Annotated in this window: 59 protein-coding genes and 1 tRNA gene (2 of these 60 only partly in view); 31 read left to right on the forward strand and 29 right to left on the reverse strand. The window is 51.5% G+C overall.

Annotation, left to right across the window (positions count from 1 at the left end):
- Both ACYVAD_RS10690 and ACYVAD_RS10695 read left to right on the forward strand, forming a co-directional pair.
- Window positions 1-38 carry the final stretch of a TIGR03915 family putative DNA repair protein gene (locus tag ACYVAD_RS10690; protein WP_461139474.1) on the forward strand. Its footprint begins 739 nt before the window's first position, so 38 of the gene's 777 nt are visible here — the last part of the coding sequence; the start codon falls outside the window, past its left edge; it ends in the stop codon at window positions 36-38.
- A gap of 13 nt (window positions 39-51) precedes the next feature.
- Window positions 52-570, forward strand: coding sequence for a hypothetical protein (locus ACYVAD_RS10695; RefSeq protein WP_461139475.1), 519 nt, complete (start codon window positions 52-54; stop codon window positions 568-570).
- Between the two features lie 25 nt (window positions 571-595).
- On the opposite strand, the gene ACYVAD_RS10700 is transcribed toward ACYVAD_RS10695, so the two are convergent.
- Window positions 596-1,825, reverse strand: coding sequence for an alpha/beta hydrolase family protein (locus ACYVAD_RS10700; protein WP_461139476.1), 1,230 nt, complete (start codon window positions 1,823-1,825; stop codon window positions 596-598).
- A gap of 415 nt (window positions 1,826-2,240) precedes the next feature.
- Here ACYVAD_RS10700 and ACYVAD_RS10705 point away from each other — a divergent pair, with 415 nt between their 5' ends.
- Complete coding sequence (locus tag ACYVAD_RS10705) at window positions 2,241-2,660, forward strand: hypothetical protein (RefSeq protein ID WP_461139477.1); 420 nt, start codon at window positions 2,241-2,243, stop codon at window positions 2,658-2,660.
- A 39-nt stretch (window positions 2,661-2,699) separates the two neighbouring features.
- On the opposite strand, the gene hslU is transcribed toward ACYVAD_RS10705, so the two are convergent.
- Window positions 2,700-4,085, reverse strand: coding sequence for an ATP-dependent protease ATPase subunit HslU (gene hslU / locus ACYVAD_RS10710; protein ID WP_461139478.1), 1,386 nt, complete (start codon window positions 4,083-4,085; stop codon window positions 2,700-2,702).
- Window positions 4,086-4,316: 231 nt separating this feature from the next.
- Here hslU and ACYVAD_RS10715 point away from each other — a divergent pair, with 231 nt between their 5' ends.
- The 5 genes from ACYVAD_RS10715 to ACYVAD_RS10735 all read left to right on the forward strand — a co-directional run bounded on the left by ACYVAD_RS10715 (window position 4,317) and on the right by ACYVAD_RS10735 (window position 11,421).
- Window positions 4,317-6,197, forward strand: coding sequence for a beta-N-acetylhexosaminidase (locus tag ACYVAD_RS10715; protein ID WP_461139479.1), 1,881 nt, complete (start codon window positions 4,317-4,319; stop codon window positions 6,195-6,197).
- 260 nt (window positions 6,198-6,457) lie between these two features.
- Window positions 6,458-7,423, forward strand: coding sequence for a PhoH family protein (locus ACYVAD_RS10720; RefSeq protein ID WP_461139480.1), 966 nt, complete (start codon window positions 6,458-6,460; stop codon window positions 7,421-7,423).
- The gene (locus ACYVAD_RS10725) at window positions 7,404-8,762 is read left to right on the forward strand and encodes a M43 family zinc metalloprotease (protein ID WP_461139481.1); all 1,359 of its coding nucleotides are present in this window, start codon (window positions 7,404-7,406) and stop codon (window positions 8,760-8,762) included. The genes ACYVAD_RS10720 and ACYVAD_RS10725 overlap by 20 nt, the downstream gene beginning before the upstream one ends.
- Window positions 8,763-8,827: 65 nt before the next feature.
- A complete protein-coding gene (locus tag ACYVAD_RS10730) occupies window positions 8,828-9,283 on the forward strand; it encodes a GNAT family N-acetyltransferase (protein ID WP_461139482.1) in 456 nt (151 codons plus the stop codon).
- A complete protein-coding gene (locus tag ACYVAD_RS10735) occupies window positions 9,280-11,421 on the forward strand; it encodes a ComEC/Rec2 family competence protein (protein ID WP_461139483.1) in 2,142 nt (713 codons plus the stop codon). The genes ACYVAD_RS10730 and ACYVAD_RS10735 overlap by 4 nt, the downstream gene beginning before the upstream one ends.
- Before the next feature lie 9 nt (window positions 11,422-11,430).
- On the opposite strand, the gene ACYVAD_RS10740 is transcribed toward ACYVAD_RS10735, so the two are convergent.
- The 4 genes from ACYVAD_RS10740 to ACYVAD_RS10755 all read right to left on the reverse strand — a co-directional run bounded on the left by ACYVAD_RS10740 (window position 11,431) and on the right by ACYVAD_RS10755 (window position 16,065).
- Entirely contained in the window at window positions 11,431-12,489 is a 1,059-nt protein-coding gene (locus ACYVAD_RS10740) for a DUF2278 family protein (RefSeq protein WP_461139484.1), read from the reverse strand.
- Window positions 12,490-12,615: 126 nt separating this feature from the next.
- Window positions 12,616-13,818: a hypothetical protein gene (locus ACYVAD_RS10745; protein WP_461139485.1), complete on the reverse strand. Its 1,203-nt coding sequence runs from the start codon at window positions 13,816-13,818 to the stop codon at window positions 12,616-12,618.
- 94 nt (window positions 13,819-13,912) lie between these two features.
- Window positions 13,913-14,599: a response regulator transcription factor gene (locus ACYVAD_RS10750; RefSeq protein ID WP_461139486.1), complete on the reverse strand. Its 687-nt coding sequence runs from the start codon at window positions 14,597-14,599 to the stop codon at window positions 13,913-13,915.
- Window positions 14,599-16,065 carry a sensor histidine kinase gene (locus tag ACYVAD_RS10755; protein WP_461139487.1) on the reverse strand — a complete coding sequence of 489 codons (1,467 nt, stop codon included), beginning with the start codon at window positions 16,063-16,065 and terminating at the stop codon, window positions 14,599-14,601. The genes ACYVAD_RS10750 and ACYVAD_RS10755 overlap by 1 nt, the downstream gene beginning before the upstream one ends.
- A 126-nt stretch (window positions 16,066-16,191) precedes the next feature.
- Here ACYVAD_RS10755 and ACYVAD_RS10760 point away from each other — a divergent pair, with 126 nt between their 5' ends.
- Entirely contained in the window at window positions 16,192-17,373 is a 1,182-nt protein-coding gene (locus tag ACYVAD_RS10760; RefSeq protein WP_461139488.1) for a redoxin domain-containing protein, read from the forward strand.
- 128 nt (window positions 17,374-17,501) lie between these two features.
- Here the strand turns inward: ACYVAD_RS10760 and ACYVAD_RS10765 are convergent, their stop codons facing one another.
- Together ACYVAD_RS10765 and ACYVAD_RS10770 are read right to left on the reverse strand one after the other, a co-directional pair.
- Entirely contained in the window at window positions 17,502-18,047 is a 546-nt protein-coding gene (locus ACYVAD_RS10765; protein WP_461139489.1) for a hypothetical protein, read from the reverse strand.
- A gap of 104 nt (window positions 18,048-18,151) precedes the next feature.
- The gene (locus ACYVAD_RS10770) at window positions 18,152-18,670 is read right to left on the reverse strand and encodes an ABC transporter permease (RefSeq protein ID WP_461139490.1); all 519 of its coding nucleotides are present in this window, start codon (window positions 18,668-18,670) and stop codon (window positions 18,152-18,154) included.
- A 116-nt stretch (window positions 18,671-18,786) separates the two neighbouring features.
- Between ACYVAD_RS10770 and ACYVAD_RS10775 the strand changes: the two genes are divergently transcribed.
- From ACYVAD_RS10775 to ACYVAD_RS10790, 4 genes are all read left to right on the forward strand, one after another.
- On the forward strand, window positions 18,787-19,467 hold the full coding sequence (locus ACYVAD_RS10775) for a TetR/AcrR family transcriptional regulator (RefSeq protein ID WP_461139491.1): 681 nt from the start codon (window positions 18,787-18,789) through the stop codon (window positions 19,465-19,467).
- Window positions 19,468-19,552: 85 nt separating this feature from the next.
- Window positions 19,553-20,887 (forward strand): ABC1 kinase family protein, encoded by a 1,335-nt coding sequence (locus ACYVAD_RS10780; RefSeq protein WP_461139492.1) that lies wholly within the window; start codon window positions 19,553-19,555, stop codon window positions 20,885-20,887.
- Window positions 20,888-20,928: 41 nt separating this feature from the next.
- A complete protein-coding gene (locus ACYVAD_RS10785; protein ID WP_461139493.1) occupies window positions 20,929-21,459 on the forward strand; it encodes a deoxycytidylate deaminase in 531 nt (176 codons plus the stop codon).
- Window positions 21,456-22,049, forward strand: a complete 594-nt coding sequence (locus ACYVAD_RS10790; RefSeq protein WP_461139494.1) for an acyl carrier protein phosphodiesterase — start codon at window positions 21,456-21,458, stop codon at window positions 22,047-22,049. The genes ACYVAD_RS10785 and ACYVAD_RS10790 overlap by 4 nt, the downstream gene beginning before the upstream one ends.
- Before the next feature lie 82 nt (window positions 22,050-22,131).
- On the opposite strand, the gene ACYVAD_RS10795 is transcribed toward ACYVAD_RS10790, so the two are convergent.
- The 3 genes from ACYVAD_RS10795 to ACYVAD_RS10805 form a co-directional block, all read right to left on the reverse strand.
- A complete protein-coding gene (locus ACYVAD_RS10795) occupies window positions 22,132-22,506 on the reverse strand; it encodes a hypothetical protein (RefSeq protein ID WP_461139495.1) in 375 nt (124 codons plus the stop codon).
- Window positions 22,507-22,730: 224 nt separating this feature from the next.
- Window positions 22,731-23,036 (reverse strand): hypothetical protein, encoded by a 306-nt coding sequence (locus ACYVAD_RS10800; RefSeq protein ID WP_461139496.1) that lies wholly within the window; start codon window positions 23,034-23,036, stop codon window positions 22,731-22,733.
- A gap of 32 nt (window positions 23,037-23,068) precedes the next feature.
- The gene (locus ACYVAD_RS10805) at window positions 23,069-23,398 is read right to left on the reverse strand and encodes a hypothetical protein (protein ID WP_461139497.1); all 330 of its coding nucleotides are present in this window, start codon (window positions 23,396-23,398) and stop codon (window positions 23,069-23,071) included.
- A gap of 211 nt (window positions 23,399-23,609) precedes the next feature.
- Here ACYVAD_RS10805 and holA point away from each other — a divergent pair, with 211 nt between their 5' ends.
- The 5 genes from holA (at window position 23,610) to ACYVAD_RS10830 (ending at window position 28,443) form a co-directional block, all read left to right on the forward strand.
- Window positions 23,610-24,644 (forward strand): DNA polymerase III subunit delta, encoded by a 1,035-nt coding sequence (gene holA / locus ACYVAD_RS10810; RefSeq protein ID WP_461139498.1) that lies wholly within the window; start codon window positions 23,610-23,612, stop codon window positions 24,642-24,644.
- Window positions 24,645-24,767: 123 nt separating this feature from the next.
- Window positions 24,768-27,134 carry a TonB-dependent receptor gene (locus ACYVAD_RS10815; protein ID WP_461139499.1) on the forward strand — a complete coding sequence of 789 codons (2,367 nt, stop codon included), beginning with the start codon at window positions 24,768-24,770 and terminating at the stop codon, window positions 27,132-27,134.
- A 48-nt stretch (window positions 27,135-27,182) separates the two neighbouring features.
- Window positions 27,183-27,755 (forward strand): hypothetical protein, encoded by a 573-nt coding sequence (locus ACYVAD_RS10820; RefSeq protein WP_461139500.1) that lies wholly within the window; start codon window positions 27,183-27,185, stop codon window positions 27,753-27,755.
- 85 nt (window positions 27,756-27,840) lie between these two features.
- Window positions 27,841-28,185, forward strand: a complete 345-nt coding sequence (locus ACYVAD_RS10825) for a cupin domain-containing protein (protein ID WP_461139501.1) — start codon at window positions 27,841-27,843, stop codon at window positions 28,183-28,185.
- Between the two features lie 12 nt (window positions 28,186-28,197).
- Window positions 28,198-28,443, forward strand: coding sequence for a DUF3820 family protein (locus tag ACYVAD_RS10830; RefSeq protein WP_461139502.1), 246 nt, complete (start codon window positions 28,198-28,200; stop codon window positions 28,441-28,443).
- Here ACYVAD_RS10830 and ACYVAD_RS10835 read toward each other — a convergent pair.
- From ACYVAD_RS10835 to ACYVAD_RS10865, 7 genes are all read right to left on the reverse strand, one after another.
- A complete protein-coding gene (locus tag ACYVAD_RS10835; RefSeq protein ID WP_461139503.1) occupies window positions 28,440-29,717 on the reverse strand; it encodes a sensor histidine kinase in 1,278 nt (425 codons plus the stop codon). The two genes, ACYVAD_RS10830 and ACYVAD_RS10835, sit on opposite strands and share 4 nt — an antisense overlap.
- A complete protein-coding gene (locus tag ACYVAD_RS10840) occupies window positions 29,714-30,391 on the reverse strand; it encodes a response regulator transcription factor (RefSeq protein ID WP_461139504.1) in 678 nt (225 codons plus the stop codon). The genes ACYVAD_RS10835 and ACYVAD_RS10840 overlap by 4 nt, the downstream gene beginning before the upstream one ends.
- A 110-nt stretch (window positions 30,392-30,501) precedes the next feature.
- A complete protein-coding gene (locus ACYVAD_RS10845) occupies window positions 30,502-31,296 on the reverse strand; it encodes an SDR family oxidoreductase (RefSeq protein WP_461139505.1) in 795 nt (264 codons plus the stop codon).
- Between the two features lie 315 nt (window positions 31,297-31,611).
- Window positions 31,612-31,935 carry a DUF3817 domain-containing protein gene (locus tag ACYVAD_RS10850; protein ID WP_461139506.1) on the reverse strand — a complete coding sequence of 108 codons (324 nt, stop codon included), beginning with the start codon at window positions 31,933-31,935 and terminating at the stop codon, window positions 31,612-31,614.
- 2 nt (window positions 31,936-31,937) lie between these two features.
- Window positions 31,938-32,402 (reverse strand): hypothetical protein, encoded by a 465-nt coding sequence (locus ACYVAD_RS10855; RefSeq protein ID WP_461139507.1) that lies wholly within the window; start codon window positions 32,400-32,402, stop codon window positions 31,938-31,940.
- A 111-nt stretch (window positions 32,403-32,513) separates the two neighbouring features.
- Window positions 32,514-33,425: an AraC family transcriptional regulator gene (locus tag ACYVAD_RS10860; RefSeq protein ID WP_461139508.1), complete on the reverse strand. Its 912-nt coding sequence runs from the start codon at window positions 33,423-33,425 to the stop codon at window positions 32,514-32,516.
- Window positions 33,426-33,431: 6 nt separating this feature from the next.
- Window positions 33,432-34,442 (reverse strand): cation diffusion facilitator family transporter, encoded by a 1,011-nt coding sequence (locus ACYVAD_RS10865; RefSeq protein WP_461139509.1) that lies wholly within the window; start codon window positions 34,440-34,442, stop codon window positions 33,432-33,434.
- 145 nt (window positions 34,443-34,587) lie between these two features.
- Between ACYVAD_RS10865 and ACYVAD_RS10870 the strand changes: the two genes are divergently transcribed.
- From ACYVAD_RS10870 to ACYVAD_RS10890, 5 genes are all read left to right on the forward strand, one after another.
- The gene (locus ACYVAD_RS10870; protein WP_461139510.1) at window positions 34,588-35,136 is read left to right on the forward strand and encodes an NUDIX domain-containing protein; all 549 of its coding nucleotides are present in this window, start codon (window positions 34,588-34,590) and stop codon (window positions 35,134-35,136) included.
- 113 nt (window positions 35,137-35,249) lie between these two features.
- Complete coding sequence (locus ACYVAD_RS10875) at window positions 35,250-35,669, forward strand: PD-(D/E)XK nuclease family transposase (RefSeq protein ID WP_461139511.1); 420 nt, start codon at window positions 35,250-35,252, stop codon at window positions 35,667-35,669.
- Between the two features lie 32 nt (window positions 35,670-35,701).
- Window positions 35,702-36,094: a hypothetical protein gene (locus ACYVAD_RS10880; RefSeq protein WP_461139512.1), complete on the forward strand. Its 393-nt coding sequence runs from the start codon at window positions 35,702-35,704 to the stop codon at window positions 36,092-36,094.
- Window positions 36,095-36,191: 97 nt separating this feature from the next.
- The gene (locus tag ACYVAD_RS10885; RefSeq protein ID WP_461139513.1) at window positions 36,192-36,833 is read left to right on the forward strand and encodes a LysE family translocator; all 642 of its coding nucleotides are present in this window, start codon (window positions 36,192-36,194) and stop codon (window positions 36,831-36,833) included.
- A gap of 118 nt (window positions 36,834-36,951) precedes the next feature.
- Entirely contained in the window at window positions 36,952-37,542 is a 591-nt protein-coding gene (locus tag ACYVAD_RS10890) for an HXXEE domain-containing protein (protein WP_461139514.1), read from the forward strand.
- A gap of 57 nt (window positions 37,543-37,599) precedes the next feature.
- On the opposite strand, the gene ACYVAD_RS10895 is transcribed toward ACYVAD_RS10890, so the two are convergent.
- Together ACYVAD_RS10895 and surE are read right to left on the reverse strand one after the other, a co-directional pair.
- A complete protein-coding gene (locus ACYVAD_RS10895) occupies window positions 37,600-39,162 on the reverse strand; it encodes a GH3 family acyl-acid amido synthetase (RefSeq protein WP_461139515.1) in 1,563 nt (520 codons plus the stop codon).
- A gap of 13 nt (window positions 39,163-39,175) precedes the next feature.
- Window positions 39,176-39,952: a 5'/3'-nucleotidase SurE gene (gene surE / locus ACYVAD_RS10900; RefSeq protein WP_461139516.1), complete on the reverse strand. Its 777-nt coding sequence runs from the start codon at window positions 39,950-39,952 to the stop codon at window positions 39,176-39,178.
- 123 nt (window positions 39,953-40,075) lie between these two features.
- Here surE and ACYVAD_RS10905 point away from each other — a divergent pair, with 123 nt between their 5' ends.
- A complete protein-coding gene (locus ACYVAD_RS10905; RefSeq protein ID WP_461139517.1) occupies window positions 40,076-43,006 on the forward strand; it encodes a hypothetical protein in 2,931 nt (976 codons plus the stop codon).
- Window positions 43,007-43,209: 203 nt separating this feature from the next.
- Here ACYVAD_RS10905 and ACYVAD_RS10910 read toward each other — a convergent pair whose 3' ends face one another.
- On the reverse strand, window positions 43,210-43,626 hold the full coding sequence (locus tag ACYVAD_RS10910; protein WP_461139518.1) for a YtxH domain-containing protein: 417 nt from the start codon (window positions 43,624-43,626) through the stop codon (window positions 43,210-43,212).
- A 194-nt stretch (window positions 43,627-43,820) separates the two neighbouring features.
- The gene (locus ACYVAD_RS10915; protein WP_461139519.1) at window positions 43,821-44,246 is read right to left on the reverse strand and encodes a response regulator; all 426 of its coding nucleotides are present in this window, start codon (window positions 44,244-44,246) and stop codon (window positions 43,821-43,823) included.
- Window positions 44,247-44,692: 446 nt separating this feature from the next.
- Here ACYVAD_RS10915 and pheA point away from each other — a divergent pair, with 446 nt between their 5' ends.
- Both pheA and ACYVAD_RS10925 read left to right on the forward strand, forming a co-directional pair.
- A complete protein-coding gene (pheA, locus tag ACYVAD_RS10920) occupies window positions 44,693-45,766 on the forward strand; it encodes a prephenate dehydratase (protein ID WP_461139520.1) in 1,074 nt (357 codons plus the stop codon).
- 109 nt (window positions 45,767-45,875) lie between these two features.
- On the forward strand, window positions 45,876-46,568 hold the full coding sequence (locus ACYVAD_RS10925; protein ID WP_461139521.1) for a sulfite oxidase-like oxidoreductase: 693 nt from the start codon (window positions 45,876-45,878) through the stop codon (window positions 46,566-46,568).
- A gap of 224 nt (window positions 46,569-46,792) precedes the next feature.
- On the opposite strand, the gene ACYVAD_RS10930 is transcribed toward ACYVAD_RS10925, so the two are convergent.
- Both ACYVAD_RS10930 and ACYVAD_RS10935 read right to left on the reverse strand, forming a co-directional pair.
- On the reverse strand, window positions 46,793-48,379 hold the full coding sequence (locus tag ACYVAD_RS10930; RefSeq protein ID WP_461139522.1) for a hypothetical protein: 1,587 nt from the start codon (window positions 48,377-48,379) through the stop codon (window positions 46,793-46,795).
- 100 nt (window positions 48,380-48,479) lie between these two features.
- Window positions 48,480-49,352, reverse strand: coding sequence for a carbon-nitrogen hydrolase (locus ACYVAD_RS10935; RefSeq protein ID WP_461139523.1), 873 nt, complete (start codon window positions 49,350-49,352; stop codon window positions 48,480-48,482).
- Window positions 49,353-49,489: 137 nt separating this feature from the next.
- Between ACYVAD_RS10935 and ACYVAD_RS10940 the strand changes: the two genes are divergently transcribed.
- Window positions 49,490-50,599, forward strand: a complete 1,110-nt coding sequence (locus ACYVAD_RS10940; RefSeq protein WP_461139524.1) for a Gfo/Idh/MocA family oxidoreductase — start codon at window positions 49,490-49,492, stop codon at window positions 50,597-50,599.
- A gap of 168 nt (window positions 50,600-50,767) precedes the next feature.
- A complete protein-coding gene (locus ACYVAD_RS10945) occupies window positions 50,768-50,998 on the forward strand; it encodes a hypothetical protein (RefSeq protein WP_461139525.1) in 231 nt (76 codons plus the stop codon).
- 82 nt (window positions 50,999-51,080) lie between these two features.
- On the opposite strand, the gene ACYVAD_RS10950 is transcribed toward ACYVAD_RS10945, so the two are convergent.
- Window positions 51,081-51,335 carry a GIY-YIG nuclease family protein gene (locus ACYVAD_RS10950; protein ID WP_461139526.1) on the reverse strand — a complete coding sequence of 85 codons (255 nt, stop codon included), beginning with the start codon at window positions 51,333-51,335 and terminating at the stop codon, window positions 51,081-51,083.
- Between the two features lie 168 nt (window positions 51,336-51,503).
- Between ACYVAD_RS10950 and ACYVAD_RS10955 the strand changes: the two genes are divergently transcribed.
- The 3 genes from ACYVAD_RS10955 (at window position 51,504) to ACYVAD_RS10965 (ending at window position 53,328) form a co-directional block, all read left to right on the forward strand.
- Window positions 51,504-51,577 (forward strand) — tRNA-Ala (locus ACYVAD_RS10955).
- A gap of 7 nt (window positions 51,578-51,584) precedes the next feature.
- The gene (locus ACYVAD_RS10960; RefSeq protein ID WP_461139527.1) at window positions 51,585-52,847 is read left to right on the forward strand and encodes a tyrosine-type recombinase/integrase; all 1,263 of its coding nucleotides are present in this window, start codon (window positions 51,585-51,587) and stop codon (window positions 52,845-52,847) included.
- A 31-nt stretch (window positions 52,848-52,878) separates the two neighbouring features.
- Window positions 52,879-53,328 (forward strand): hypothetical protein, encoded by a 450-nt coding sequence (locus tag ACYVAD_RS10965; RefSeq protein ID WP_461139528.1) that lies wholly within the window; start codon window positions 52,879-52,881, stop codon window positions 53,326-53,328.
- 175 nt (window positions 53,329-53,503) lie between these two features.
- Here the strand turns inward: ACYVAD_RS10965 and ACYVAD_RS10970 are convergent, their stop codons facing one another.
- The 4 genes in view from ACYVAD_RS10970 to ACYVAD_RS10985 are tightly spaced (at most 22 nt apart) and all read right to left on the reverse strand, a layout consistent with a single transcriptional unit that may run on beyond the window.
- Window positions 53,504-55,222: a hypothetical protein gene (locus ACYVAD_RS10970; RefSeq protein WP_461139529.1), complete on the reverse strand. Its 1,719-nt coding sequence runs from the start codon at window positions 55,220-55,222 to the stop codon at window positions 53,504-53,506.
- 5 nt (window positions 55,223-55,227) lie between these two features.
- Window positions 55,228-55,467 (reverse strand): hypothetical protein, encoded by a 240-nt coding sequence (locus ACYVAD_RS10975; protein ID WP_461139530.1) that lies wholly within the window; start codon window positions 55,465-55,467, stop codon window positions 55,228-55,230.
- A gap of 12 nt (window positions 55,468-55,479) precedes the next feature.
- Window positions 55,480-55,728, reverse strand: a complete 249-nt coding sequence (locus tag ACYVAD_RS10980) for a hypothetical protein (RefSeq protein ID WP_461139531.1) — start codon at window positions 55,726-55,728, stop codon at window positions 55,480-55,482.
- Between the two features lie 22 nt (window positions 55,729-55,750).
- Window positions 55,751-55,931: the end of a hypothetical protein gene (locus tag ACYVAD_RS10985; RefSeq protein ID WP_461139532.1), read on the reverse strand. The gene runs 560 nt beyond the window's last position; 181 of the gene's 741 nt are visible here — the last part of the coding sequence; its start codon lies off the right edge, out of view; its stop codon occupies window positions 55,751-55,753.

Genomic DNA, 55,931 nt, shown 5'->3' on the forward strand with positions numbered 1-55,931 from the left:
GGAGGCACTTGACAGAACAAATACCCAAAGGGATATAACTATCTATCTGCTATGACAATCAATCTGTTCGCCTGTCAAATACTGCTTGCTGGCTTTTACGTGGCCGGTTGGTTTACAAAAACGCCAGCGGAATTACCGCGCGCTTTTTGTTCAGCGTATTATCAGGACAAAGTCAAGGCAAGCCAGCAGGCTCCTGATAGGAACCCAGTAAAAATTGCAAAAAAGGGAAACGACCAAACGCTATCGGATACCACTGTTTACAGGATTGTTCAAGTACCGCCAGCGTTCGTTGGAGGTAATACCGCGATGCAGCAATACATTCAATCGACCAGCCGGTACCCGGTCAGTCTCAAAAAAGGTCCCCTCGTACAGATTCGGCTGCTGATAGAAAAAGACGGCTCCGTATCGGAGGTTAAAGCCGCCTATACGGAAGTCGACGATAAGTACGTGCAAGAGGCCAAACGTGTCGTGGAAACCATGCTCAATTGGGTGCCCGGGTCGCAGGCTGGGCGACCACTAAGGTATACACTCTGGTCCCGATTCGCGGACGCGAAAAAAGAAATACGTTAGTTGAGTTTCTTGCTGGAGCTGTTAGTTACTGCACAATATGGTACTCGCTGGAAACGATTGTGTTACGTTCATCAACCGCGTTCAAGAACCAGATGGTCGCGCCATCCGGTGGAGCAGGCGCGGTGATTAATGTACCGTCCACTTTTGCCGGCAACGTAACCCATTTTCGTGCTTCGTAGGGAAGCGTTGTGTCTGTTGTGTAGGATAAGGACGCGCTGAAGATGCGGGTTTTGGTGAGGACCTTGGCCGTTACCTGACCAAACCCGATATGCTGAGCAATTACAGCGGGCAGGGGTTTGCCCCCGAAGAGTACCTGATTGAAAAATACTTCAATCTCAGGCGCATTGGCGCCGTCGCCCTGTGAGTGTCTGAAGAAAGGCCGTAGACTATACAGCGAATTTTTTTCAACCAACTCGTAGGATTTACTGAGGCTGACGGGCGTAAAGTACTGATCTGTTGCGCCCGCGAGCCACAGCACAGGTATTCTGGCAAAAGGCAAGTAATTGGATGGGTCGTACTTCGCAATCCACTGGTTACGTTGCTGACCCGTGAGCGCCGTAAAACTCTGATCGAATAGACCGCCCGGCTCTCCCAAATAACCGCAGCCGTAGCTGATGCTGGCAGCGCTCAGGCGGGGGTCCAGTCCGGCAACGATACTCGTCAGAAAACCACCCCAACTGACGCCCGCGATCGTCGTCCGGTCCATATCGACATCCGGTAAGCTCCGGATGAGTGAGTGCGCAGCCATGACGTTAGCCACAGCATGATACACCCACTGCTGATCCTGAGACTGGGTAATACTGGTAAATTTTTCCGTAGATCCCTGGGATGGTCCTCCTTTGGGTAGGTGCTGCTGGTCAGGGCCGTTGCCTCCCAGGTCCATCGCAATGGCGTGGTAACCGCGACTTGCCCACAGTTGAACCCATTCTTTAAACGCTTGGCCGTCGCCACCGTGTACGAGGACGATCGCGGGACGTTTGCCCGTTGCTCCATTACTGGGTTTGGCGTAATAAGCGAAAACATCCGTGGCTGGAAGCGACCCGTAGGCGGGACCACTGTAAATAAGCTGGCGGACAGGCTCACTATCCGAGTTTATCCAGCGAAAACTCGGCGTGTTTGCCAGCTCCCTGGGACGCCAGGGGCCGATCTGGGAAGCTAATTCAGGTGTTGATGCGGGGGTAGTGTCGGGTACGTCTAGTTTGTTACACGAGGTAACAACTATTGAACAGATTGTTAAAACTAAAATACGTAGCAAGTGATTAGCTATCATGAAATGGCTCTATCCTGGGTCAGTAGCAGTCGTAAAAGTAGTAGCAGAAACCGTTTAAAAAATTTGTTTGCCGGAAAATTTCAAATTTTACTTAAGCGGTTGCTATTCTTGAATAGTATCACAAATAAGGCCAAAAATGATTGAAGAAGGTCATTTGGCTAATTTTAGTTTATAAACTACCAATAAAGTGTCACATACGAATAAGTTTTTCGTTTGCTCAGGATACTTTTTTACCTGGTTAAGCAAGTAGAGAGGGTTATTTACAAATAATTGATTTCGTATATATTTTATTTTTCGCCAAAATCACGCCAGTGCTTGGCTTGAGATAAGGAAGTGATAGATTATTGGCTTATAAATCAATTTGTTGAAAACCCTGAATTGATCGGAGAAAACCTGCTGTATGGATGATATAGAACCCTGCATTCGCCCGCTGGTCGATGCCGTCAACGCGACGGGAATTGCCAGGACGTTTTCGAGTTGCGAAGGCCATTACGCGCCCAACGAGCAGACATTGGTAGACCGTAATCGCGCTGAGATTCGCTTTGTACCAGCAATTAATAAGTCAGCGGAGGAGGTTGAGCAGTTACTGACGTATCTGTTAACGGCCTTCAAGCGGCAGTACGGTATTTTACCGATTCACCTGACCGGCTACAAATTGTACACGCCCATTGACGATACGTCCATCGAAGAAACCTTCGTGCTAGAACTCCGGCCCTTCAACCGCTTTGACCCGCCCGACCGGAAGCGCGCCGATACGGATCGGGGCATTGAGCAGGTGGTAAGGTTGCTACAAAAAAATGACCGTCCCTACCCGCTTTGACTAAGCCAGTAGGGACGGTCGCCTATCAGAGTAATACGTTTACAGAATGAACTGACTCAGGTCACGGTTTTTGACCAGACCGTTTAGTTTCTCATTGACCAGTTCCTTGGTGACAACGACGCGTGCATTCGCGCCGATGACGTCCGGAATATCAAACATAAAGTCATTCATAAGGTGGCTCAGGACGGTCTGTAACCGACGGGCGCCGATATTCTCAACGTCGGCGTTGACTTCAAAAGCGATCCGGGCTAGTTCGCGCAGGGCTTCATCGTCGAACGTCAGTTCCACGTTTTCCGCCTGGAGCATGGCTTCGTACTGCTTGGTCAGCGCATTTTTGGGTTCTTTCAGGATCTGGTAAAAATCATTCTCCGACAGACTCTGCAATTCAACCCGAATTGGAAAACGCCCCTGCAACTCCGGAATCAGGTCGCTGGGTTTCGCTACGTGGAAGGCTCCAGCCGCAATGAACAGAATGTGATCCGTATGAAGAACGCCATATTTGGTGTTCACGGCGCTACCTTCAACAATGGGCAGCAGGTCACGCTGAACACCCTCGCGGCTTACGTCGGGTCCTCCACCGTTGCCGGAGCGGGACGAGGCAACTTTGTCGATTTCGTCGATGAAGATAATCCCGGCGTCTTCGGCTTTGCGGATGGCTTCTTCCTTCACCTCGTCCATGTCGATCAGCTTGGCGGCTTCCTCCTCCAGCAAAATAGTGCGGGCTTCGGCGATGGTGACCTTACGTTTCTTGCCACGCTTCGGCATCATGTTGCCGATCATTTCCTGGATATTCATCATCGACAGGTCGTCGACCCCCCCGCCCAGCACGCCAATGTTCGGCGTCTGCGACTGCTGGACATCGATATCAATCTTGCGATCATCCATCTCGCCCGAGCGGATTTTCTCCCGAAAACGTTCGCGGGTACGTTCGTTCAGTTCGGCGTCTGAATCGGGATTCTCGTGCGCAAAGCCTACCGAGGGGGTGGTGGCTGGCTTGACGGACGGGATCAATATGTCAAGAATCGCGTCTTCTACATTCTGTTGTGCTTTTACTTTTACCGTTTCTTTCTTCACCGTGCGGACCATATTGATCGCCTGCTCGACCAGGTCGCGAACCATGCTTTCCACGTCGCGGCCGACGTAGCCGACTTCGGTAAACTTCGATGCTTCAACTTTAATAAAAGGCGCATCGGCTATTTTGGCGAGCCGCCGGGCAATTTCGGTTTTACCAACACCGGTAGCACCAATCATCAGAATATTGTTGGGCGTAATTTCGCGTTGCATGTCGGCCGCGCTGTTCATCCGGCGCCAGCGGTTACGCAGGGCAATGGCTACGTTACGTTTGGCGTCGTGCTGGCCAATAATGTACTGATCCAGTTCAGCAACAATCTGCCGGGGGGTAAGGTCTTTGAGTAATTGGGTCATTGAAAAAACGGGGACAGATTAACGTCCATGCAGAAGAAACGCATGAAACGGAAAAATGTGCCAATAACGGAGGGATTTTTGGCGTTCCAATGGAGGCTGTCTCTCCTGCTGGGCGTAGTTGGAACAAATCTACTACCTTTGATTTTTCCTGAACGTACCCGGTTCAATGAACTCGCCCGGATGGGTCGGTGACTGGGTGGATCGGCTAATCTCTCCTTATTTTCGGCGTATATGCACCTTTTACGTACTGCTTTTCTGGCTCTCTGCGTCAGCATAGCCAATGCGCAAGCTCCTATTCATCTGATTCCTCAGCCTGTCCGCATGCAGGCTCAGAAAGGAACGTTTGCATTAAGTAAATCAACCAGTATTCAGTATAACCAGGCTGCCGGCAAAGTCGCGGCTGACCTGCTGGCTCAACAACTAAATACCCCCACGGGCTACTCGATCAAACCGAAAGAAGGGAAGTCGGGGGCTATTCAGCTTAATTTGAACGCAACGCCAAACGCGCAGCTTGGCGCCGAAGGTTATTCGCTGTCGGCAACGCCCAAGGGGGTTGTGATTACGGCCAATCAACCCGCGGGTTTGTTCTACGGGGCACAGACGCTGGCCCAATTGCTGCCGAAAGAAATTGGTAGTAAAACTGCGGTCAACGCCAACTGGACCGTTCCGGCGGTGGAGATTACGGATTATCCGCGTTTCGGCTGGCGGGGCATCATGCTCGATGTTAGCCGTCACTTCTTTCCGAAGGAGGACGTAAAAAAATACATCGACCAGATCGCCAAGCTGAAATACAATACATTGCACTGGCACTTAACGGACGACAACGGCTGGCGGATCGAGATCAAATCGCTGCCGAAGTTGACCAGCGTTGGTGCCTGGCGCGTTGCCCGGACAGGCCATTTCAACGATCGGGCGGAGCCGAAACCCGGAGAGCCAACGCCCTATGGCGGTTTTTACACCCAGGATGATATCCGTGAGATTATCAAATACGCGCAGGATCGTAACGTAACGATTGTGCCGGAAATCGATATTCCTGGCCACAGCATGGCCGCGCTGGCGGCTTATCCCGAACTAAGCTGCACGAAAGCGCCGGTTAGTGTCAACCCCGGTACGGCGTTCTCGGAATGGTACGGCAACGGTACGTTCAAAATGAAGGTGGAGAACACGCTGAACCCATCGGACGAGAAAGTATATGAGTTTCTGGATAAGGTATTTACCGAAGTAGCGGCCCTGTTCCCTAATCCATACATCCACGCGGGTGGCGATGAGTGCTACAAAGGTTTCTGGGCGCAGGACCCCGGTTGTCAGGAGTTGATGAAGAAACTCAACATCCGTCACGTCGAAGACCTGCAAGGCTATTTCATGGGCCGGGTCGAGAAGATTCTGACTGCCAAAGGCAAGAAATTCCTGGGCTGGGATGAAATTCTGGAAGGGGGTATCTCGCCAACCGCTACGGTTATGAGCTGGCGGGGCGTGAAGGGGGGCATTGAAGCTGCTCACCTGGGACATAATGTAGTTATGACCCCTACCACCTACGCCTACCTGGATTATAACCAGGGCGATAATTCCGTTGATCCGCCCATCTACGCAACGCTACGGGCCCAGACGAGCTACAACTACGAACCTGTGCCGGATGGCGTTGATCCGAAATATATTCTGGGTGGGCAGGGTAACCTCTGGACTGAGCAGATTCCGACGATGCGCTATGCCGAATACATGACCTTCCCGCGCGCCTGGGCGCTGTCTGAAGTTTACTGGTCGCCAAAGGAGATCAAAAACTGGCCGAACTTCGTGAAGCGCATGGAAACGCACTTCGATCGGGCGGACGTGGCGCAGGTAAACTACTCGAAAGCCGTGTACGACGCCATCGTTAAAACTAGCATGAAAGATAATAAGCTCATGCTGGACATGGCAAGCGAGGTGCCGGGTCTGGACATCTATTATTCGACCGACGATACCATGCCTGATCAGTTCTCGACCAAATACAGCCAGCCGGTCGAACTCCCGGACGGCCCCATTACGCTGCGTGTTGTTACGTACCGGGCCGGTAAACCAATTGGTCATCTGATTACCCTCTCGCGCGATGCCCTGATGAAACGAGCCGGTCGGTAAGCGTTGATCGTCATCGTGAATAAAAGCAGTGAGTTGGTGAGGTCGCGTCAAGCGACCTCACGCGTAAATAGGGTAGTCGCTGTTGACTTCGTTGCCGACCGTCAACTCGCAAATGTTCTGATGCTGAGGGGGGCTAATAAACTTACTGGTCCCGCTTGCTTAAACCAGAGTAAATGCGTGAATAATTTTTCTAAAAATCGTGTTATATACGAAAAGAAATCGCTTACTTTTCGGAGTCACACTTAAACGTTAGTCATCGTTTGGTCGAAAAAGTCATCACCCTCGATAATGTCTCGCTCATTGATTTTCTGGGCGTAGAAAACAATAATATTAAAGAAGTTGCCGCAGCGTTTCCAATGAGTAAAATCATCTCCCGCGGCAACGAAATCCGGATCAAGGGTACTACGCCCGAAATCGCCCGGATTAGCGACATCCTGGATTCACTGCTTGAACATTACCAGCGTTACGGAAAAATTACGCACGAAAACGTGCAAAATTACCTCACCACCAGTGGGATACCCACGGCTGGCATAGGCGCAGTTCCTCCCGTCCCGCCGGACGACGATGAAGTTCTGGTCTATGGAACGCGTGGGGTGGTCGTGCGGGCGAAAACCGACAACCAGAAACGGTTGGTCGAAGCCGCTGAGAAGTATGATCTGGTTTTTGCTGTCGGTCCTGCCGGTACAGGTAAAACATATACGGCGGTTGCCATCGCGGTTCGGGCGCTGAAAAACAAGGAAGTCAAGAAGATCATCATCACACGCCCTGCCGTGGAAGCGGGCGAGAACCTGGGTTTTTTACCCGGTGATCTAAAAGAAAAAATCGATCCGTATCTGCGGCCAATCTACGACGCGCTGGACGATATGATTCCGGCTGAGAAACTAAAGTTCTACCAGGAAAACCGGATCATCGAAATCGCGCCCCTGGCGTACATGCGTGGTCGGACGCTGAATAATGCGTTTATTCTGCTCGATGAAGCGCAGAACACAACGACCATGCAGATGAAGATGTTCCTGACGCGGATGGGGCCAACGTCGAAAGCTATCATTACGGGCGACCGATCACAGATTGACTTGCCCAACCGGCAGAAATCGGGTCTGGTTGAATCGCTGGCTATTCTGAAAGATGTCAAAGGAATTTCGTTCGTCGAACTCGATGGTCGGGATGTAGTACGTCACCGACTCGTGCGGGAAATTGTAACGGCTTATGAAAAAGCGGGTCAGTAATCGACTGAAACAAACCGGGAGAACCGGCTGGCGTTGGCTGGCCGGTTCTTTTGCGTGCTTGGCAACCTCCGTCGCCTGGGCGCAAACGCCCGCCGATACCGCCGTTATTCGCTGCGGATCGGGTATCTACGAAAAACTAAAGCAACAGCAAAATCCGGAGAGAGCCCGAAAACTCATTGAATTCAACCGGCGGATTGATCAGTACCTGGATACCCAGAAGAAATTTCGGTTACAGGCCGACGAAACCGTTTATCGGATTCCGATCGTCGTGCACGTCGTGCACAGCACGGCGTCTGGCACCATCGGCGGGGGCAACAACGTCAATATTTCGACCGAACAGATTATCTCCCAGATTCAGACTCTGAACGAAGATTACCGCCGGAAACAGGGAACGAGTGGCTACAATGCCAGTCCGGTGGGCGCCGATGCCAAGATTGAATTTTACCTGGCTACGACCGACCCTAACAATCAACCTTCCTCCGGAATTACCCGGACCTACTACACCGGTAAATCGTCCTTCAATCCCTACGCAGATGCCGACCGGCAGGAACTTGCCCGGGTGGCTTACTGGCCCAGCGATCGGTATCTGAACATCTGGATAACCAACCTGGAAGGTGTTCTGGGCTTCACTGAGTTTCCGGCAGCGGCTGATACGTTGAAGGGCTTACCCTCGGTTGGGAGCGAATACATCGACGGTTCCATCATTGACTATCGGTATTTCGGGCGGCAAACGGGAACGGTGCAAAGCTCATTGTATAATCTGGGACGAACGACTACGCACGAAATTGGGCATTGGCTGGGACTCCTTCATCCAAACGGAGACGCGTCCTGCGGTAATGATTACGTTGCTGATACGCCCCCGACGGAAAGTCTGAATCAATCGTCCCAATGTCGGGAGTTGTACTCGACCTGTGTGAGCGGAGTGCGCACCCGTAACCTGACCGAAGATTACATGGATTATTCGCCCGATGCCTGCATGAACTTGTTCACGCAGGGGCAAGTGGCGCGGATGCGGGCGGTATTGCAGTTAAGCCCCCGGCGGGCGCGGCTCATTCAGTTCGCGTCGACGGGTGCCCTGCCCGAAGCGGAAACACTGACGGTGAACGTATCGCCGAATCCGGCAACCATTGATCCCGTGGTGGACGTGCAACTGAAAGGGGTCCAGGATTTTACCGTCGATCTATTTGATGTTAGCGGTCGGCAAATTCGTTCGTACCCCTACTACAGCACCCCAAGCACCCGCGTCTCGGTAAGAACCAATGACTTACCCATGGGATTGTATATCGTTCGAGTAAAAACGGCCAATGAGCAGGTTAGCAAGCGGTTACTAGTCCAGTAGACGGATCGCCATCACCATAATGTCACCAATCGACTGGTTGCTCAGGGCGACCAGTTGCTTCTTATATGATCAACGTTTTACCGATTACCAGTCCTGTCGATCTGGAGACGGCTTTTTCAATTCGCCGGACTGTATTTGTGGAAGAGCAGCGCGTGTCGGCCGAAGAAGAATACGACGAGTACGAATCGACCAGTACGCATTTTCTGGCCAGAACCAGAGACGGGACTCCCTGTGGAACCGCCCGCTGGCGTCGCACGTCGGAAGGGGTAAAGATGGAGCGCTTTGCCGTGCTGCGTGAGTGCCGGGGGAAAGGCGTGGGGAAAGCGCTGGTCCGTACCGTTCTTGATAGTATCTTCAGCGAGCAACCCGAACCCATCGAGCGGATTTACCTGCATGCGCAGGTAACGGCGATGCCCTTGTACGCTGGCTTCGGCTTCGTGCCGGTCGGGCCAATGTTTGAGGAAGCAGGTATCCAGCACTACAAAATGGTCCTGCCAGGTTCTGCTTACGTCACGCAATGAAAACCGGCTTCGGCAGTTACCCCTTTGTCCGGTACGCGGCTGGTCTTAGTCTCGGAATCGGTTTTTACGTACTGCTACCGGAAACCAGATGGCTTCCCTGGCTCATACTGCTAGCGGGAGGGGGCTTATTGTTGCTCAGCTTTCGGCGAAAAGATGAGCAACGCTACCGACCAAGTCAAACCGCTTCCGGGTTGGGCGCTCTGCTGGTCTTAGTAACACTGGGCTGGTTGGTAACGTACCTACGAACGGGGAGCAATCAGCCGGATTCTATTCTCCACGTTGCCACTACGCCCGCTGATACGTTACTACAAAATTACGTAGGGGTTGTCACGGCCCAGCCCGAAGAACGGGCCAAAACGTACCGCGTTGAACTAGCGGTTCGGCGGGGTTTAGTTAGTCATCAATGGCAGCCGATGAGTGGACGGGTACTGGTCTATCTTGACAAGGCTAACCAGCCAATGCCCCGTTACGGTGAGGTGTGGCTGGTAACGGGAGCGCCCCGACTGATCGACCCGCCCCTGAATCCAGGAGAGTTCAATTACAAACGTCATCTAAGTTACCGGGGAATCTACCACCAGCAGTACCTACGTCCGTTTCAGCGCCGAGTTCTTGGCGTTGATCCACCAAATCCACTGACCCAGCTGGCCATTCGGACCAATCAGTGGGCCGATGGTGTCTTTACGCGGCAGATTGTAAGCCGGGCTGAGTACGGTATCATCAACGCCATGATTCTGGGTGTTCGGGACGATCTGGATTCGGCGCAGTATCAGGCGTACTCCATCGCGGGGGCCGTGCACATTCTGTCCGTGTCGGGTATGCACGTCGGTATTCTGTTTCTGATATTAACCTGGCTGATCGGCTTGGTGGCGGGTAAGCGCGACGATCGGGTTTGGTTGGTGCTGCTGCAACTGGCGATCCTCTGGTTCTACGCCCTTATTACGGGTTTTTCGTTACCCGTACTGCGATCGGCGGGCATGTTCTCGCTGCTGCTGATTGCTAAGGCACTGGGTCGGCGGACTCCGTTGCCCAACACGTTGGGGGCGGCCACGTTCTTTATTCTACTTTACGATCCGTATGCCCTGTTTTCGGCTGGCTTTCAGCTCTCCTGTCTGGCGGTGGCCGGTTTGGGAGCCTGGCAGTCGTCGCTGTATCAGTCCATTACGTTCCGCTACACCTGGCAGAACAAACTCTGGGAGTTAACAGCCGTGGCGCTAGTCGCCCAACTTATTACGTTCCCACTGGCGGTTTTTTACTTTCATCAGTTCCCGACGTATTTCCTGCTGGCCAATCCGCTGGTCATGGGCTGCTCGCTTGTACTGCTTCCACTAGCGATGGCGCTACTGGCTGTGAGCTGGATACCGTATGTAAACGATGGACTGGGCTGGCTGTTGAAACAGGTAGCCTGGTTGCTTAACTACGCCGTTACGCAAACGGGGAAACTGCCCGGCGCGGCCTGGGATGGGCTGTGGTTGTCACCCTTCGCTCTGGCGTTGGTGTACGGAATCATTATTGGTAGCATTATGCTGCTCCTGACCCGGAGTCGAACCTATGCCTGGGTGACCTGCTGGCTGGCGTTGCTGCTGGCGGGGGGAACCATCTGGGGAGATTATGAGCAACGTCACCAGCGTCGGCTGGCGGTACATTTTCTGCCGCATAAGACAGCTGTCAGCTTAACCGATGGTTATAACAGCATCTTGCTAACCGACCTGGACACCAGCGATACGCGTTCGTATGACTTTTACCTCAAAAATACGTTCGGTGGCTGGGGAATTTCCCGACCCGAAATTGCCTCGCTGGCTAGTCGGCGGGATACCTTGCCCGCTCCAGCCATACCGGCTTATTACCAAACTTCAGCCTACGGACTTTGGGTATGGCAGGGAAAAAGCATCCTGCTTGTTAACAAATTGACGGGGAAGAGTCACTGGAAATTGCCGGCCGTCGTTGATTACCTGATCATTCGTCGGAACGCGCTGCGGGACTGGGAGCAACTCAAGGGTAGAGTTGTCGCCCGACAGATTGTCTTCGATGATTCCAACAAAACACCCCTGACCGACCGGTTGTTAGCCGAAGCCGGTCGGCGGGGTATTCGCTGCTATTCGGTGCGGCAAATGGGTGCCTACGTAACGAATATTGACTGATGACTGTCGTCAGAATACGACCCATTCGCCCGGCGTACCAACCTGCACCTGGGTGTAACTGACACCGTGAATCTTGAGTCCGGCCTGGTCCACCAGCGTAATAATCCCGCCCTTATTCGCTAACTGGGCCTGCGTTCCGCGGAGCTGGATGACTCTTGTTTCACCGGAGGCCAGTTGACCCGTGAGTACTTCTTTTCGTTTCTGCGAGTTCAGGATCGCCCAGCCATCGAGCGACACGGCTTTCGCCAGCGGATTGAATAGCAACACTCGCTCGTTGCCCGAATCTTCGCCCGCTGGATTTACCAGAGCCGCCAAAATTCGTAGCCCATTGGCCAACTCGGGTGTACTATTGATTGGGGTACCGCCTAGGTTTTCACCGGGTGTGCCTGGTATTTCCTCCCCGGGTGTCTCCTCACCGGGCGTTTCCCCGCCGGGTTCTTCGGTATGTACCGTCTGCGACTGGAATTTGAGGAAGTAAGCCACCCAGCGATCTTCTTCTGGAAAATGGATGAGTAAGGCACCGTCCTGCCACACGCCATTGTCGCCCGCGTGCGGACCCGGTGGGTTTCCCTGATTCATGTGGATGTCGTGGATGCCATTGCCCGGCCGAAAACCGAAATACTGATCGGGCTTACTGGCTTCCGGTCCCCACTTTTCGCCGAACGCGTAAACATCAGCCTGACGGGCTTTGGCCTGATCGACGTAAAAACCTATCTTATCGTTCAGGTCATTGTCGGGACCTTCCTGGGATGGGGGCAAAATCTGCATCTGATTAATGTCGAACAGATTTCCCCGAATGAAATCCAGGGCCATTCCATTCGGCTCAGAAGCAACTGCCGTGAAGCCTTCGGGTAACCCTTTGATCCGGTCACAGACGGGGTGCCGAAAGGAATCGATCACCAGAAACTGGAGGTTCCGGTTCTTCGTATCGTTCGACAGCACGTTGATGGCAATGCGGTTGTGTTCGCCTTTGGCCAGAACGTGAATCTGGAAATGGTTGCTGCGGGTCGTGCCGGGTAACGAATCGACAACTTTCCCTTTCAGGATTCCATAGCGATGGAGCGGCATAAAGAAGCAGTTAAATGCGTTTGAGAAGGTAAACTATGCAATTCAAAAGCCTGTTCCAGCGCTAACCGAGCCAACGGCATTCGGTTTTATACCAGCGGTAGCTGATGTTGGTGCAGCGAAGGTCGGCTAATCTCGACTGTACCGCGACCGCAGGCGACGCACTACGTCGCCGACTAATTCATCGCTCATATCGGAATACAGGGTCCAGCGGGAGGGAGGAAAGAGGTTGGCACTCTTCAGGCTGCTGCCATTCAGGGCCCGATCGTCACCGCTGAACGTTTCCCACTCCGTTTGCCAGGTACGGCTTTCCCAAACGGGCTCTTCCCAGAGGACTTTGCCCGTCTGGGTATCAGTAGCCCGCATCCGTAAATCAAGACCCGCCCGGATCTCCCGCCGGTAGGTGGTCAGCGTACCTTTGACTTTCTCTTTGATGTCTACCTTCGTCGAGTCATTGATCTTTTTTTCGCCGACTTTATATTCCTGCGTGCTGTAAATCGTCGTGCTGGACGAAGAAGTTCGTTCGTCGTACGAGTCGTAGTTGCTTACGTGCATCTGGATGGCCTGATGAATGGGGAATCCGTCACCGGCGGATTCGGTGGGTTGGTAAAGCCGAACGAACGTAGAGGGCGCATCGACGCGGCCGAGTCGGTCCAGAATCCTGTCGCTTAACCGCTGATTGTCCGTCTGGCTTATTTCGTGCGTTGGTCCCAGTGGCTCGACCACAACCCGTAGTATCGCGAAGGGGAGAGCCTCTTCCGCTTTCGCGCGAGACTGGCGGTAGTTAGGCACCCAGTCATTTGCCTTCTGGTAATTCAGGTAAGCGTCTTTGGCGGCTAAGCGGTCTTCTTCCCGGTATACGAACGCCTGGTCGGCGGCATCGTAACGGTCGGTAGCCGCTAACTCCCGCGTATCGCGCTGACGGTCCTGGTACGACGCGGGATAAACGGCCAGCCAGTTGGGGCAGCTGTCGCAGACTGCCAGCACGCGCCGGTCGAGAGCCCGACGCGCTTTATGGGCGTCATCGGTCAGGGTTTGTAGTTTTTCGTAAACATTATAAACTGCTTCCCAGCGGAAAGGAGCCTTGTTCGCAGGAGATGACAGTTGCCGGATTGCCGTTTGGTGCTGCTCGTAGGCGCGTACGAAAGCTTGTTGGAGTACCCAGGGAGCCAGCGTATACCCCCGTTTGCTAAATCCCTTGGGCTGTTGGAGTCGTTGCGAGGCTCGTTTTACGGCCAGATCGAAACGGCCGTGGTTTAAGGCGGTTTTTCCGGTACTGCACGCGACTAGCAACGCAGCAAAAAGTAGGGAGAAAAGAAAAGGGCGTAGCATGGCATAAGAGTAGGTAGATAGTGACCCTTAGACAGTGCTGGAAGAAGATGGTTTATCGGTTATACTCACCTCGAATGAATAAGTAGGCCAGTGTTCAACAAATTAGTTTGTAACCTACCCCCCGAAGATTTAATATGGTAATTGACGTATCATCTTTCAACTGTTTGCGGAGCTTCGTAATGAAGACATCCATCGTGCGGGCATGGTATGGGTTGTCATCGCCCCATAGGCTTACCAAGGCTTGTTTGCGGAGCAGTACGTCATTTCGGAATTCGTATAGCAGTTGCAACAATTGCGTTTCCCGGTGTGATAACCGCGTTGCTGCATGACCGGGCAACAGAAGCGTTTGCTTAGTAGGGAAGAACCGATATTGGCCAATCTGGTACTCCGTTTCAGCGGGAGACAGGATTGTCTTGCTTCGTTTAAGCAACTCCTGAACGCGTAAAAATAACTCGTCCAGACTAAATGGTTTTTTGAGGTAATCGTTACCGCCACTACCGTACCCTTCGATTACGTCTTTGGTGGCAGTACGGGCGGTTAAAAACAAGACAGGAACCTGGTTCGTGAGCGTTCGGATCTGCTTAACCAGCGTAAAACCATCTACCTGAGGCAGCATAACGTCGACAATACAAAGCGAAAAGTCGTCCTGCTGAAATAACTCGTACGCCTTCCGGCCATCCCCAGCGTAAGTCACGGCATAGTGGCGCTGTTCCAGACTATCTTTGATAACTTTAGCCAGAAAGGGCTCGTCCTCAACGAGAAGAATACGCGGGAGGTCCATTAGAGCAAGGGTAATTTGATAATAAACTGACTACCGGTTGGCTCGTTGGCGCCGACCTGAACCGAGCCCCGATGTTGGCGCAGGATTTGACGTACGTGGTTCAGGCCCAACCCGTAGCCTTTGACGTCGTGTACATTGCCGCGCGGCACTCGAAAGAAAGGTTCGAAAACCCGAGTTCGATAGTCAACTGGAATCCCAATGCCATTGTCCGCAAACGAAATCTCTACCCATCGGTTTTTGGTTGCCAGTTGAATATCAAGCTGTAAACAGCCCGGTGTGTATTTCAACGCGTTGTCCATAACGTTGGTAAAAACCGTTAGCAGCCCTCCCTCTTCGCCGTTGACCAGTAGGGGAACGTCACCCGGATCGAAGTGAACACAGGCTCGTTCGTGATCGAACCGGACGGCCATGTCGGCCAGCGCTCTCGCAATAATTCCTCGTAAATCAAGCGGTTGCCAGTGATGGTTCATTGTCGTCAACAGTCGATTAGCGTGAAGAATACGGCTTGTCAGGTCCGTTAGCTTTTCGGTTTGGTAGCTGATAATGTTCAGGTACTCCTGCTGCATTACTGGCTCGTAGGCAAAAGTTTTGAGCGCTTCAGTCGTGATCTTGATAGAGGATAACGGGGTGTTGAGTTCATGAGTCATATTGTTGATGAAGTCGTCCTTCAATTCCGCCAGCCTGTGCTGCGAAAGCAGCGTTTTTACGGTATAGCCAAAGCAAAAGACACAAACTGAAATCAGCAGGAGGGTCGTTAACATGACCCATTTCATGCGTTGAAAAAAGTACTGATTGGGACTGGCAAAACCGGCTCGTACAAGTTCCTGCGCAAACGGTCGTCGCCAGGAAGCGTTAACGGGGCGCGTGAAGAAGTTGTCGGTTAATGTATCGATGGGATTGAGTACGAACGGCGTTTGAATATCCTGGCTTATTAACGTCCGCCGAAACAACGTATCCAATATGGCCAGACGCAGGTGACTTTTGTCAAGCGCGGCAACGAGACTGTCACCCAGCCGCTGGGTATAATAATAGGTCATACCGTTCATCAGATCTTTACGCAACATTTTATTGCCAACATGATCGATTGCCATCTGCCTGGCCTGCGGGGTGATGTGGTTCAGCTTGGGTGTAAAATCCCGTAGGCTAAACGATAACCCCTGGCTGCCGGCAAACTTGGGATAACGGTCGTTTACATAGAAAACTGTTTGCCCGTGGCGCTTATTGACGTCGCAGGTGATGCGAATAAAGCTGGTGTCGGCCAGCCACCGCTTTGCCCGATCGATTATTAACTGACGACGCTGCTCGATCTCCTGATCCACCGCTACCTGTAGAGCCTCGTTGCTATCGTGCTTAAAGGTCGCTACAGTGCGTTGGTAATGCTGATAGTTCCAAAACAGTTGCAGACCGATGATGCCGAGCACGCACAACGACATCAGCCAAAGAATCAGGTTGATATGCTTCTTCATACGGCTAAAAGTACAGGTTGCCGATGACTCTCCGCATCCGCGTTAACACTAATTAACCCAAATTAACGGCCGTTAATCGAGGGCGACGCGTTTGGTGGCGTGGTTTGTAACAATCAAACGAATACCATGAAAAAGTTACTTGTCCTGCTATTGCTGACGGTCCAGCATGGATTAGCTCAGCCCAAAAACGGCCAGCCTGTTGCCGACTTTTTGATCCCAACATTGCTCAATGCCCCGACGAAGACAACCACACTGGCCGCGCAGCGGGGCAAAGTGGTACTGCTCGAGTTTTGGGCTACCTGGTGCAGCCCCTGCCTGAAAGCCATGCCCCACTTGGCGGCTTTGCAGAAGCGCCACGCAAACCAGTTACAGGTCATTGCCATCACCGACGAAAGCGCTAAACGTATTGGGCAGTACCTGACCGCTCGCCCGTCTAATTTGTGGGTTGCTATCGACTCCGCGCATACGATAGCGAGTCTGTTCCCGCATCACATCATTCCGCACACGGTTTTGATCGGGCCGGATGGGACGCTGGTCGCGCAAGCTACGCCTGACATAGTCACCGATGGATTGATCGATAGTCTTTGGCGGAAACAGACCGTACACCTGGCTGAGAAAATTGACAATTCGATGAGCTTGCCTGACATACTGAAAACGTATTTCGGGGCGGCCGATACCGTCAGAAATCGGTTTGTCATGCAGGCTCAGATTGAGGGAGCTCCGAGTTTTTCTACGACTCATTTGCGAGACAGCGTGTTCAAAAATCGGCGGATTACCTGTCTTAATCTACCGCTGACGGCCTTGTACCGAATCGCCTATGGAAATTACTCGTACAAACGTACTGTCGATGAGACCGGTAGCACTGATAAATCACCCGTCTACTGCGTGGATCTGATCGTTGACCGCCCAGAGCAGCTCCTGCCTGTTTTGCGGGCGGAGCTGGCTAGTCGCTTCGATATCCGTACCAGCATCGAACCGCAACGCAAACAAGTGAATGTTCTGCGCGTAACAGACCAGGCAAAGTTTGATCAGATTCCCCGTAACAAATCAGGACAGCGAACGTACTCCGCCCGTCAGGGCGAAATGGACCAACAGGCGGTCACCATGCAGGATGTTGCGGAGTTTTTAGAAAGCTACGGCATCGACAGAAGACTGGTCATTGACGAAACGCAGAACCGCGAAAAGATGGACGTTACAATCTCATATCAACCCGAAAACCCGTCTAGTTTGACGACTGCTCTTTCAGCTATGGGGCTGAGTCTGGTTCCGCAAGAGCGGCAGATTGATATGCTCGTACTGAGAAAGTAATTTTTATCAGGCAGTACGGGAGAGAAGCCAGCGCTATTGACGCGGCTTCTCTCCGATGATAGGCGCATTTAGTACGGATACAGCTAAAAACAAACCAGCTCATCGACTGATGAGCTGGTTCAAGTATATTAAGGAGTCGTCGTTGAGGCCGGTGGAGCAGCAACGCCTTTAGCGGGCGGTCTAAAACCGCCGACGGCTTTCTGCATCTCCTCCTTCTTGGACTGATAAAGGGTCCACTGCTCCGGGGTCAAAAGCGTTTTGAGCTGATCTTCTTTCTCTTCGTTCAGCATCATCATCATATCCTGAATCTGCTTGATCGCTTCCGGTGATGGGCGCCCACCGCCTTTGCCGACGATGTCTTTAATCGCGTCCTGCTGCTGGCTACCGTAATCGTTGTTGAGCTTTTTTACGTCCTTGAGCTGCTCTTTGGTTAGGTTCAGGTTTTCCTTAAGCCATTTTGTTTCCTTGTTAGCAAGGTCACCGGCAATGTTTGGGATGGCTGGTGAAAGCCCGCTGGTCTGGCCGGCTCCCATTGATCGACCCATACCACCACCGTACATCCCGCCCCGTCCGTAACCGCCGTACCCATACTGGCCGAAGCTACGCCCGCTCACCAGTAGTGCCGCGAGCAAAGCAAAAAACGTAAAGACCGAACCAGAATTAATTCGTTTCATTGTCAACAGGATTGGGTTACCATTCTGGCGACAAAAATACGTCAAAAAGAAACGTATCGGAAACAGAGGGGACGGGTTGGTAAAGAGAAGCGGCTAGCTGGTACCTAAATCCGAACTTTCATGGTGGGTAACTCACCCTCGGGAACCAGGACGATGATGTCTTCGGAAATGGTTTCGCCGTTGTCGAGCATGTGTCCGGCCTGCACCTGCACGGTGGTTGTTACGGTTTTGCCCTCCGCGTTTTTCGTAGCCGTAGCGTACGGGACCGTAAATGGACGGGCCCGCACCGTGGCTGATTTGGATGTCATGCGGGCACCGGTAGCGTTCAAGCAGTCAAAGTTGGCCAATAGATCCTGGTTTTGCAGACCGAATAAGGTTTGTTTCGGGAACATCAGTTTGGTGCAGCCGCTTTTGTTCGATACGTAGACCGTAAGCTCATACCGGCTGAAGGTGCCTTTACTACCCACATCTTTTTTGCTTTCGTTGCGGATAGCATACCCATATTCAATGCCGTTGATGATGGCGGGTTTGTCGCCCGCGATCTCATATGAGGCCTGAGCCAATGCCTGTTGTGCGCACCCCAGACCAAAGAAGACTAGGAGACCAAGTAGATTGTACTTCATGCGAAAAATAAAGAGGAATGATTTTGCCGGAATTTATGTGAAATGGCGCTTATTGCGCAACGGTTTTTGAGTGATCGCGCACAAACTTTTCCCGTGTACAGACCGTTCTAATTTATATGGAAACGCCCGAAAAAATCCGTAAAGCGTACGTTGAATACGTGCTCGAAAACGATAAACAGCCTATCTCTGTCTTTCAGTTTGCCAAAAAGCTGAAGATGGCTGAAGCTGATTTTTATGCTGATTATGCCTCTTTTGATGCCATTGAAGCCGATGTGTGGTTGTCGCTCTTCAACGAAGCCAAAACCACCGTCGAAGCCGATGATACGTACCAGGGGTACTCGGTTCGGGAGAAGGTATTAGCGTTCTATTACACCTGGATTGAATTGCTGAAAGCCCAACGCAGCTTTGTTACGTATAGCTATGGTCGGCTTCGGTCGGAGATGGCAGCAGCGAGTCCAATTGCCAAAGCGCGGCAACGGGCGGGGCGGCAGGCCGGTACCAGTCGGGTGCTGCAGCCGTTTAAAGAAGCTTTTCTGGACTACGCCCGCGATTTGCTGGCCGAAGGCCGCGAAAGTAAAGAAGTCGAGCCTCGGCCGTTTCTGACCGATCGCTATCCCAACGCACTCTGGGGGCAAACGATCTATATTCTGGATTTCTGGATACGTGACGTCAGCCGGAACTTCGAAAAAACCGATACCGCCATCGAGAAGGCTGTCAACACCGCCTTTGATCTGATCGGCCGCTCCCCGCTGGACAGCCTGTTTGATCTGGCGAAATTTATGTACCAAAATAAATGAGCGAAAGAAGGAAAGGGCGAAAGAGCGACTCCTCAAAAGGCGGCTCTGGCACTCGTTTCCTCATTTGCTCTTTCCTTCATTGTTCATGAAAACACAAAACTCCGTCCCAACGACCAAAGTAGCCCGTGCCAGTCAGTTTGTAAAGGCGGGGGTAAAGGTCGGTGGTAATTATATTAAGCATTACAGCAAGAAACTGATCGATCCAAGTCTGTCGAAGGAAGAACTGCACAAGGATAATGCCGCGGATATATACGACGCACTGAGCGAACTGAAAGGATCGGCGTTGAAAATGGCGCAGATGCTAAGCATGGACCGAGGGCTGCTGCCGGTTGCCTATTCCGACAAGTTTATGATGGCGCAATACTCAGCGCCACCGCTATCGGGGCCACTGGTTGTCAAAACGTTCCGGACGTATTTCGGCAAAGCGCCCTCGCAGTTGTTCGATAAGTTTGATAGCGAAGCGGTCAATGCTGCCAGTATCGGACAGGTCCACCAGGCCTGGAAAGATGGGAAAAAGCTGGCTGTCAAAGTGCAGTATCCGGGCGTCGCCGATGCGGTTAGCTCCGATCTGAAAATAGCCCGTCCGCTGGCCGTTCGGTTGTTGAATCTTGACGAGCGGCAGATTGATCGCTACATGAGTGAAGTTGAATCGAAGCTGCTGGAAGAAACAGATTATGATCTGGAGCTGAAGCGTTCTATCGAAATATCAGAAGCCTGCGCATCCATTGCCAACCTGGTCTTCCCAACGTATTACCCCGAGTTTTCGTCCAAGCGAATTCTGACGATGGACTGGCTGGATGGCCTGCACCTGAAAGAATTTTTGCTGACAAATCCGTCGCAGGCGGTACGCAACCAGATCGGACAGGCGCTGTGGGATTTCTATGATTTTCAGATTCATACCCTCCGGCAGGTCCACGCCGATCCGCACCCGGGTAATTTCCTGATGCGGCCCGACGGGACAATGGGCGTGATTGACTTCGGCTGTGTGAAAGTCATTCCTGATTTTTACTACGACAACTACTTCCGGCTCGTTAACCCCGATACCATCGACGATGACACGCTGACCGAGCAGATTTTTGAAAACCTCGAATTCCTGTCGTCAGCCGATTCGCCTAAGGATCGGGTATTTTTCACGGGTTTGTTCAAGCAGATGATTCGCATGCTGGGCGAGCCATTCCTAACGGAAACCTTCGACTTTGGCGATGATGTTTATTTCAACAAAGTCTATGCCTTTGCCGAGGAACTGTCCGGTCTGGAAGAGCTACGGAGCTCCAAGGTTGCTCGTGGCTCGCAGGATGGGCTGTATGTCAACCGAACGTATTACGGCTTGTACGCCATGCTAAACGAACTAAAGGCGGAGGTCGTCACCACCCGTCCTGACTGGCTTCGCTCGAAGAAAAGTCTAATTACCGCTCAGTAGTCAGGTTGGTGCCGTTCGGCTTTCCTTGTATTTTTGCCTGTATGCTACGTACACCCCGTCCGCGCTTCGACGATATTTTTATGGAGCTGGCCGTCAATCTGGCCAAACGCTCGCACTGTATTAAAGCGCAGGTTGGCGCGGTGCTGACCCGCGATACGCGCATTATTTCTATTGGCTACAATGGCCCGCCCGCCGGGACGCACAACTGTGATGACGAATTTCCTGACATCGGTTGTCCGCGCGATTCGAAAGGGTCGTGCTCCCTGGCTCTACACGCCGAAGAGAACGCCATTTTATACGCCGTCAAAAATGGCTCGGAGGTAGAGGGAGCCACCATCTACGTAACGCTGTCTCCTTGTATCGCTTGCGCTCGCATCATCTATAGTATGAAGATTGCCCGCGTGGTATTCCTGCATTCGTACGCTGAATACAAAGGGATCGGGTCGGACGAGGGTGTTGATTTTCTGCGCCGGTTTGGCGTAACGGTCGACCGGTACGAGCCGGGCGAAGGCGTTACGTTGGTATCGGAACCCCCGCTGACCAAGGCTGGCCAAAGTCCGCGCGTGGCATGAATATCCTGGCGCACGCCTGTCTGTCGGCGCATAACGACGATTGGTTAATCGGTAATTTTATCGGCGACTTTATCAAAGGAAACCCCGCCAGTGAGCGGCATGGGCTGGAACCTGGCATTGTGGCGGGAGTGCGTTTGCACCGGTCCATCGATACGTTCACCGATGATCATCCGGACGTAGCCGCCGTACGGGAACTGCTCTATCCCCGCTGCCATAAATACGCGGGCGTGGCTGTCGACGTATTTTTTGATCACTTTCTGGCTACGCAGTTTTCAGCGCTGACAGGGGAGGAGTTGAGTGCATTTATAACGTACGTTTATCGTACACTACAGCAAAACAGCGCCCGTCTGCCTACTAACGCTGTAAAGATGCTCAACGCTATGGTTCGCTACGATTGGCTGGCAAGCTACCAGACGCTGGAGGGAATCGACCGTTCGCTGACAGGCATTTCCCGCCGAACCGCCTACCCATCTGGCCTGGATACGGCCATTGTCGATCTTGAGCAACATTACGATTTTATTAGTGAGCAGTTTAACCATTTCTGGCCACAACTGACCGCACATGTCCATGATGTTGGGCATCAGTTATAGGAATACTGTGCTGTCGTTTGACCCATTCATAAGAAAAGCCTGCCGTTACGTAACGGCAGGCTTTTCTTATGAATGCACTTAATTAATTCCCCGGTTTCGGCTTGGGTTTGCCAGGGCCGTGCGGTGGCGTGCCCGTGCCGCTATGCGGAGGGGTAGCGGTACCACTTGGGGGAGGGGTTGCCGTTCCACTATGAGGTCTTGTAGCCGTTCCGCTATGGGGCGGTGTGCCGGTGCCGCTGTGTGGATGCGTGGCCGTGCCACTATGGGGCGGTGTGCCGGTGCCGCTGTGGGGATGTGAAGCCGTTCCACTGTGAGGGCCCGTAGCCGTTCCGCTGGCAACACCACCCAGACGAGCCGCGCTGGCATCCGGAGATAGTGTGTCGTCAGCGTTTTTTGTACAAGCGTAGCCTAGAAGCATTACTGCCACCACAACGCCAGTTGTCATGAGCTTTTTCATGCGAGCAAAGAGTAAAGAGTCAAATACGGTTTTGATTCATTACTCCTTACGACAAACTCGCTCAAAACGTGGCAGTATCCGGCGAAAAATAACTTACTATTTTAATTGGTATAGGTTTGACTGTCAATTCACTACTGTTTTTAGTGATAAGTAATTATGCTTAAAGGATTTGGGTTTTTGTAAGGTGCTGATTTTGAGGTTGTCAACGTTAAAACGAGAGTAAATCAGAAAGCAAAAGGAAACAATATCGCTAGCCCCACCAGAATCAGTACTGCCGTCAACAATAGATTCTGATAAGAACCAGGGTAAGGTGCAGAGTCAGACTCCTGCGTCTGGTGTAGCCGCTCGGGCTCGGCCTGCCAGAGGGGCATTTCCTCCAGCAGCTGGTTAAGATGATCGGGTGTACTGTTGACCAGCAGACAATGCTGGCTTTGATCCAGCACCCGTAATTGAGACTGGAAATAGCTGATGTCGTCCGGGTGAATTGGACCCACACCCAGAAAGCGTAGAACGTATCGTTGGGTTTTCATAGCGGTAAGGGTTATTGATGCGGGTAAGCTGGCTACAGCAGGTTGAGCAAGACCATAGTGAGGTGAACCAACAAACTAATGCTGAAAGCCGGGAAAATGTATTTAACCGGCTGAGCTGCCAGAATAGGAACTAGAACCAGCAGAAAACAAAGCATACTGACCAGGAATTGCCAATCGCCACCGCCGTACGTGGACATCAGAAGAATGTGAACAGGTGACAAGATACACCCCTGAATGGTGAGCGCCGTGGCTGCCCAGCCCAGGCGGTTAAACTCGGCGTTAGCGGTAAACTGACGGTAGCGGTTAAGCAGGCGGCTAGTTGATAGTGCTACATAAAAAGTTGACTGTGTGAGCGTTGCCATACGTTGCTTTGTTTTAGATTGATACACAAAGCAAGCCTACACAGCCCGAAGTGGTCATGAGCGTTGTTAACGACGGATCTAATTATACTCAACTCGACTGCTGATTAATATTAGCTCAAACAGTTGCAGGCCGATCTGCTGTAGGATTATTTTGCCCCAAAACGTGTTAACAGCTGACACGAGTCTATCTCGTTAATTCTCCGATTCTGTTTTGATTGCTGCCGTAGATACTATCCTGAAAGATATTCGCAACAAGCGAATTGCGCCTGTTTATCTCATCCATGGCGACGAGCCTTACTACATTGATCGTATTGCCGAGGAGCTGGAAAAGGTAGCCGTCCCGGTCGCCGAGCGGGGCTTTAACCAGTTTGTCTTGTTCGGAAAAGACGCTGATGTGGGAGCCGTACTGAACTACGCCCGCCGGTATCCGTTCATGGCCGAGCGGCAGTTGGTGCTGGTCAAAGAAGCCCAGCAGTTGACTGGGATTGGTGATAAATCAGCCCAGACGTTGCTCGAAGATTACGTCCTCAACCCGCTGGCCAGTACAATCCTGATGCTGTGCTACACCAAGGAAGAGGGAAAGCCAGCGCTTGACGAACGGAAAGCCTGGGTTAAGGCCTTTTGCAACAAGGGAAAACTGCTGGGTGTCAAAAAGCTATATGACAATAAGGTTCCCGACTGGATAGGCGAGTACTGCCGCGAACAGGGGGCTAAAGTTAGTCCGAAGGCTTGTCAGCTTCTAGCCGACCACATCGGTAATGATCTCAAACGCTTAGCTGGTGAAATTGACAAGATTCTGATTAATCTCCACGTTGGCGAGGAAATATCGGCCGGTACGGTTGAACGGCTGGTTGGTATCAGCAAAGAATACAACGTTTTTGAATTGCAGAAAGCACTGACGCAGCGTGACGTCGTGAAGGCGAATCGCATTGTCGATTATTTCGCCCGGAACCCCAAAGACAACCCACTCGTCGTCATCCTGGCCCAGTTGTTCAGCTATTTCAGCAAGGTATTGTTGGTGCAGGCCTCCAAAGATCAGAGTGACAAAGCACTAGCACCACTGCTGGGTGTCAATCCGTTTTTTGTGAAAGACTACCTGAGTGCCGCCCGAACGTTTCCGCTGAACAAAGTGGCTGATATTATTCACGCCATTCGCCGGGCTGACGCCCGCAGCAAAGGAATTGATGCACCCACGCTGAGTGAAGGTGATATCCTGCGGGAACTGGTTTTTGATATACTGCATTAGGTAAACCAAATTTAGGTGCTAAATTTGCAACGTAGTTGCATTAGGTGCCGATGCCTGGTATCGATCATGCGTTACAGGTAGCGGATGAGTTGGTGTAGACATATTATTTGTTGGTTGGTAGTTTTGGTAAACGTTGCGCTGGCGACGGGCGGTTATGCTCAGCCGCCCTGCGTTGCTACGTTAACCGGGCAAGTACTAGGCCAGGACAACCGCGAACCGCTGGCCGGAGCCACCATGTATGTCCGCGAACTGGCCACAGGGGCTGTGGCCGATACGACAGGCTACGTCCGGCTGACCAATGTCTGCGCCGGGACGTATACGGTTGAGTACCAATTTGTGGGTTACGAAAAGAAAACCATAGCCGTAACGGTTGGAGTCGATTCACTCGTTACGTTGCCTCCTGTACTGCTAAGGCCTGACAACCAGACACTAAAGGAGGTTGTTGTAACCGAACGACGCTCCGAAGCACAGCAGCTACTTCAGGTGCAGACCGCTTTAGCGGGTAATAGCCTCGACGCAACGCGGGGGCAATCGCTGGGGGAGAGTCTGAAAACACTGCCCGGCCTGTATTCCATCCAGACGGGACCGTCTATTTCTAAACCGGTCATTCATGGACTGTATAGCAACCGGATCGTTACGTTAAACAACGGCATTCGACAGGAAGATCAGCAGTGGGGTACTGAGCACGCTCCCCAGATCGATCCGTTCCTGGCCGCCCGGCTGACGGTGATCAAGGGCGCTGCCAGTATTCGATACGGATCTGATGCCATTGGGGGCGTTATTTTAGTGGAACCCAAGGCCATGCCAACCGCTCCCGAACTGGGTGGTGAACTAAACCTCGTGGGCGGGACCAATGGCCGGCAGGGGACTGTATCAGGACTACTTGAACAGGCGCTTGGCCAAAAACTGGCCGGATTAAGCTGGCGCCTGCAGGGCACATTGAAGCGTGTTGGCTACACGAAAACACCGACTTATTACCTCGAAAACAGCAGCTACCGCGAGAACGATTTGTCGGGAACGATCAACTACTCCCGTCGGCATGCGGGGGTGGAGGTATTCTTTAGCCAGTACAATGCCACCGTTGGCTTATTCACGGGGGCTCAGGTTGGTAGTCTGGCTGATTTCTATGCTGCCATTTTCCGCCCAGAACCGCTAGTACAGCCGGAATTTTCCTTCGCTTTAGGTCGGCCTTATCAGCAGGTGCAGCATAACCTGCTTAAAGCAAAGGCGTTCTTGCATTCGGATCGTTGGGGGACACTGACTGCCACGCTGGCCCAGCAGCAGAACATCCGGCGAGAGTATGATTTTCTGTCGTTCAGCCGCGTTACCGACCCGGAATTATACCTCAAACTAACTACCGAAACGGCCGACCTGGTCTGGGAACACGCACCCGTTAAGACTGCTCATGGTGGCAATTTTTCTGGTAGCGCCGGACTAACGGGGTTAACGCAGGGCAACGTCCGGCGCTACTTGTTCCTGATTCCGAATTACCGGACTTCCGGCGCGGGTTTGTTTGCCATCGAGCGCTACGCCCGCAACCGCTGGACGGTAGAAGGGGGGCTGCGTTACGATTACCGCTGGCTGCGCGCTTTCTTCCTGGACGAATCGACCAGACGCGTAACTACCCAAACCCGCGACTGGGATAACGTAACGGGTTCGCTGGGGGCTACGTATCAATTTACAACACAATTGAGTTTGGCTGCTAATCTAAGTACGGCCTGGCGTGCGCCTAACGTCAGCGATTTGTACTCTGATGGGCTGCACCAGAGCGCCGTGGCTTACGAACGAGGTAATCCTAATTTGAACCCCGAACAGGCGTATAACGGCAATATCGTGCTGACGTACACCGGCAAACGGCTATCCGCTGACGTAAACCTGTACAGTAATCTGATCAACAATTATATCTATCTGAAACCCGATTCGGTGCCCATCGTGCGGCAGCGGGGGGCATTTCCGGCATACTCTTATGATCAGGTACGCGCTACGTTCCGGGGGCTTGATGCGACCATCCGGTACACCTTGGCTGGCCGTCTGAGTATTACGTCCAAAACGTCGCTGCTTTTTGCCTACGATCAGACCAACCGAGGGTACCTGGTGTATATCCCACCTAACCGAACGGACAACGGACTACGTTACGAGCTAACGCCGGAAACGGCCTCAAACCCGCGACGAATTTCCGGAGCCTACGTCAGTGCCAACGTACTGTACGTAGCCCGTCAGAATCGGGCGCCCGCTGTTACGCAGCGGCAGGAGAACGGTCAGCTGACCTTTACCGGAGACTTTGCGCCACCTCCGCCAGCCTACACCTTACTGGGCGCCGAAGCGGGGTTTTCGTGGCGGGCCGGTCAGCAGTTGATTAACGTCATTCTGAGCGGCAGTAACCTGCTGAATCGAACGTATCGCGACTACTTAGACCGGTTTCGCTATTTCGCTGATGCACCGGGCCGGAATATCATGCTAAAAATCAAGGTTCCCCTGTCATTTGGGTAACCCGTTAGATGAGCTTTTCTGTTTGTTTCACTTTTAATTTTATACGCTATGCAGCTTTTCACGAAAGCCGTTATCCTACTAGTACCTGTTACTGTATTACTAGGCGCCTGTAATCGGGGAGAAGATAACCCGACGCCTACCGACGACAACGAAAAGATTACCACGGCGACCTTGTCGCTAACGAACACGGCCGCCCCAACGGAAGTCGTAACCGCTACCATCGATGGAATTGGCAACGCGCAGCCGAACGTAACGAATGCGACGCTAACCCTGAGAACCAATGCGACCTACAATGGCTCGGTAACGTTGCTGGATAAATCGAAAACGCCAACGGTGAACCAAACCGACGATATTCGGGAGGAAGCCAACGAACATTTGTTCGTTTACACGTATACCCCGGCAAGTAGTTCGCCGGCTTCACTCACGGTAACGGCTACCGACAAAGATTCTAACCCATCGCCTGGCCCATATCCAATTGGGCTTGCGACCAGCGTACGGACCGGTGCCGCCAGCTCGGGCAACCTGAACGTCGTACTTCGTCACCAGCCAAACACGAAAAATGGTACCGCGGCACCCGGCTCCTCGGACCTGGATGTAACCTTTCCGGTTGTAATCCGATAAGGTAGCGTACGCACGAAATACATTTGTTGATAAGGGCTAAATGGGTAGGTTTGCGGTAAGCCAGCAATCATCTCATTTAGCCCTGATGCATTCACCCACGTCAACCAGTAATCTTTACGCAGCCATTCCGGCCACACTACCGGAGGAATTGATGACCGACTTGCTGACGGGTAAGGACTTCCGGGTCGAACGAATCGTGTCGCAGGGGCAGGTATCCCCACCCGATTTTTGGTATGATCAGGCGGAAGCCGAATGGGTTGTCGTCCTACAGGGGGAAGCCCGTTTGCGTATAGAAGGGGAGGACCATGATATCCAGTTAGTACCGGGGGCGTACGTCAATATTCCTGCTCACGTTCGGCACCGGGTGACGTGGACGAAAGAAGATACCAATACTATCTGGCTGGCCATTTTTTACACGGAAAAAGCGTAACGCGAATACACGATGACGTCTGATCAACCGAACGGAAACCCGCAACTGTTACTTGAGTTGCTGCATTACGAAATGCCCTTCGGCAAGCACAAAGGGCAACTGATTCGAGCCTTGCCTATTTCCTATTTGGAATGGTTTGCCCAGAAAGGATTTCCGGCGGGTAAACTGGGCCAGCTGTTACAGACGATGTACGAAATTCGGCTGAACGGGCTGGATTACCTGCTCCATGAGCTACAGGCCCGGCAGCAGCGACGTTAGTTTTCCGGCTGATGAGTGATCGTCAGCGTATGTTGCTGATTCGTGTACTGATACGAAACCGCAAGTTGATACGTATCGCAGATTTGTTTCACGATAGCCAGGCCGAGCCCGACGGATTCCTGGACGCTGGATTCTTTCTTGAACCGCTGAAACAGCGCTGTTGTGTCCGTTACGGGAGCCGGACCAGTATTACTGAGCGACAGCGAATGAGATGATGATTGAACCTCAATTCGACCGCCCGGGCAGTTGTGCCGAATGGCGTTGCTGACGAGATTGGATAGTAAACTATCGGCCAGAAAAGTTGGCAGTGTAGCGTAGAAGGCCTGGTTCGGCTGAGTTTCTGCCCGGATGGTGATATCTTTATGAAGTAAAACTTCTTCCATGTCCGTCAGCCGCTGGAGGAGTTCGGCGGTCAAATCGATAGGTTGCGCATTAACAAACTGCTGGTTCTCAATCTTGGCCAGCAGTAATAGCCCCTGGTTTAACCGCGCCATACGCCGGGATGCCTGGTAAATAGCTTCAATCCAGGTAGTTTGCTCCTGCGTCAACTGCTCCGACTGAATCAGCTGCTCGACTTTGGCGTTGATCAGCGCCAGGGGCGTCTGCATCTCGTGCGAGGCATTTTCCGTAAATTCTTTCAGGCTTCGGTAATCATGCTGCATTTTGTCGGCCATCTTATTGAATACGTCGTTCAGCTCGGTGAACTCAGTAATGCTGGAGGACGATAGTTGTAAAGGCTCGTGCTGGCGCAAGTCAAATCGCTTAATCCGAGACAGCGTCTTGTAGAATGGATGCCAGAGCCGTCCCGACAACCGACTCTGGAACCAGAACGTCCCCAACAGCAGTAGCCCCAGGAACAGCAACATGGCGAGGGTAAGGGCCTCAATCAGCCGAAACGTCTGAAAGAGTGACTTTCGAATTTCAACCCGGTAGACTTTCCCCTGAATCGACGCGTAAAAGGCGAGTTGTCGGAAGGGCGTTACTTCGTTATTGTAGCGGTTGCGGATCAGCGTATCGGTAAGAATCTCGGCCGTTATGGGTTGGTTGCCTGCAGGCGTTACCTCGATCTTGTTTTCGACGAAGTAGGGGCTACTGGACCAGGTATTGTGCGTCCGGACGTATGCTTCAAAATCCTGCTTTTCAATCTGTAGCCGGGTTTCTACCTCATCGTAAATCAGGTAGCGGATAATCTGGTAGAAAGCCAATGCACTCAGCAGGTAAACCACCAGCGAGAAAGCGAGATAGATCCGATTGGTCTGGGCGAGTAACTTCACGATTGGCTGAATTTATAACCAATGCCATAAACCGACTGCACATAATCGCCCGCGCCTTTGTCAATGAGTTTACGGCGCAGGTTTTTGATGTGCGAATACACCATATCCAGCGAATCGGCCGAGTCGATATTATCACCCCAGAGGTGTTCGGCAATGGACATTTTCGTCAGTACCACATCCACATTAGACAGAAAATACAGCAGCAGGTCGTACTCTTTCCGTGAAAGTGGCGTTGGCTGATCGTTCACGAATACCAGCCGGGACTGTGGCACTACCCGAATGTCTGCAAGCCGAATTTCGGTCTGTCCCCCGAATTGCCGCCGACGTAATAATGATTTCACGCGTGCGTTCAGCTCTGACAGATGAAAGGGTTTGGTGAGGTAATCATCCGAGCCAATCTCCAATCCTTTTAGTTTGTCTTCCAGTGAGTTGCGGGCTGAAATAATGATGACGCCGGTTGTTGCCTCCAGCCGCTTCAGGTTCTGAATCAATTGCAGGCCGTCGCCATCGGGCAGTGTTAAATCGACAATAACACAGTCGTACGTGTACAGGTAGACCCGTTCGTCGGCCTCCCGGAAGGTAGCCGCTGTTTCGCAGACATAACCTTCCCGACTCATGTAGGCCGTAATACTGTCGGCCAGCCCCTGTTCATCTTCGACTACCAGCACTTTCATAGGCAACTCACAAAGTGAACCACTAAAGTAATAGGCAATTCTGGAAAGATTTGGGAAGCGCCTGGCCAAGGGCCTGCTAAGATTTATGGCTGTTACGGAAGAGAATCAGCCTAGAGACTAAACTTTTTAGCGGCACCCCATTCGAAAAATCGGTACGAGAAAAACTGCAGAATTGGCAACGTAACGGCGTCGGAACCAACTCGGTAGCTGTAGCGCGGATTGGTTGAACGCAGTACGGCTAAGACCGTCTGCGCTACCGGCTCCGGTGTGGGAGCGCGTTCGATCGAACTGGAGAATGACGCCAGCGCTTTATCACGGGTTGCACTGTAGTCGGCGATGCTGGGTTTATCCTGTTCAAAAGCCTGGTTGAGATTCGTTTTGAAAAAACCGGGTTCAACCATGGATACTTTGATATTAAATGGTCTTACCTCCAGGCGCAGCGACTTGAAAAACCCTTCCAGGGCGTGTTTCGATGCTGCATAATAGCTTTGAAAAGGTACCCCGATCAGACCCGCTAATGAGCCAATCGTAATAATTTGGCCAGATCGCTGCTGGCGCATAAGTGGTAAAATGGCCTTTGTCAGGTTGACCGTTCCCCAAAAATTGATCTCAAATTGCTTACGGGCCAGTTCGGCGCTGGTTTCCTCAGCACTTCCATTTATACCGATCCCAGCGTTATTGATCAGAATATCCAGACGCGTTTCGCCGGCGGAGAGTGCCGCGACACAGTTCCGAATCGACTCATCGGACGAGATATCTAGTTCCAGCAACTCGAAAGGGAACTGGCCCTGTTGCCGACCGGGTGATCGGCTGGTTCCCAACACCCGGTATCCATTCTTGTGTAGATGATTGGCAATGGTCAGACCAATGCCTGAAGTCGCCCCCGTAACCAAAACAGTTTGCATGTCTTTCTCTGATTGGAGTATCAGATTAACCCATTTCCAACAGCCTGGTTTGTTTTTAAATCGCTAACGAAAGAAGCATTGGCTGAAATCAAGTAAAAACAAAAAAGGCTGATCGTAACGCGATCAGCCTTTCCGGTGTTGAATACAACCTGAATTGAAAAAGCAATTTTGATAACCCGCGCTCCAAACGGGTTTGATGGGTTAAATTTGGTTTGTTAAAAGAAATAATCCAAATTTTTTTTCAAATAATCCCCTTTACTGAGCGAACGGCTTCTAAATATCAGTTTTCAGGTCAGTTGGTCAACAGGGAGTGTCTTAATTTCTGGATTCCTGTTTGTGAATAGGAGCCAGAATATGATGATCAACGTAAAACGTACCAAACGGAATGAACGAGGCTAAAAGCACTTTCCAACTTGTCTCGGTAAACTTCCAGTTATATTCGATGCCCACGCTGATAGTATTGATGACGAAAAAGACAAAGAATAGTCCATGGACCGGACCAATGCTCTTAACCCAGCTCGGATCATTGTAGGCATACTTTAGAGGCATGCCGATGCCAATGAGAACAAGTAATGAAACACCCTCCAGGAAGGCGATGAGTCGGAGTCGGCCGATTTTAGTGGTGAAGAAAGTCTGCATGATTAAACTAGACGAAAATAAGGACGATTAGCCAGCGGTGAGAACGGCCAGGGAATTGATACAAAGATGACCAGCAAGGCCAATGCAAACCAAATAGTCATGGTTTTAAACTTGGCCTGATCGGTCTGCTGGCGCTTGGCGACCGACGAGCCGATGGTGATCAGCACAATGGCAATGGTCATCAGCAATACGTGCGTCAGGCCGAAGAATTGCATAGTAGTATTTTGGCTCGCTTCGGCGTAATGCTCCCGAAAGTAACTCACCATAGGGCTGTTGAAGTACAATAAATACCCCAGTATTAATTGAACGTGGGCAATGGTTGCGGTGGTATGACGGATTAGGTTATCCGTTCTGGTAAACGGCGTCGCGCTGGATAAACCCCGAATACCGCGGTATATGGCGTAAAGCAGGCTCAACAACACCACCCACCGCCAGTAGGAGTGTAGCACTAAAAGAAGTGGATACATTGGGAATTCTTGACAAAGACATGAAGGCGTTTTTGGCGCAATAGACGGGACTGCGTCGGCTGCAAAGTTCCGATTTCCGGTTGTGGAGCGTTAGGACAAGCAACGCCATTTTTAGGACATTTCAATCATTCGACGGAAGGCAGTTGGCGTAATTCCTTCCTGCTTTTTAAACAGTCGGGTAAAATAGGCCTGATCCGTAAATCCGACCTCAGCCGCGACCGTGCTGATGGAGGCTGTTCGCTGACTAAGTAGCACTTTAGCTTCCAGAATGATCGCTTCATCAATCCATTTCGTCGGTGATTTGCCCGTGATCGATTTGACGATTTTATTAAGGTGGTTTGGCGTGATGTGGAGCAACGTTGCGTAATCGGTCACTCGGTGGTGCGTCCGGACGTGCGAAAAGAGCAACTCCTTGAAGCGGTTTGTCAGCGTCACCGCCGAGGTGTGCGTGCTGACTGACATGGGGGTATAGGCCCGGTTGATTTCGCAGAGCAGCGTAATTAGATAAGGTTGAATAATATCTAGATTTGCCAGGCCGGTTTCCTCATAATCGAGTAAAATACGGGAGAATAGGTGATCGATGAATTGACTCGTCTGGCCGTCCAGATCGACCCGAGGGTTGCCCCAGACCCGTAGAAATTCAAAATCTTTCAGGCGCTCGCTGCTGAATTTGCCAATCAGAAAATCGTCGTGGAAGCTGCATAGGTAACCCGTGTTTACGTCTTTTTCGCCGAATGAAAAGACCTGTCCGGCGGGAACAATTAAGATCTGCCCCGGCTGAATGGTATAGGTAGCGCTGCCAATTTTCATCGTGGCTTCACCCGATTGTAGAAACAGTATCGAATGGATGGTAGCTCGTGTGGCTGGCACTGGGCGGGTTACGTGCCGATACATGTCTTCCACCCGGATGATCAGAAACTTGTTGACATCACCTTTCAGGCGAGACACCAATTCCGGTGAAGGCATGAACTTTGTCGTGAAATGCTCCGGATCGTAAAGATTAATAGCGGCCGACTCGTCCATGACAACTTACCGGGTTTCCTGCGGAGCCAACGGAACGAAATGTTTCTGATTCAGCGGCAGATTAGCCGGTGTCCAGTCAACGTCGCGTACGAAAGCAAAGGCCCGAACGGGGCAATCGGCCACGCGGCAGTAATGACAACAGGCCTGCTCGCAGGGGTCTGAATGAACAAAGATTTCGACCTCGTTATTGAAACCATCCTTCAGCGTGTCCTCGAACAGATGAACCTGGTTATGTACCTGATCCAGTTGCCAGTAGTACGGAAGCGTCAGGTGACAGTCGATGTGCAGATCGGCACCGTACCGCTGCACCCGCAGATTATGCACGTCAATCCAGTTCGGATCCCGGTGTACATTTAAGAGCGTAACGACCCGCTCCAACGTTGGTACGTCGGTCGCGTCCATAAGCCGGGCTACGGACTGTCGGATGAGCTGGAAGCCGTTATAAACGATCACGAACGAGATCAGGAGCGATAACATACTGTCGATCCAGAACTGACCCGTCAACTGAATCAGCGCTACGCCCAATATGACGACTACGCTGCTGAAGGCATCTGTCAACAGATGTCGCCCGTCGGCGTCGAGGGCCAGGGAATTTGTCTTCTCGCCGGATCGAATCAGGCTCCAGCCAACAAAACCGTTGGCAATGGCTGTTATGCCGACTAAGCCAATTCCCCAGTCGAGGTTACTGAGCGTTTTAGGCTCAAAATAAGAGAGAATCGCCTGCCAGAAAATGACAATACCCGCCGAAAGGATCATCGCTCCTTCGAAGCCCGACGATAGAAATTCGATTTTGCCGTGTCCGTAGGGGTGGTTCTGGTCGCGGGGCTGCCCGGCCAGGTAAATGCTGTAAAAAGCAAAGCCACTGGCAATGACGTTGACGATGGACTCAACCGCATCCGTCAGGATCGCCGTTGAAAACGTCAGGAAATACGCCGTAAATTTTATCACCAGCAGGAGGATGCTCAGCCCGAGCGAGACACCCATCCAGCGGTATTTCAATTGTTGTGAAGTAAGCATAGTGTACGAAGCGCGGGTGCCCAGTCGGGATGATCTGGTCGGGATGACTGAGTAGTACGACGCCTGGTCAGTGTTGGCCGGAGCCGAACACGAACCTGGGTACAAAGGTAGCCATCGTAGGGGAAAAGTTCGTACTTTCGTCGGCATGAACGAAGTTGTAAATCCCTGGCAAACGCTCAATTCAGCGGTTAAATACGAAAATAACTGGTTAGCGATTCGGCACGAAGAAGTGATCACGCCGGCTGGAACGCCTGGCATTTATGGGGTTGTCAGTTTCAAAAACAAGGCCACTGGCGTTGTCCCCATTGACGCAGCAGGTAATACCTATCTGGTCGGGCAGTATCGTTACCCGCTGAACGAATACTCCTGGGAAATTCCGGAAGGGGGCTCGCCCCTCGGTACCGATCCACTCGATTCAGCGAAGCGCGAACTGAAAGAGGAAACGGGCCTGGAAGCGGCTAAATGGACGCAACTTTCCCGCATCCATACCTCAAATTCTGCCACTGACGAAGAAGGGTTTATCTATTTAGCCGAGGAACTGACCGAAGGAGAACACGAACCCGAAGAAACCGAAGATCTGAAAGTCTGGAAGCTGCCACTAGCGCAGGCCGTTGATATGGTGATGAACAGCGAGATTACCGACGCGATTAGCGTGAGTGGACTCCTAATGGTAGCGCGGCTACGCGGGGTTTAGTTTAAATTGTCTGCTAAGGCTGCCCAAAAACAATCACCTGTTATACTTCTAGCATCTATGGGAGCGCAAACTATCTTGAATAAACTCTTTTCGGTATTTTTAATCTTTGCCTAGTGGAGACAAGCGTTTACATTCCCATTATTTCTGACTATGGCTTCAAAGCTACTTTCGGTAACGAAGCTGATCGCTTGTTTCTTCGCACCGCTTTGCAGGCGCTGATTAGGTCTGAGATTCCTATACGAGAGATTTACTTTGACAAGAACGCATTTGAGGCACTAACTATTGACAGTCGGAGCGGCATTTTTGACCTGTCTTGCACCGACGAAAACGGCACTCAGTTTATTGTCGAAATGCAACTGGGTTATGCTCCGTACTTCATTCAACGCATGAAGTTTTATGCTTTGCATAAGTTCAACACCGTTGTAGAGCGAGGTGAATTTGACTATACGAGACTACCCAAGATCTACGTCATTGCATTTCTAGAGAAAAACATCTTGCCAACTGCTGATTTTTTTATACCGTTGCCAACCTGAGAAGTGAGAAAGGTGAAATCATTGATAATCAGATGACGTTCATTACTGTAGAGTTGGCTAAGTTCACCAAACAAGTGCCTGAGGTAGAGACAGATTTAGATAAACTGGTTTATACAATGAAGACGCTTCATACGACCGAGTCTACCCAATATCCTGCTTTCTGGAATGAGGAATGGTTAAAACGAGCTATCGACGAATTGGATACGCGGAAAATGACTCCCGAAGAACGGGCTTATTTTGCTCGCGTTATTGCAGCTAATGCAGAAGCCGTCAAAGCAGAAAAGATGCGAATAGAGCAAGTAAGAAAAGACGCTGTTCAAAAAGCAATCAAACGAGGAAAATTGACGGTTGAAGAAATTGCTGAAGATAATAGCGTCTCTGTTGATTTTGTTCTCGAGGTTCAGCGGCAGAATATTAATGGCTAAACCGAGCGATTGCATCGTACGTTAAACCAAACTTTAGGTTGTTTTCTTCGGTTGTCTGACTCAGATAGATGACCAATTCTTTAACGCTTCTTTACTTGTGTTTTTTTTACCAATACTGTACGGCTTTCTGGTCGGAGTGGCGCTTTGCCTGACATTCGGAACCGTTTTTTTTGCCCTTATTCAGAATAGCGTTGACAACGGCTTTCGCTCCGGTATGAAAATCATTCTGGGCGTAATCGTGGGTGATACGTTGTTTGTCCTAGCCGCCCTGCTCGGTACGTCGTTCCTGCCCAAAATTGAGGGGTTGGACTATATTATGGCTGGGATAGGGGTGCTGTTTCTGACGGCCATGGGCCTGGTCAATATTTTGAAAGGAACACCTCGACTGGCCTATCCAACAACTAGTTTTGGTAACTTCATTTATTACTTCACGACCGGCTTCTTTCTGAACGCCCTCAATCCGGTTAACTTCGTGTCCTGGGTGGCCATCGTCGCTTATATCCGGACGCACTTTCACTATACCGACGCCCAGCAATACGCCTTTATGAGTGCCAGCCTAGTGGGGGTTTTCCTGACCGAAACAGCGCTGGCGTACTACGCAAACCACCTGAAGCGTTTCTTTACCCCCCGGGTCGTACTGATTTTTAATCGTGTTACAGGCGTTGTTTTTCTGATCGGGGCCATTAACATTGCTTACTCCCGACTCTATGAACCGCTGGTTGCGTACCTGAACCGGTAGCAAATAACAGGAAAAGAGGGGAGAAGAAAGACCCAAGAAAAAGGCGAGTTTATGAAAATTAGATTTTGCTTAGGGGCTGTCTTTCTCCTTCATTTACCGTCTTTTATCCAGTGCATCCATGAAATTTCTTTTCCGCCACTGGCCTGACCTGAGCGCAGGGCTGGCGTTATGCTGCCTCCTGTACCTCTACGATAACATGTCCCTGTCTGACCTATCGTTCCTGTTGCTGCTCAACTTTACGGGGCTACTGGCGCAACAGTACGAGCAGTATCGGGTGCCGGGCTTATTCCCTCGTCGGTTGAACGAACTAGGGTACCAGAGCGCTCAGCCGGAACGATACCCGTTTAATCCGCAAACGGCTTTTCTGGTGAACGTAGTAATCGGATGGGGGCTTTTCGGCACGGCCGCTTTCTTTGGTGATCGGTGGCGTTGGCTGGGCGTTGCCGTTGTGGTGGTCTCCGTTGGGAGTTGGGTGATTTACACCTGGCTGTTTATCATCCGGGGCCGACGAATCTACGCACCGGGCATGGTGACGGGCTGGCTTTTTCTGCTACCGGCTGCTGGCTATTACGTTTGGTACGTGATGACGTATCCGGTATTGGCCCCGGTCGATGGCGTCATTGGGCTACTGGTTGGTCTGGGGACGCTCTTACTCTGCCGTGGGGTGATTGGTTGGCTGGCCGATCCTGATACGCGTTACGTTTTTTAGCGCACTAATGTGCCGCATCATAACGGATTGAATCGGCCAGCGTATAGGCGTTTCTTTCTAGGGTTGCGCGAAACCTCGCTCGGTCAGGAAATTCTGCCAGTCGGCAATGAGCGCTTTCTTTAGTACCCGGGGAAACTTATGCTGACCACCCATTTTACCTTTCTGGTTCATCCAGTCGTAGAACGTAGCGGCCGGTAGTACGGTTACTGTTACTTCCTTGAGGGCGTGCTGCCGCTCGGTGGCATAGTCGTCGTTCAATTCTTTCAGATGGGCATCGATTCGATTGCGTAGCTCTGTCGCGTCGACGGCATCATCCGTTCCTATATACCAATGGTGGGCAAATAACGTATCGTAAGGTACACCGGCTACGGTGAATTCCCGGACGGCAATGCCCAGATCATCGGCGGTCATTTCAAGCGCCTTGTTCATGTTATCGACTGATAGGTGCTCTCCGCACAGGCTCAGGAAATGCTTGGTGCGACCCGTAATAGCGATTTCCGACTTACTCTTGTCAACAAAACGAATCGTATCGCCGATGAGGTAACGCCACGCGCCGGAACAGGTCGACAAAAGCAGGGCATACTCTTTTCCTTCTTCAACTTCGTCAATCATCAGCGTTTCGGGCTGAGCTACTAGCTCGCCATCGGCGGAGAAATTTTTCTCGTTGAAAGGGATGAATTCAAAAAACAGGCCGTTGTTCAGAACCAGCTGCATACCGGCCGCGTTGGGGTGCGACTGGTAGGCAATGAACCCTTCGGAAGCCAGGTACGTCTCGATGTATGTAATGGGGCGGGCGAGGAGCTTCTCGAAACCCTGCCGGTAGGGCTCAAACGAAACCCCGCCGTGACAGAAGACCATCAGATTCGGCCAGACGTCGTGAATGGTTTTTACGTTGTAGCGAGCGATGATCTTCTCCATCAGCAGCTGAATCCAGGCCGGTACGCCGACCACGTAGCCAATGTCCCAGTTTCCCGCCTGCTCGGTAATCTCGTCGAGTTTCAGCGCCCAGTCACGCTCTTGCGCAATTGCCTTGCCGGGTTTGTAAAACCGCTGAAACCAGAACGGTATCTGGCTGGCCGTGATGCCGCTTAGGTCGCCTTCAAAGTGTCCCTCGCGGGCGCTGAGTTGCGTACTGCCTCCCAGCATCAGATACCCTTTCTCGTACAGGGTCGACGGCAGGTTCTGGTAACGGCCTAACGTCAGAATCTGCCGGATGCTGGTGCGCTGGATAGCCTTCGACATAGTTTTCGTTACCGGAATGTGCTTCGTTGCGGCTTCCGATGTACCCGAACTGAGCGCAAAATATTTTACCCGACCCGGCCAGGTAATATCACGCTCACCCGCCAGCGCGCGGTACCACCAGTTATCAAACATCCGATTGTAATCGTGGATCGGCACATTCTGTTTGTACAGCTTGTAGAACGCCTTGCCTTTGTCGGTTTCCAGAGCGTTGAGCAGCGAGCTGAACTGGTACTTTTGACCAAATTCGGTGAACTGAGCCTTAGCAATAAGTTTCCGGAACGCTTTACGCTGTTGCCGAATGGGATTGGAGCGACGGAGTTGAACGGCGGAATTCGTGAGACGAATTCCGTTTTTGAGCATTCTGCCTAATAATGCCATGAGAAGTGCGTACTTATAGGTTCCAGTTTTTCAACGTATCGAGCATCCCGTAGGCAGTCATATCATACTGACACGGCACAACGGACGTATAATTCTGCGACAACGCGTACTCGTCGGTGTCTTCGGCGTGCGTATCGTAATTGACGAACTCGCCCGCCAGCCAGAAATACCGGCGTCCGTGCGGATCACGTCGTTCGTCGAAGATTTCCTGCCATTTGGCGTTGGCCTGTCGGCAGATACGAACGCCTTTCAGTGGCTCGGCCGACTTGGCGGGGAAATTAACGTTCAACGCCGTACCGCGCGTCATGCCGTTCTTCAATACCGCTTCGGTGATGGACAGGATATGATCGTGCGTGTGGGAGAAATCGGGTTGGCGGGTAAAATCGCCCAGCGAAAAGCCGATAGCCGGAATACCTTCAATGGCCGCTTCGATAGCCGCTGACATGGTGCCTGAATACAGGACACTGATTGCTGAGTTGCTACCATGGTTGATGCCGCTGACAACCAGGTCGGGGGTGCGATCTTTCAGGATGTGGTGTTTACCCAATTTTACGCAGTCAGCGGGTGTGCCCGAGCATTCGTAAGCGGGGACATCGCCAAAAATATCCGACGGGTAAAGCCGGATCGGGTTCGCAATCGTGATGGCGTGCCCCATGCCTGACTGGGGACTGTTGGGAGCCACGACAACGACCGAGCCCAGTTGCTTCATCAGCTCCACCAGCGTCCGGATTCCATGCGCCGTAATACCATCGTCGTTCGATACCAGAATTAGTGGTTTTTTATCGGCCATACCAGATTAACTTGTTCATAACTGGCCGCAAAAGTACACAAATACGCCCGAAACGTGGCCGAAACTTCTGATATGCCTGTGCATGTAAATACATGGCTTATACTGTACCTTGCGCGACGATCTATGAAAACACTATCCATAGCGAGTCTACTGCTGCTGGCGTCGCTGGCAACCCGGGCGCAGAGCCTGCCGATCCTCGAACAGAATCCTTTCAGCCTACGCTGGTACCAGTTAAAGACCCCTCACTTCCGGATGTTGTACCCGCAGGGACTGGATACCACCGCACAACGGACCGTACAGCGGCTCGAAAGCCTGTACGAACCCGTTAGTGCGACGCTGGGCAAGAAGCCCCGCCCCATCTCGGTCGTACTCCAGAACCAGACAACAGGTAGTAATGGCTTCGTTACGTTGTACCCGCGTCGGTCGGAATTTTTCGCGGTGCCGCCCCAGGACCCCGGCCTGCTGGGGACGTATAACTGGCTTGATTTGCTGGCCGTGCATGAGTTTCGGCACGTTGTTCAGTACGATAAAGCGCTACAGGGCTACGGCCGGGTATTGTACACGCTGCTGGGGAATGGCGGGCTCTTCTTTCCGGTCATTACCGTGCCCGACTGGTTTGCGGAAGGGGATGCTGTAGGAACCGAGACCGTGTTGAGTACCAGCGGTCGGGGCCGGATTCCCAATTTCGATCTGGGAATGCGAGCCAATCTGTTGGCTGGCCGCCAGTTCAATTATCCCAAAGCCGTTGGCGGATCGTACCGCGATAATGTGCCCAATCATTACGTATTGGGGTATTTTCTGACGACTTACCTTAAGCGGGAATACGGCCCCGACGTATGGGATCGCGTGCTAAACCGGAACTACCGCCGGTTTCCCTGGCCATTCGCGTTCTCGGCCAGCATCAAAAACGAAACGGGTCTGCGCACCGAAGCCTTGTACCGGAAAGCGATGGCCGATCTGACCGAAGTCTGGCAGAAACAGCAGGCCAGCCTGACGGTAACACCCGCCACAAACTTTCCTGTCCAGGCCGAGCAGCAGACCAGCCGTCGCCCCGTTTTTACCAACTATCAGCACCCGCAGTTCCTGACCGATTCGACGGTTGTCTGCGTAAAAAGTGGATTAGGTGATACGCCCCGGCTGGTTGTGCTGGACCGGAACGGTCGCGAGCAAACCCTTTTCGTGCAGGGATTCCCGAACGACCCCGATATGTTATCGGCCAAGAACAATACAGTATTCTGGATTGAATTCGGCTACGACCCGCGCTGGGGGCAACGAGTGTATTCCAACGTACAGCGGCTGGACGTTGCTTCGGGTCGGCATACCCACCTGACGAGAAAAACGCGCTACACAGCGGTGGCCGTTTCGCCCGATACGAGTAAGCTGGTTGTGGTTGAAAACACGACAGGATACAAAACCCGCCTGTGTATCATGAATGCCCGAACGGGGGAACTCCTGAAGGTATTACCAAATTCGGACAATGAATTTTACCTGCACCCACGCTGGCGGGATAACAAGACGATCGTAGCCGTAGCGCTGCGCGACCGGCAAAAAACGATTCAGTCAATTGATGTGGAAACCGGCAAACAAACCGATCTGCTGCCCCGCGTTAACGAAAACATCAGTCACCCACAACCCTGGGGAAACTACGTCCTGTACAACTCATCCCGTTCCGGCATCGACAACATTTACGCAGTCGATGTTCGCTCAAAACAAGTGTTTCAGGTAACCTCACGACCGCTGGCCGCTTACCACGCGGCCGTGTCACCTTCGGGAACACGGCTGGCGTTCGATGATTTCAACGCCATTGGGTACCGTATTGCCGACATGGCGATCACGCCTGATACTTGGAAACCCGTATCGGGCAGTCCAACCCGGCGGGACCCTACGCAACTCGTCCAATTCTTTGGGAACCTACCTAAAGTCGACCCGGTAGCCGCGCAGGGACGCCGGATTCTGGCCGACTCGGTTCCTGCTACGCAACCTCCTGTAGCTCGTCGGTTCAATCGGCTGGCTCACGCATTGAACATTTACAGCTGGGGACCCGTAGTGGGCAGTACGGGGCAAGCGCTATCCATTGGCCTGAACTCGCAGGATATTCTGAGCACAACCCAGTTCAGCGTTGGCTATGGATACAATCAGGCCGAACGAGTCGGTAACGTCTTCGCAAACCTGAGTTATCAGGCTTTATATCCCGTTATCGATCTGAGCTTCCAGCACGGCAATCGGCGGACGTCCCTGGCTATCGATCGCCGTTTACCCCTTGACAGTATACGTTCCGACGAGTGGCAGTACAATCAACTGACGGCTGGTGTTCGGCTGCCGCTGAACCTGACGAACTCCAAGTACATTCAGAACATGAATCTGTCGACCTACTACAGTTACCAGCAGATAACTGGTTATGATTTACCGGGTCGGTATTACTCGGATGTGGGGAAAAATGGGTCGCTGAGTACAGTATCGTATGGATTCAGCTATTCTCGACTCCTACGAATGAGTAAACGGGATCTGATCTACCGGTGGGGGCAAACCATCTCGGTCTCGCAACGAACAACGCCATTTGGGGGACAGCTTCGCGGTCAACAGTTTGGTGTTCAGGCGAACGTATTCGTTCCGGGATTGGCCAAACACCATTCGATTCGTCTGCGGGGCGGTTACCAGGTACAGGCGCAGTTAAAAAATAATACGTATCAATTCAGCCCTGTCATTTTCTATCCGCGTGGACAGGCGTACGTGAGTGATGATAAAATTATAGCTGGCAGCGCCGAATACCACTTTCCCGTTGCTGACACGCACTGGACGCTGGGCCGCTTCCTGTACGTGCAGCGCATCAAAGCATCGGCCTTCTTCGATGCGGCCAATGGGCAAAGCGTACTCCCAACTGCAGCAACAACCAATCGCTACGGGCGAACTTATCAGACCGCCGGGTTAAACGTGTCGTTTATTTTCAACGCGTTACGTCTGCGAACGCCGTTCGAGTTAGGCGCCCGGGCGATCTACAACCTAACAACAAGACAACCCCTGGTTCAGCCACTGGTGGTGGATATTGGCTTTTAGGCTGTCCCAGGGCAGTTTTCAGACGAGATCATGTTCCGGTTAACAAGCATTACCGGCGAACGGCAAGGGTACAATAACTTTTTCACGGTTTAAATCTGCAAAGCAAGCAAAAGCCCGCAGTCATTGGACTGCGGGCTTTTGCTTGCCTGACAATATTATGTCATCCTAATCGTCAACCGGAAAGATGACAGGACTGACTATCCTTAGCTAGCCCTACCGGAGTTTTTAGCCTTTTCTAGTGCAGACTTCGCCTGGTCTGCCAGACGATCAGCTTCTTCTACTGCTTTATTTGCCTCTTCTTCGGCTTCTTTGGTCTCTCTCTTAACGCGATCAGTATACCGGCTCATTTCATCTTCTCCCAAGCCAACAGTATCTCTGATGTTGTCGATTGTCTCCTTAGCCTGAGTTTTGGTTTTGTCCCACTGGTTCTGGACGTCTTTGGTCTGATCGCTTACCGTGCCGGCAATCTGTTTCCGTAACTCCTTGCCTGACCGGGGAGCGAATAGAAAGCCAACAGCCAGACCTGTTACCAATCCGGTAAACAAACCCGTTATTAGCCCTGAAACATACGTTTGATTCGAATTAGAATCGAGATTGTGATCATCACGTTCAAAAAGCATGGTAACGATGAGATTGATGGTTGATTGTACAAAAACAGTCAGTGGGATTGATAAAAGTATACCAGCTTACAGATATGTTAGTAAAGTGATTGATTACTAGATTGTTAATGTACTCTGTTGCACTTCTTGGTTTCGATTTGGTGTAGGTAGTTGTACTCAACCTTGGGGAGTGCTTTCAGCAATTGTTTCGAGTATCATTCATTCTTGTCAGGCAGGGTTACCGTTTCGTACCAGTATTGTCTGGTCACTGCCAGATAATTTTTCCAACCGTCAACGTTGACAGGTTTCTGCGTAAAGGCTGACGCACCCAGCTCGTAAGCCTGAGTAACGAAAGGGTTTGTTTTATCGGAGGTTACTACAACCACTGGTAGCAAACGACCTTTGGGATGGTTCCGTAAAAGACGCAAAAATGCCAGTTTATCCGGCGCTCCAGCCAAGTCAAGATCAAGCAGAACAAGCTTGTGATCCTTGATTGCGTGACTCACAAGGTGATGCTGAGCCGCCGAGAAGCTGTCGGCTAAACTAAAACGAGCTTCGGGAAAACTGGTTTTTGCTACTTGCGTCATCATAGCAGCCACCCCGGGCTGGCTATCAATGACTAAAATTGAAAATGCTCGCATCGATTGTCTGAATCAGGCATCTGGTATGACACATTGTTGCTTATCAAGCAACAATGTGTCATACCAGAGTTAACCATATTCTTTATTGTTTATGGGTATTTATGCTTGAATTAAAATAAGTATTATTACTTAAAAAACTATTTAGGATTAAATAATATGGGGAGTTTTTTAGATGACGATGGGACCACGGACAGACGTACCTATGTGGATAGATGGCGGGACGGGGAAGGGATCTCAAAAAGTTGGTATGGTTTGGTTAGGAACGATTACCGGCTGGTCGAATCGGTTGGCTGTTAGCTACTGACCGTATCGATAAAATGCTTTCTCCGATTGGGTTGCCTGCTTTTTCGTCCACTTGGAGTTTGCAGTCGGCGATGGGTACTGTACTTTTGCGAAATAGGACCGGGCCTCCTCTTGGCGCTACGTAGCGTTTGGCTCTCTGCACAATGACGCTTGAATCTCTCCGTACGAACATCGATGCCCTTGACGATCAATTACTGACGCTGCTGAATCAGCGCATGGATCTGGTCCGCCAGGTGGGCGAACTCAAACGCTCGACGAACACGGTTATCTACCGCCCCGAGCGCGAAAAACAAATTCTGGATCGGCTTTCTGCTCAGAACAAGGGCCTGCTGAACCGCTCCGCGATCGAGGCTATCTTTCTTGAAATCTTTGCCGTGTCGCGTAACCTGGAACTGCCCGAACGGGTGGCGTTCCTGGGCCCCGATGGTAGCTTTACGCACCAGGCCGCCGAAAGCCGATTTGGGGCCATGAGTACGTACACCGCGCTGCCCACTATCCGATCGGTGTTCGAAAGCGTCGAAACGGGGCGGGCGCGTTTCGGGGTGGTCCCTATCGAAAATAACCAGGAAGGTGTCGTTAGTGAAGCCATCGACTTGCTGCTGGAAAAAGATCTATGCATTGTTGCCGAAGCCCACATTCCGGTGCATTTTACGTTTGCTACCAAGGCTGAAAACCTGTCGGACATTACGCATATTTACTCCAAGGACATTGCGTTTCGGCAGTGCAGTCGCTTCCTGAACGATTCGTTCGAAGGACTAAAGGCCGAAATGGTGCCGGTAGAGTCAACTTCGAGAGCCGCTAAGCTGGCGTCTCAGCAGCCTTATGCCGCGGCTGTTTGCTCCAACATTGCCGCCAAGCTATTTGATGTGCCGGTGCTGTTCGACAACATTGAAGACAGCGATCTGAACCGGACCCGTTTTCTGATTTTGGCCAAGGATTTTCAGAACCAACCGAGTGGTCACGACAAAACAACCCTCATTGCCCGGCTGCCCAATACCGAGTCGCCAGGGGTATTGGCGGAGTTTCTTCAGGAGTTCAACGCCCGGCAAATTAACCTGACCAAGATAGAAAGTCGCCCCCTGCGCGATGGCGCTACGTTCCGGTACTGGTTCCTGCTCGAATGCGAGGGCCATGCTAGTGAGCCCGCCTTACAGGAGATTTTGAACCACCACGCGGCCGAAGTGAAGCTGCTGGGCAGCTACGTCCGGGTGGCCTAAAAGCCACTAATTTAACGAGTGCGTTTGTTTGTGACTGATCGCCGGATCGCTGCAAACTACGCACTCGTTTTTGCTGTTATCAATACGCAGTAAAGAGCATTACTATATTATGGAAACCAACGATAAAACCGATAGAATTGTCGAGGCCCGGATGAAACTCAAACGCCGGTTTGAGGAAAAAATGGCCCAGACGCCGTCCATGACCGACGAAAAACCTCGCGGATCTGGACCCATCAACCGCCACGGAATGCCGGCGGTACCCGTCGGGCAGACAGTTACGACCAAATGGCCCGTGCTGGATCTTGGCTATCAGCCGGTTATTCCGCTGGATAAATGGCAGTTGAACATTGATGGCGAAGTAAACCATCCGCTTCGACTGAAGTGGGACGATTTAATGGCGCTGCCGCAGGTCGAGGATACCAGTGACTTCCACTGTGTAACGACTTGGTCGCGACTGGATGTGCCCTGGGTGGGGGTGCGGTTTATGGACGTAGCCGCGCTGGTTGATCCCAAAGGGTCGGCTACACATATAATGTGCTACGGTTACGATGGTTACGCGACAAATATCGCGCTGGAGGAGGCACTCAAACCGGACGTACTGCTCGTGCACACTGCCGACGGCCAGCCCCTGACCCGCGAGCATGGGGGACCCCTCCGCATGATTACGCCCCAGCTTTACGCCTGGAAAGGCTCAAAATGGATCAAGCGTATCGAGTTTATGAACGCCAACCGACTGGGCTTCTGGGAAGAACGCGGCTACTCCGATACCGCTTACCCCTGGCGGAATGATCGGTATTCTTGAGGAGAGGATGGAGGAAAGGGACGAGAGGAGGAAGGCAAGTGCCAATACCAGCTTTCTCTAGTTGTTTCAGGTTCATGGTGAAAGAGAGTATCTTATAAAAAAAGGAGGAACAAGATGAAGCAAATGCTTTTACCCTTGTTCCTCCTTTTTTTGTACGAATATGCTAGAATGAGGAAGCAGCTTTCCTAGCCGCTTCCTTTCTCCCTCCTCCCTTTCCTCCTTTTTTATTCCATCTTCGCCCGTCCCAGGAAAATTTCGTCGCCTTTGAGGTTGAGTGTAGTGTTGAAATTGTAGCCGTCTTGGACGTAACGCACCATAACCTGCGTATTCTGGTCAGGGCGGGCGTAGGCTCGGGTAGCCGCTATAAGAATCTGATCGCCGTTGACGATGGCACGAACGAAGGGTAGATTTCGGGTTTTGATCTGATTCGCATTGTATTTCGCCCAGGTTCTTCCGCCGTCGTACGAGCACTCGGTTGCTTCGTTCAGGTACTTCTCCCGGCCGTTAAACAGATCGCCATGGTGTTTAAATAAACGCCAGAGGCCGTGTACGTAATGCTCATAGCAGGCGTAGTTTCGGTCGCTGCCTAGTCCTCTTTGGGCTGGATCGGCGGGGGTGGGCTGATCGGGGGTCAGGTTGATGTAGTCATCCCAAAGAATAACACCGTAGGCACCCGTAAACCAATAGAAAATGCCCATACCCTCGGCCACGGCGGGTGGGGCGGGGTGTTCAGCTTTACCGCTGTTGGCAAAAGCGGCACTTTGCGTATTAAACAGCCAGTGCCACGCAATTCTCTTCTTGGGCGATAGTCGGAGATTTACTTCCTGTTCGCCCAGTAGAGCCGCCAGCCAGTGCCGGTCGCCGTCGCGGTTGTGCGAGGCTGAGTAATCAAATTCAGGATAGAGATAATACGTACCCGGCATCTGAAAATCGGCGTAGTCGGCGTAGGACTTACCGACAATTGAATTCGGCATGCCTCGTTGGCGGCTGGTTGCCGTTTGTTGAGCGGGCGTATTCCAAAGCCATTCGGGCTTGGCTGTATAATCTGCTGCTTTTGAATAGCCAAAGCTGTTGTGAGGAACCGGAGCAATCGAACCCACTTCCGTTTGTGGGCTGACGTTCTCCTTGATCGTCTTGATCATGAACGTGTACAGATTGACCTGTTCCTGCTCGTTCCCGCGATTGACGCCCTCATTCTCGATGTCGAGAAAAAGTTTGCCATACGTGCTTTTCATGCCGTTCGGCGGGCAGTCGCCAAAGCCAACGCAGCCCCCCTGCAACTCGGTGGCCGCCTGATACATGTTATTGCGGGTTGTGCGCGCGTTGGGCGGAGCCTGGTACAAAACGTCTTTCCCCAGATTCCCATTCCGCGCCCAGGGAAGCTGAAATGAGTTGGCAAAATAATCCTGATAAACGACCATCGCCCGCTGCGATTGTTTCAGGGTACTTCGCCAGCCAGCCGGCGGATAACCATCCGACCATATCTCTACCTGCTGAACCATACGCGATTGATCAAGAGCCGAAAATCCCCGTCGGAAGAGTTTGGTACGGTCCTGCTGGACATGCAGGTTGCGACCCGCCCCGCAAAACGTAACGGTCTTCGTGGCGGGCAACGTAAAATCACCGACGACATCCAGATTATAAAAACCCTTGCGGGTCGTGGGCGTAAAACGGGAGCGGGGAGTGACAGTTAAGGCCGCTTGTGGCGGGAGGTCAACTCGTAGGGTTTGTGCTGGTACGTCTTCCGGTTGCGTGTACCAGAAGCCAATCCCGGCCAGCAAAACGGTTATCAAGGCGAGTGTGAATTTCATAAAGAGGGGTAAAAGGGAAGAAAGGAGGAGAGGGAGAAAGGAACGAGGGTTCGTGTTGTATTTCTCCCCGTTCTTTTCTCTCTCTCCTCCTTTTTCTCCGCTATTCGTCAATATACCGCTTTGTGATTGGCTGGTAAGAATCGATACGCCGGTCGCGGAGGTAGGGCCAGGTAGTCCGGTACTTTTCGGAAAGCCCAAGATCAATCTCCTGAACGTGTACTATTTCTTCGTCGTGGGGGGCGAGGTAGAGCAACGACCCGAAAGGGTTTGTCACGAATGAGCCTCCCCAGAATTTCTGATCAGCTTCACGGCCAACCCGATTCACAGCCACGACTGGGACCCCATTGGCAATGGAGTGACTCCGCTGGATCGTCTGCCAGGCGTTGTACTGCTCCGTGTTCTGTTCAGGATCAGGCTCGTTTGTGTCCCAGCCAATAGCCGTTGGGTAGAACAAAATTTCCGCACCCATGAGCGCCGTAATACGCGCTGCTTCCGGATACCACTGATCCCAGCAGATCAGTACGCCAATTTTGGCAAACTTGGTGTCGAATACTTTATAACCGAGATCGCCAGGCGTAAAATAGAACTTCTCGTAGTAACCCGGATCGTCGGGGATATGCATCTTGCGGTACTTACCCAGATACGTACCGTCGGCATCCAGCACGGCCGTCGTGTTATGATATAACCCCTGCGCCCGTTTCTCGAATAGCGACGCAATAATCACAACCCCTAGTTCACCCGCTAGTTCACCAAGTCGGGTCGTTGTAGGGCCGGGAATAGCTTCGGCCAGACTGAAATTATGATGATCTTCCACGTCGCAGAAATACAGCGACGTAAACAATTCCTGCAGGCAGACAATCTGGGCTCCTTGCTGAGCGGCCTCGCGAATACCGTTGATAGCTTTCTGAATGTTACTCTCGACATCGGCGGAGCAACTCATCTGGACTAAACCAACCTGAATCTTTTTAGACATATGCAAAAGTAATCGTTCAGGACGGATCACGTAGCGGCCCGCCCGTTTATGTCAACAAAACTAGAATAGGGTGGGTTCGAAGGAAAAGTCTTCTTACTTTCGGCCAGATTCCTATTTGTCGTTACGACATCCTTCCAATGAACTCGAAAAACACGATAAACCGTCGGACATTTCTTCAGGCTACGGCTCTGAGTGGAGCTGCTCTAAGCCTGGCTCCTAACGCACTCTGGGGGGCTACCCGACCCGCAAAAGATAAACTGGGAGTAGCACTCGTTGGACTGGGTTACTACAGCACGGACCTGCTGGCACCGGCTCTGCAACAGACAAAAAATTGCTACCTGGCTGGAATCGTGACGGGTACGCCTGCCAAAGCCGAAAAATGGAAAAAACAGTACAATATTCCAGACAAGAACATCTACGATTATAAGTCATTCGATCACATTGCTAATAATCCGGATATCGACGTCGTATATGTCGTTCTACCGCCCTCAATGCACGAAGAATACGTTGTACGAGCGGCTAAAACGGGGAAACATGTCTGGTGCGAAAAACCCATGGCCGTTACGTCGAAGGAGTGTCAGAACATGATCGATGCCTGCAAAAAGAACAATGTCTCGCTGGCAATCGGCTACCGACTTCACCACGAACCTAACACGCAGGAGTACGTAAAAATGTTACGTAGCGGAGGGATTGGTAAAGTACAGCTGGTAAACTGTGCGGCTGCCTATTATGACAATCGGACTGACCACTGGAAACAGAAGAAAGAAATGGGCGGTGGGGTTATGTACGATATGGGAGTTTACGCCATACAAGGGGCACGCCTGGCAACGGGCGAAGAACCTATCGCGCTGACTGCCCAGCAATACACGGCCCGGCCGGATGTATACAAAAACGGTCTTGACGAAACGTCGCTAGCGCAGCTTATTTTCCCGAGTGGCGCAAGGGCAATGATTCAGACTAGCTACGGTATGAACATGAACTTCCTGAACGTAACGGGCAGCAAAGGAAAACTGCGTATGGAACCCTACTCCGAATACGCTGGCGTACAGGGAACATGGACAGGGGGGACGATCAACCATTCATACAAAGCACCCTGGCAGCAGACCCAGCAGATGGACGACGATGCGCTGGCCATTATGAATAAGAAACCTATGCTGGTTCCCGGTGAGGAAGGACTACACGACATCCGCGTGGTGGAAGCTATTTATCAGGCTGCCAAGAGCGGCCGTGAGGTAAAGCTAGGCTAAAAAATAGTAGACAGGTCGGCTAAGTGGAAAGGATTGGTGAATAAGGGGTTAGGTCAGGCGTTATGCTTCTTGTAGTATACGACTGTTTTTGTTGTGTTATACAAAGTGAAGCCAACAGGTTGCGGGATCAGCTGGTTTTTGCTTATTTCGCTTGTCAACCCCAATTTTATGAAACCCGCTGAGTTTACCAAGCTTCCCGCGCAACAACAGCTCGATACCCTCTATCGTAAAGGAGATATTCTGGCCAACCGGTACGAAGGTAACCATATCTTTCTGTTGTATAACCTGCGCGACTTCTACGTGGAACTACGGTACGACGCATACAACAACAATCTCTATCAGGTATCAGCATTCCGGGACACGGAAAAGCTGGAGCCCTACCTTCCTTACCTTGCCTGAACGAACTATATACTTCGGTTAAAACAAAAAGGGTCGTTACATCACGTAAAGACCCTTTTTATTGGTTACTATCGTATGACGATTAGACCGTAGGCTGCGGGTTGGCAATAAATTCTTCCCAGTAGGCCCGGTCACGATTTTTCAATTTCATTTCCAGGCTCAGAGCTTCGTTGCGCGTGTCGAACGACTGAGTGAACTTTACTTCCCAAGGTTTTCCATCAGCCGTCGCCGGATTAGTTTTGGCATTATGTTGCCATAGACTGATTCTCAGATCTTTGGTTTGTCCGATAAAATAGCGGTCGGCGGTGGGGCTGTAAATAATATAAACAGTATGCATTGCAAGTAGGGGACTGATACCAAAGCTAGCCATTTCGTAACAGAAAACAAATCAAGAGCGAGCCTACGAAGGACAAAGCTATAAGCTTAAAAAATCTATTGATACAGTTTGTGAAGTCTTGATCTTTTCCTCATATTTGCACCCACAAAACGCACATTATTGTGTTGAGGGGGTATAGCTCAGTTGGCTAGAGCGCTACAATGGCATTGTAGAGGCCGTCGGTTCGAATCCGACTATCTCCACAACTTAGTGCAAAACGCTGTTTCCGTACAGGAAACAGCGTTTTTTATGTATAGCCATCTGAACTTAACAAATCGCTTAACAATTACCGGCATGAAGCCGCCTAAAAATACCATTTCTGAAGCCCCACCATTCAGAAAATGTAAGCTATTCCACTTTGAGCATAACCCTGAAAAAACTTGGTTAATCGAGTTCTACCAATGGAACGTCAGGACGCAATCAAAGCAGCGCCGTTTTTTTTCTAGGTTCAATACAGAGAAAGACCCGAAGAAACGACTTAAGGAAGCAAACCGCTGGATTGCGTTCATAGATCAGCAACTTGAGCAGGGAGCTGTCTTTGACCCTGACCCAACGCCCGAAGCCCCGAAACCAGTTGAAAAGGCTCCCTTACTGATTGATGACTTAGCAGCTTACCTAACCGTTAAAAAATCAACATTAGCTGAAACCGCTTTCAAGGTTTATAGAAACTTCGGTAATAAGCTCCTAGCTTTCTTGAAAGAAAAAGGAATAGAGCAGATAGCTACTAAGGAGTTTAATGCTGAATGCTGCGATCAGTATAGACAGTATATACTCAAGCTGCATAGTCATCCAACTACCCGGAATAAAGAGCTTAACCAGCTCAAGACGTTTTTCCTGTATTTCACCAAAGCAGGACGTAAGCGGTTCGACATTAGCCCCGCTGTTGACGTTGAACTCGTACCAAAGCAGGAAAGCGAAATTCACGAGCCTTACACCGATGCACAAGCCGCTGCCATATTTGAACGACTAACTAAGCAGGAAGATTACGCACTATTGCTCTTCATCTACTTTGTTCATTACTGCTTTGCCCGGCCCGGTCAGGAAGTACGATTTATGAAGGTTAAGGATTTGAAAGAGCGATCCGTTACTATTCGCCCCGGTCGTTCGAAAACTAACATTACTAAGTCTCCAACACTGCCTAAGCCGCTTAACGACTTAATCGACGATCTTAAGATTAGAGACTATCCCGCTGATAATTATGTGTTTGGGAAGGGTGGTAAGCCGGGGCCGGAACCCGTAGGAAAAAATCACTTCTACCAGCGGCATAAGAAAGTTCTTACAGAATTGGGCTTTGAAGGAAAGTATACAGTGTATGGCTGGAAACATACCGGCAACATTAAGGCAATCCGGTTAGGTATCCATCCTAAGAAGTTGCAAATGCAAAACGGCTTCACGGAATATAGAACGATGGAAATTTACACTCGCCGTTTGTCTGCATTTTCCGATGATGAGATTTACGAAAAGTTTGTATAGTTCATTCACCCTTTCAACCAGTTAACTATCAATGAGAAGACAACTATTCTCTCTTACAATCCTATCGCTCTTAGCTTGTGTGAGCTGTAAAAAAGATGCTGACGTAGACCCGCGTGAACAGTATTACGGAACATACAACGTACTGTCTCAAACGTCTTCTTTCGCGCTGGATTCGTCAACACCAGCCAAAGGAACGTACTCTAACAGTAATGACGTGTTGGTAATAGCGAAGGGGCAAGCTGATAAGGAGATGCTAATTATATTTCCTACAAAGCGATTGACAGCAACCGTTTCCGATAACGGGTTTGTGCTTAACCCTATCTCCAGACAAAGCTATCTGTTGGGAACAGCCGTTGCAACGAACGTAGATGGAGATGGTATCTTAAAAAACAACTCTATTGATTTTACGATCAATATAAATTCAACTTACAACGGTGCCAGATATAGAGATATAACCGTTGTAAGAGGGCCAAAGCAGTAAGGTCGCTAACAAAATAAAATTCGGCTGGTAAGGGCCGAACGTAGCCGATGGGTTGGCGATCAGTCCCGGCTCCCACCCTGGCCAGGGCGCTCAAGCCGCCGAACTGCCAGCACAAACCAAAGATTCTACCGAGTACAACGAAAAACGCCCGGCCAATCGACCGGGCGTTTTTTTGTTAAACTGGTTTGATAACTCCGTTATCATTCGTGTACCACTTGATTGTATCATCAGTCGTGTTCTTCCACAAAACCGCTTTCCCCGGTGGTATGTCTGCTATGGTGGGTAAACCCGATTGAGCAACCAGATCGGCCCGTTGCTGTATAGCACTGGTGCTACTAATCAGTACCCACGCATCGGGCAAATCCATATGCTTAAACACAAGCACATCGTTACGCTTGGCATAGTGAACGCTACCCATCCAGTCCGGTAAGCTGATGTTGCCCCCCGTTGTGACCTTGAACGAACCGTCCCCCCACACCCGGCACGTTAGTAGGGCTTCCGGTCCTAAGCGACCGTTGATAGTGGTGAGTAATACGTCCGCATTGTTTTGGTTGTCGAGCAAGACCTTCGTTTCGTTTCCCGAATCAAGCTGCCCCCTGGCTACTTGCATTTGGCGAGTCGTTCCCGTAAAGCGGATTGGACCGGCGGCATACCAGCCGTCAGATATGGTGGTACCATTCTGATTGATGACGGTCGTGTCTTCGCCCCCGACCGGCACGTTACGGAAGGTAACAAAGGAAGTCGAGTTCTTGAGAAAAAAGCCTTGACCTCCATCGACACCACAACCGCCCGCCTGCGTTGCCCCATCAATCGTGACATAACTAGCCGCGTCGATGTGGTAGACCCCCCGTAGTTGCTCATGGTGACAGTTGAAGAAGCACACCCCTTGTACGTTGTAGGTGTAAACGCCCAGCTTAGCCCCCTGCATGGTTGCCCCCATGAAGTTGACCGTATACACGTTATCGCTGCCGTTGGCGTTATCGTGCGGGTGTGAAATGAGCTTGATTAGCGTTCCCTTGTTCAAGTTGGGTCCGTCGAACTGACAGTTACCCAGTACCTGCACCTGTCCAAATTGCCCTTCGGCGTACAGACACAAACTGTCGTCATTGTCGTAGCGATAGGCTTGCACATCTTCGAAGGTAAGAAACTGGTTGGCTACGTCCCCCGCGTTGTAAGCAGGCCGTTCGATGTCTACCGCGTAGAAATGGAACTGGTGCTTAGGAAACCCCGATACTTTCAATTTGCGAAACTTGGTCCACCATAGCCCCCCGGTCCACGCGGGGATTGTTTGCGGGTAGGCGGTGAAATAAAAGCCGTGCTGATTGATGTTGGCGGGATTGCCCACCAGCTCGAAGTTTTCGTAGGTCACCCATGCTACCGGCGTATCACCCAAGACGAAAAAGCCAGTTTCCGATGATACTAACGCCCGTATCTTCAACTCGTCACCATCCCCTTTGATGTTGACCCGGCTGCGTAGTTGCAGCTTGCGCAACGAATAGCCGTCAATACGAAAAGGAATAAACATGGTCCCCCCGCCCTTTTGCCACAAGTAGTCCATGCACTTCTGGAAGGCATCGGTATCATCGTTAAAGCCACCCTTTGCCCCAAACCACTTCACGTTGACGAAGCCCTCATATTGGCGTTGCCAGAAACCCCCATCCTGAGCCGGAAAGATGATGCCGTTATCGACCGTCAGGTTTTCGGATTGTGGTCTGTAGATGAAGCTTCCCCCCCGGTCGATGTCTTCCAGAATGACGGAAGTTGCCCCCTTTCGGTTGAGTGCTGCGAGCGCGGTCACGTTCAGCGATGGACTGACGCGTGGTATGGCGTACATTTCGTCTTTGACGGCTTTAAAGGCGTCGGCGATGTTTTGCTGTTCGGGCGTAAGAGCCATAATGATTAAGTCGTTATTACCCCGGTGGGATTAGGTTCGTAGTTATCAAAAGCTGTCTTATAATCAAACGGAGGGGGTGGGGTAGTTGTTGGTGCGGGTTGGTTTATGACTGTCGTTAAGGTGGTTGGCTTTTGAGCAATGTCGGTGAGTTGCGCCTGTTGGCTAATTGCTTGCCCCCGAACCTTAAGAATCAGGTAGACAATCAACCCGAAAAGAGCGAGATAGAATACATCCTTTGTTGACATCGAGATACGGGGTTAGGGCTGGGTTTCCTGCTTTTTAGCCAGCGCATTAAAATCAACCGGCAAACCAGCTACGGCCGTCATTGCCGTTCCCGCTGTAGCCACATACCCGGCAATCGTAGCCACAATAGGGGCAACCGGACCAAATGCAACCGCCGTTCCTACTACGGTCAAGATGCCGCCAATCTTGAGCAGCTTTTTAAAGATGGGTGGCTTGGGAGCCGTCACGCGTTGGGCAATACTGATGTTATCCTGCGTAATCATATAAAGTAAGGGTTTAAGTAAACTAAGGGATTGAGATAACCAGGTCACCGTCTGCGTTCTTGACGCCCGTAGGCCGTTTCTCAGCGATAAACACAATCAGGCTACACACGGCCGCTAAACCGAATACCACCACCGCCCGGCGAAACCCGCCAAACAGGTAAGCGAATAGCACGACCAGTACAGCGAAATACACGTAGACCTTT

Source organism: Spirosoma pomorum, assembly GCF_054776615.1.

Bases quoted from the DNA above. Each gene is read 5' to 3' on its own strand.
- ACYVAD_RS10695 (WP_461139475.1), top strand. From the start codon at position 52: ATGACAATCAATCTGTTCGCCTGTCAAATACTGCTTGCTGGCTTTTAC.
- ACYVAD_RS10705 (WP_461139477.1), top strand. From the start codon at position 2,241: ATGGATGATATAGAACCCTGCATTCGCCCGCTGGTCGATGCCGTCAAC.
- hslU (WP_461139478.1), bottom strand. From the start codon at position 4,085: ATGACCCAATTACTCAAAGACCTTACCCCCCGGCAGATTGTTGCTGAA.
- ACYVAD_RS10715 (WP_461139479.1), top strand. From the start codon at position 4,317: ATGCACCTTTTACGTACTGCTTTTCTGGCTCTCTGCGTCAGCATAGCC.
- ACYVAD_RS10725 (WP_461139481.1), top strand. From the start codon at position 7,404: ATGAAAAAGCGGGTCAGTAATCGACTGAAACAAACCGGGAGAACCGGC.
- ACYVAD_RS10730 (WP_461139482.1), top strand. From the start codon at position 8,828: ATGATCAACGTTTTACCGATTACCAGTCCTGTCGATCTGGAGACGGCT.
- ACYVAD_RS10735 (WP_461139483.1), top strand. From the start codon at position 9,280: ATGAAAACCGGCTTCGGCAGTTACCCCTTTGTCCGGTACGCGGCTGGT.
- ACYVAD_RS10740 (WP_461139484.1), bottom strand. From the start codon at position 12,489: ATGCCGCTCCATCGCTATGGAATCCTGAAAGGGAAAGTTGTCGATTCG.
- ACYVAD_RS10745 (WP_461139485.1), bottom strand. From the start codon at position 13,818: ATGCTACGCCCTTTTCTTTTCTCCCTACTTTTTGCTGCGTTGCTAGTC.
- ACYVAD_RS10750 (WP_461139486.1), bottom strand. From the start codon at position 14,599: ATGGACCTCCCGCGTATTCTTCTCGTTGAGGACGAGCCCTTTCTGGCT.
- ACYVAD_RS10755 (WP_461139487.1), bottom strand. From the start codon at position 16,065: ATGAAGAAGCATATCAACCTGATTCTTTGGCTGATGTCGTTGTGCGTG.
- ACYVAD_RS10760 (WP_461139488.1), top strand. From the start codon at position 16,192: ATGAAAAAGTTACTTGTCCTGCTATTGCTGACGGTCCAGCATGGATTA.
- ACYVAD_RS10765 (WP_461139489.1), bottom strand. From the start codon at position 18,047: ATGAAACGAATTAATTCTGGTTCGGTCTTTACGTTTTTTGCTTTGCTC.
- ACYVAD_RS10770 (WP_461139490.1), bottom strand. From the start codon at position 18,670: ATGAAGTACAATCTACTTGGTCTCCTAGTCTTCTTTGGTCTGGGGTGC.
- ACYVAD_RS10775 (WP_461139491.1), top strand. From the start codon at position 18,787: ATGGAAACGCCCGAAAAAATCCGTAAAGCGTACGTTGAATACGTGCTC.
- ACYVAD_RS10780 (WP_461139492.1), top strand. From the start codon at position 19,553: ATGAAAACACAAAACTCCGTCCCAACGACCAAAGTAGCCCGTGCCAGT.
- ACYVAD_RS10785 (WP_461139493.1), top strand. From the start codon at position 20,929: ATGCTACGTACACCCCGTCCGCGCTTCGACGATATTTTTATGGAGCTG.
- ACYVAD_RS10790 (WP_461139494.1), top strand. From the start codon at position 21,456: ATGAATATCCTGGCGCACGCCTGTCTGTCGGCGCATAACGACGATTGG.
- ACYVAD_RS10795 (WP_461139495.1), bottom strand. From the start codon at position 22,506: ATGAAAAAGCTCATGACAACTGGCGTTGTGGTGGCAGTAATGCTTCTA.
- ACYVAD_RS10800 (WP_461139496.1), bottom strand. From the start codon at position 23,036: ATGAAAACCCAACGATACGTTCTACGCTTTCTGGGTGTGGGTCCAATT.
- ACYVAD_RS10805 (WP_461139497.1), bottom strand. From the start codon at position 23,398: ATGGCAACGCTCACACAGTCAACTTTTTATGTAGCACTATCAACTAGC.
- ACYVAD_RS10820 (WP_461139500.1), top strand. From the start codon at position 27,183: ATGCAGCTTTTCACGAAAGCCGTTATCCTACTAGTACCTGTTACTGTA.
- ACYVAD_RS10825 (WP_461139501.1), top strand. From the start codon at position 27,841: ATGCATTCACCCACGTCAACCAGTAATCTTTACGCAGCCATTCCGGCC.
- ACYVAD_RS10830 (WP_461139502.1), top strand. From the start codon at position 28,198: ATGACGTCTGATCAACCGAACGGAAACCCGCAACTGTTACTTGAGTTG.
- ACYVAD_RS10840 (WP_461139504.1), bottom strand. From the start codon at position 30,391: ATGAAAGTGCTGGTAGTCGAAGATGAACAGGGGCTGGCCGACAGTATT.
- ACYVAD_RS10845 (WP_461139505.1), bottom strand. From the start codon at position 31,296: ATGCAAACTGTTTTGGTTACGGGGGCGACTTCAGGCATTGGTCTGACC.
- ACYVAD_RS10850 (WP_461139506.1), bottom strand. From the start codon at position 31,935: ATGCAGACTTTCTTCACCACTAAAATCGGCCGACTCCGACTCATCGCC.
- ACYVAD_RS10855 (WP_461139507.1), bottom strand. From the start codon at position 32,402: ATGTATCCACTTCTTTTAGTGCTACACTCCTACTGGCGGTGGGTGGTG.
- ACYVAD_RS10860 (WP_461139508.1), bottom strand. From the start codon at position 33,425: ATGGACGAGTCGGCCGCTATTAATCTTTACGATCCGGAGCATTTCACG.
- ACYVAD_RS10865 (WP_461139509.1), bottom strand. From the start codon at position 34,442: ATGCTTACTTCACAACAATTGAAATACCGCTGGATGGGTGTCTCGCTC.
- ACYVAD_RS10870 (WP_461139510.1), top strand. From the start codon at position 34,588: ATGAACGAAGTTGTAAATCCCTGGCAAACGCTCAATTCAGCGGTTAAA.
- ACYVAD_RS10880 (WP_461139512.1), top strand. From the start codon at position 35,702: ATGACGTTCATTACTGTAGAGTTGGCTAAGTTCACCAAACAAGTGCCT.
- ACYVAD_RS10890 (WP_461139514.1), top strand. From the start codon at position 36,952: ATGAAATTTCTTTTCCGCCACTGGCCTGACCTGAGCGCAGGGCTGGCG.
- ACYVAD_RS10895 (WP_461139515.1), bottom strand. From the start codon at position 39,162: ATGGCATTATTAGGCAGAATGCTCAAAAACGGAATTCGTCTCACGAAT.
- surE (WP_461139516.1), bottom strand. From the start codon at position 39,952: ATGGCCGATAAAAAACCACTAATTCTGGTATCGAACGACGATGGTATT.
- ACYVAD_RS10905 (WP_461139517.1), top strand. From the start codon at position 40,076: ATGAAAACACTATCCATAGCGAGTCTACTGCTGCTGGCGTCGCTGGCA.
- ACYVAD_RS10910 (WP_461139518.1), bottom strand. From the start codon at position 43,626: ATGCTTTTTGAACGTGATGATCACAATCTCGATTCTAATTCGAATCAA.
- ACYVAD_RS10915 (WP_461139519.1), bottom strand. From the start codon at position 44,246: ATGCGAGCATTTTCAATTTTAGTCATTGATAGCCAGCCCGGGGTGGCT.
- pheA (WP_461139520.1), top strand. From the start codon at position 44,693: ATGACGCTTGAATCTCTCCGTACGAACATCGATGCCCTTGACGATCAA.
- ACYVAD_RS10925 (WP_461139521.1), top strand. From the start codon at position 45,876: ATGGAAACCAACGATAAAACCGATAGAATTGTCGAGGCCCGGATGAAA.
- ACYVAD_RS10930 (WP_461139522.1), bottom strand. From the start codon at position 48,379: ATGAAATTCACACTCGCCTTGATAACCGTTTTGCTGGCCGGGATTGGC.
- ACYVAD_RS10935 (WP_461139523.1), bottom strand. From the start codon at position 49,352: ATGTCTAAAAAGATTCAGGTTGGTTTAGTCCAGATGAGTTGCTCCGCC.
- ACYVAD_RS10940 (WP_461139524.1), top strand. From the start codon at position 49,490: ATGAACTCGAAAAACACGATAAACCGTCGGACATTTCTTCAGGCTACG.
- ACYVAD_RS10945 (WP_461139525.1), top strand. From the start codon at position 50,768: ATGAAACCCGCTGAGTTTACCAAGCTTCCCGCGCAACAACAGCTCGAT.
- ACYVAD_RS10950 (WP_461139526.1), bottom strand. From the start codon at position 51,335: ATGCATACTGTTTATATTATTTACAGCCCCACCGCCGACCGCTATTTT.
- ACYVAD_RS10965 (WP_461139528.1), top strand. From the start codon at position 52,879: ATGAGAAGACAACTATTCTCTCTTACAATCCTATCGCTCTTAGCTTGT.
- ACYVAD_RS10970 (WP_461139529.1), bottom strand. From the start codon at position 55,222: ATGGCTCTTACGCCCGAACAGCAAAACATCGCCGACGCCTTTAAAGCC.
- ACYVAD_RS10975 (WP_461139530.1), bottom strand. From the start codon at position 55,467: ATGTCAACAAAGGATGTATTCTATCTCGCTCTTTTCGGGTTGATTGTC.
- ACYVAD_RS10980 (WP_461139531.1), bottom strand. From the start codon at position 55,728: ATGATTACGCAGGATAACATCAGTATTGCCCAACGCGTGACGGCTCCC.